46 protein-coding genes and 1 pseudogene (1 of these 47 running past the window's edge) are annotated in these 57,671 nt (G+C 74.1%); 20 read left to right on the forward strand and 27 right to left on the reverse strand.

What is annotated here, in order from left to right:
- Window positions 1-91, forward strand: a pseudogene (locus ACFYUY_RS33790) (ABC transporter ATP-binding protein); the annotation flags it as partial.
- 56 nt (window positions 92-147) lie between these two features.
- Window positions 148-2,757, forward strand: a complete 2,610-nt coding sequence (locus tag ACFYUY_RS33795; RefSeq protein WP_387906329.1) for an ABC transporter permease — start codon at window positions 148-150, stop codon at window positions 2,755-2,757.
- A 202-nt stretch (window positions 2,758-2,959) separates the two neighbouring features.
- Here ACFYUY_RS33795 and efeU read toward each other — a convergent pair whose 3' ends face one another.
- The 4 genes from efeU to ACFYUY_RS33815 all read right to left on the reverse strand — a co-directional run bounded on the left by efeU (window position 2,960) and on the right by ACFYUY_RS33815 (window position 7,532).
- Window positions 2,960-3,793: an iron uptake transporter permease EfeU gene (efeU, locus tag ACFYUY_RS33800; RefSeq protein ID WP_360212195.1), complete on the reverse strand. Its 834-nt coding sequence runs from the start codon at window positions 3,791-3,793 to the stop codon at window positions 2,960-2,962.
- A gap of 48 nt (window positions 3,794-3,841) precedes the next feature.
- The gene (gene efeB / locus ACFYUY_RS33805; protein ID WP_360212193.1) at window positions 3,842-5,158 is read right to left on the reverse strand and encodes an iron uptake transporter deferrochelatase/peroxidase subunit; all 1,317 of its coding nucleotides are present in this window, start codon (window positions 5,156-5,158) and stop codon (window positions 3,842-3,844) included.
- Between the two features lie 110 nt (window positions 5,159-5,268).
- Complete coding sequence (gene efeO / locus ACFYUY_RS33810) at window positions 5,269-6,417, reverse strand: iron uptake system protein EfeO (RefSeq protein WP_360212191.1); 1,149 nt, start codon at window positions 6,415-6,417, stop codon at window positions 5,269-5,271.
- A 290-nt stretch (window positions 6,418-6,707) separates the two neighbouring features.
- Window positions 6,708-7,532 carry an ABC transporter ATP-binding protein gene (locus ACFYUY_RS33815; protein ID WP_387906332.1) on the reverse strand — a complete coding sequence of 275 codons (825 nt, stop codon included), beginning with the start codon at window positions 7,530-7,532 and terminating at the stop codon, window positions 6,708-6,710.
- Window positions 7,533-7,738: 206 nt separating this feature from the next.
- On the opposite strand from ACFYUY_RS33815, the gene ACFYUY_RS33820 reads away from it, so the two are divergent.
- Window positions 7,739-9,994, forward strand: coding sequence for an amino acid adenylation domain-containing protein (locus tag ACFYUY_RS33820; RefSeq protein ID WP_387906334.1), 2,256 nt, complete (start codon window positions 7,739-7,741; stop codon window positions 9,992-9,994).
- Window positions 9,995-10,093: 99 nt separating this feature from the next.
- Here the strand turns inward: ACFYUY_RS33820 and ACFYUY_RS33825 are convergent, their stop codons facing one another.
- Window positions 10,094-11,422 carry a hypothetical protein gene (locus ACFYUY_RS33825; protein WP_387906335.1) on the reverse strand — a complete coding sequence of 443 codons (1,329 nt, stop codon included), beginning with the start codon at window positions 11,420-11,422 and terminating at the stop codon, window positions 10,094-10,096.
- 205 nt (window positions 11,423-11,627) lie between these two features.
- On the opposite strand from ACFYUY_RS33825, the gene ACFYUY_RS33830 reads away from it, so the two are divergent.
- On the forward strand, window positions 11,628-13,220 hold the full coding sequence (locus ACFYUY_RS33830) for a M4 family metallopeptidase (protein ID WP_387906338.1): 1,593 nt from the start codon (window positions 11,628-11,630) through the stop codon (window positions 13,218-13,220).
- An 85-nt stretch (window positions 13,221-13,305) separates the two neighbouring features.
- Here ACFYUY_RS33830 and ACFYUY_RS33835 read toward each other — a convergent pair whose 3' ends face one another.
- From ACFYUY_RS33835 to ACFYUY_RS33845, 3 genes are all read right to left on the reverse strand, one after another.
- Window positions 13,306-14,145 carry a hypothetical protein gene (locus ACFYUY_RS33835; protein WP_387906341.1) on the reverse strand — a complete coding sequence of 280 codons (840 nt, stop codon included), beginning with the start codon at window positions 14,143-14,145 and terminating at the stop codon, window positions 13,306-13,308.
- 326 nt (window positions 14,146-14,471) lie between these two features.
- Window positions 14,472-15,467, reverse strand: a complete 996-nt coding sequence (locus ACFYUY_RS33840; RefSeq protein WP_387906343.1) for a D-2-hydroxyacid dehydrogenase family protein — start codon at window positions 15,465-15,467, stop codon at window positions 14,472-14,474.
- Between the two features lie 95 nt (window positions 15,468-15,562).
- A complete protein-coding gene (locus ACFYUY_RS33845) occupies window positions 15,563-16,555 on the reverse strand; it encodes a DUF5937 family protein (protein WP_387906345.1) in 993 nt (330 codons plus the stop codon).
- A gap of 70 nt (window positions 16,556-16,625) precedes the next feature.
- Between ACFYUY_RS33845 and ACFYUY_RS33850 the strand changes: the two genes are divergently transcribed.
- The 5 genes from ACFYUY_RS33850 to ACFYUY_RS33870 all read left to right on the forward strand — a co-directional run bounded on the left by ACFYUY_RS33850 (window position 16,626) and on the right by ACFYUY_RS33870 (window position 20,809).
- Window positions 16,626-17,612: an aldo/keto reductase gene (locus ACFYUY_RS33850; RefSeq protein WP_387906348.1), complete on the forward strand. Its 987-nt coding sequence runs from the start codon at window positions 16,626-16,628 to the stop codon at window positions 17,610-17,612.
- Window positions 17,613-17,937: 325 nt separating this feature from the next.
- Window positions 17,938-18,528 (forward strand): TetR/AcrR family transcriptional regulator, encoded by a 591-nt coding sequence (locus ACFYUY_RS33855; RefSeq protein WP_360212171.1) that lies wholly within the window; start codon window positions 17,938-17,940, stop codon window positions 18,526-18,528.
- A gap of 93 nt (window positions 18,529-18,621) precedes the next feature.
- Window positions 18,622-19,680 carry an SDR family oxidoreductase gene (locus ACFYUY_RS33860; protein ID WP_387906350.1) on the forward strand — a complete coding sequence of 353 codons (1,059 nt, stop codon included), beginning with the start codon at window positions 18,622-18,624 and terminating at the stop codon, window positions 19,678-19,680.
- 17 nt (window positions 19,681-19,697) lie between these two features.
- The gene (locus ACFYUY_RS33865) at window positions 19,698-19,946 is read left to right on the forward strand and encodes a DUF1877 family protein (RefSeq protein ID WP_387906462.1); all 249 of its coding nucleotides are present in this window, start codon (window positions 19,698-19,700) and stop codon (window positions 19,944-19,946) included.
- A 185-nt stretch (window positions 19,947-20,131) separates the two neighbouring features.
- Window positions 20,132-20,809, forward strand: a complete 678-nt coding sequence (locus ACFYUY_RS33870) for a phosphotransferase (RefSeq protein WP_360212167.1) — start codon at window positions 20,132-20,134, stop codon at window positions 20,807-20,809.
- Window positions 20,810-20,823: 14 nt separating this feature from the next.
- On the opposite strand, the gene ACFYUY_RS33875 is transcribed toward ACFYUY_RS33870, so the two are convergent.
- From ACFYUY_RS33875 to ACFYUY_RS33890, 4 genes are all read right to left on the reverse strand, one after another.
- Complete coding sequence (locus ACFYUY_RS33875; RefSeq protein ID WP_387906353.1) at window positions 20,824-21,453, reverse strand: class I SAM-dependent methyltransferase; 630 nt, start codon at window positions 21,451-21,453, stop codon at window positions 20,824-20,826.
- An 87-nt stretch (window positions 21,454-21,540) separates the two neighbouring features.
- Window positions 21,541-22,080, reverse strand: a complete 540-nt coding sequence (locus ACFYUY_RS33880) for a class I SAM-dependent methyltransferase (protein WP_360212163.1) — start codon at window positions 22,078-22,080, stop codon at window positions 21,541-21,543.
- 170 nt (window positions 22,081-22,250) lie between these two features.
- A complete protein-coding gene (locus ACFYUY_RS33885) occupies window positions 22,251-22,748 on the reverse strand; it encodes a hypothetical protein (RefSeq protein ID WP_360212161.1) in 498 nt (165 codons plus the stop codon).
- A gap of 24 nt (window positions 22,749-22,772) precedes the next feature.
- Window positions 22,773-23,003, reverse strand: a complete 231-nt coding sequence (locus tag ACFYUY_RS33890; protein WP_360212159.1) for a hypothetical protein — start codon at window positions 23,001-23,003, stop codon at window positions 22,773-22,775.
- A gap of 131 nt (window positions 23,004-23,134) precedes the next feature.
- On the opposite strand from ACFYUY_RS33890, the gene ACFYUY_RS33895 reads away from it, so the two are divergent.
- A complete protein-coding gene (locus ACFYUY_RS33895; protein WP_387906356.1) occupies window positions 23,135-23,818 on the forward strand; it encodes a hypothetical protein in 684 nt (227 codons plus the stop codon).
- Window positions 23,819-23,996: 178 nt separating this feature from the next.
- On the opposite strand, the gene ACFYUY_RS33900 is transcribed toward ACFYUY_RS33895, so the two are convergent.
- The 3 genes from ACFYUY_RS33900 to ACFYUY_RS33910 all read right to left on the reverse strand — a co-directional run bounded on the left by ACFYUY_RS33900 (window position 23,997) and on the right by ACFYUY_RS33910 (window position 28,978).
- Window positions 23,997-26,189: an acyltransferase family protein gene (locus tag ACFYUY_RS33900; RefSeq protein WP_387906359.1), complete on the reverse strand. Its 2,193-nt coding sequence runs from the start codon at window positions 26,187-26,189 to the stop codon at window positions 23,997-23,999.
- A 293-nt stretch (window positions 26,190-26,482) separates the two neighbouring features.
- Window positions 26,483-28,210: a glycosyltransferase family 2 protein gene (locus tag ACFYUY_RS33905; RefSeq protein WP_387906362.1), complete on the reverse strand. Its 1,728-nt coding sequence runs from the start codon at window positions 28,208-28,210 to the stop codon at window positions 26,483-26,485.
- 198 nt (window positions 28,211-28,408) lie between these two features.
- A complete protein-coding gene (locus ACFYUY_RS33910; protein ID WP_360212151.1) occupies window positions 28,409-28,978 on the reverse strand; it encodes a GNAT family N-acetyltransferase in 570 nt (189 codons plus the stop codon).
- Window positions 28,979-29,300: 322 nt separating this feature from the next.
- Between ACFYUY_RS33910 and ACFYUY_RS33915 the strand changes: the two genes are divergently transcribed.
- Both ACFYUY_RS33915 and ACFYUY_RS33920 read left to right on the forward strand, forming a co-directional pair.
- A complete protein-coding gene (locus ACFYUY_RS33915; RefSeq protein WP_387906465.1) occupies window positions 29,301-30,557 on the forward strand; it encodes an SLC13 family permease in 1,257 nt (418 codons plus the stop codon).
- Window positions 30,558-30,570: 13 nt separating this feature from the next.
- Window positions 30,571-31,059, forward strand: a complete 489-nt coding sequence (locus ACFYUY_RS33920; protein WP_387906365.1) for a universal stress protein — start codon at window positions 30,571-30,573, stop codon at window positions 31,057-31,059.
- 89 nt (window positions 31,060-31,148) lie between these two features.
- Here ACFYUY_RS33920 and ACFYUY_RS33925 read toward each other — a convergent pair whose 3' ends face one another.
- Window positions 31,149-31,403 carry a hypothetical protein gene (locus ACFYUY_RS33925; protein ID WP_387906366.1) on the reverse strand — a complete coding sequence of 85 codons (255 nt, stop codon included), beginning with the start codon at window positions 31,401-31,403 and terminating at the stop codon, window positions 31,149-31,151.
- 238 nt (window positions 31,404-31,641) lie between these two features.
- Here ACFYUY_RS33925 and ACFYUY_RS33930 point away from each other — a divergent pair, with 238 nt between their 5' ends.
- A complete protein-coding gene (locus tag ACFYUY_RS33930; protein WP_387906368.1) occupies window positions 31,642-33,645 on the forward strand; it encodes a glycoside hydrolase family 6 protein in 2,004 nt (667 codons plus the stop codon).
- A gap of 90 nt (window positions 33,646-33,735) precedes the next feature.
- Window positions 33,736-35,268, forward strand: coding sequence for a cellulase family glycosylhydrolase (locus tag ACFYUY_RS33935; protein ID WP_360212141.1), 1,533 nt, complete (start codon window positions 33,736-33,738; stop codon window positions 35,266-35,268).
- An 18-nt stretch (window positions 35,269-35,286) separates the two neighbouring features.
- Here ACFYUY_RS33935 and ACFYUY_RS33940 read toward each other — a convergent pair whose 3' ends face one another.
- Window positions 35,287-36,321, reverse strand: a complete 1,035-nt coding sequence (locus ACFYUY_RS33940) for a LacI family DNA-binding transcriptional regulator (protein WP_387906370.1) — start codon at window positions 36,319-36,321, stop codon at window positions 35,287-35,289.
- 259 nt (window positions 36,322-36,580) lie between these two features.
- Between ACFYUY_RS33940 and ACFYUY_RS33945 the strand changes: the two genes are divergently transcribed.
- The 5 genes from ACFYUY_RS33945 (at window position 36,581) to ACFYUY_RS33965 (ending at window position 42,474) form a co-directional block, all read left to right on the forward strand.
- Complete coding sequence (locus ACFYUY_RS33945; protein ID WP_360212137.1) at window positions 36,581-37,936, forward strand: extracellular solute-binding protein; 1,356 nt, start codon at window positions 36,581-36,583, stop codon at window positions 37,934-37,936.
- Between the two features lie 64 nt (window positions 37,937-38,000).
- Window positions 38,001-38,984 (forward strand): carbohydrate ABC transporter permease, encoded by a 984-nt coding sequence (locus ACFYUY_RS33950; RefSeq protein ID WP_387906373.1) that lies wholly within the window; start codon window positions 38,001-38,003, stop codon window positions 38,982-38,984.
- Between the two features lie 5 nt (window positions 38,985-38,989).
- Window positions 38,990-39,850, forward strand: a complete 861-nt coding sequence (locus ACFYUY_RS33955; protein WP_387906376.1) for a carbohydrate ABC transporter permease — start codon at window positions 38,990-38,992, stop codon at window positions 39,848-39,850.
- A 40-nt stretch (window positions 39,851-39,890) separates the two neighbouring features.
- Window positions 39,891-41,348 (forward strand): glycoside hydrolase family 1 protein, encoded by a 1,458-nt coding sequence (locus ACFYUY_RS33960; RefSeq protein WP_387906378.1) that lies wholly within the window; start codon window positions 39,891-39,893, stop codon window positions 41,346-41,348.
- A 121-nt stretch (window positions 41,349-41,469) separates the two neighbouring features.
- A complete protein-coding gene (locus tag ACFYUY_RS33965; RefSeq protein WP_387906381.1) occupies window positions 41,470-42,474 on the forward strand; it encodes a LacI family DNA-binding transcriptional regulator in 1,005 nt (334 codons plus the stop codon).
- A 118-nt stretch (window positions 42,475-42,592) separates the two neighbouring features.
- Here the strand turns inward: ACFYUY_RS33965 and ACFYUY_RS33970 are convergent, their stop codons facing one another.
- Window positions 42,593-43,780, reverse strand: a complete 1,188-nt coding sequence (locus ACFYUY_RS33970; RefSeq protein ID WP_387906468.1) for an ROK family protein — start codon at window positions 43,778-43,780, stop codon at window positions 42,593-42,595.
- Window positions 43,781-43,855: 75 nt separating this feature from the next.
- Window positions 43,856-45,286 (reverse strand): xylulokinase, encoded by a 1,431-nt coding sequence (gene xylB / locus ACFYUY_RS33975; RefSeq protein WP_387906383.1) that lies wholly within the window; start codon window positions 45,284-45,286, stop codon window positions 43,856-43,858.
- Window positions 45,287-45,383: 97 nt separating this feature from the next.
- On the opposite strand from xylB, the gene xylA reads away from it, so the two are divergent.
- Window positions 45,384-46,556, forward strand: coding sequence for a xylose isomerase (xylA, locus tag ACFYUY_RS33980; protein WP_387906386.1), 1,173 nt, complete (start codon window positions 45,384-45,386; stop codon window positions 46,554-46,556).
- Between the two features lie 207 nt (window positions 46,557-46,763).
- Here xylA and yjfF read toward each other — a convergent pair whose 3' ends face one another.
- The 8 genes from yjfF to ACFYUY_RS34020 form a co-directional block, all read right to left on the reverse strand.
- Window positions 46,764-47,735: a galactofuranose ABC transporter, permease protein YjfF gene (gene yjfF / locus ACFYUY_RS33985; RefSeq protein ID WP_387906388.1), complete on the reverse strand. Its 972-nt coding sequence runs from the start codon at window positions 47,733-47,735 to the stop codon at window positions 46,764-46,766.
- Window positions 47,732-48,814: an ABC transporter permease gene (locus ACFYUY_RS33990; protein ID WP_387906390.1), complete on the reverse strand. Its 1,083-nt coding sequence runs from the start codon at window positions 48,812-48,814 to the stop codon at window positions 47,732-47,734. The genes yjfF and ACFYUY_RS33990 overlap by 4 nt, the downstream gene beginning before the upstream one ends.
- Entirely contained in the window at window positions 48,811-50,334 is a 1,524-nt protein-coding gene (locus ACFYUY_RS33995; RefSeq protein ID WP_387906392.1) for a sugar ABC transporter ATP-binding protein, read from the reverse strand. Before ACFYUY_RS33995 ends, ACFYUY_RS33990 begins: the two co-directional genes overlap by 4 nt.
- 78 nt (window positions 50,335-50,412) lie before the next feature.
- Window positions 50,413-51,396 (reverse strand): ABC transporter substrate-binding protein, encoded by a 984-nt coding sequence (locus ACFYUY_RS34000; protein WP_387906394.1) that lies wholly within the window; start codon window positions 51,394-51,396, stop codon window positions 50,413-50,415.
- A 446-nt stretch (window positions 51,397-51,842) separates the two neighbouring features.
- Window positions 51,843-53,399 carry an alpha-L-arabinofuranosidase B gene (locus ACFYUY_RS34005; protein WP_387906396.1) on the reverse strand — a complete coding sequence of 519 codons (1,557 nt, stop codon included), beginning with the start codon at window positions 53,397-53,399 and terminating at the stop codon, window positions 51,843-51,845.
- 247 nt (window positions 53,400-53,646) lie between these two features.
- Window positions 53,647-53,805 carry a hypothetical protein gene (locus ACFYUY_RS34010; RefSeq protein ID WP_387906399.1) on the reverse strand — a complete coding sequence of 53 codons (159 nt, stop codon included), beginning with the start codon at window positions 53,803-53,805 and terminating at the stop codon, window positions 53,647-53,649.
- 82 nt (window positions 53,806-53,887) lie between these two features.
- Complete coding sequence (locus ACFYUY_RS34015; protein ID WP_387906402.1) at window positions 53,888-55,342, reverse strand: endo-1,4-beta-xylanase; 1,455 nt, start codon at window positions 55,340-55,342, stop codon at window positions 53,888-53,890.
- Window positions 55,343-55,549: 207 nt separating this feature from the next.
- On the reverse strand, window positions 55,550-57,671 hold the 3' portion of the coding sequence (locus ACFYUY_RS34020) for a glycoside hydrolase family 3 N-terminal domain-containing protein (protein WP_387906405.1). Its footprint extends 251 nt past the window's final position; the window shows 2,122 of its 2,373 coding nt (coding positions 252-2,373); the start codon falls outside the window, past its right edge; it ends in the stop codon at window positions 55,550-55,552.

Consider the following 57,671-nt stretch of genomic DNA (forward strand, 5'->3'; position numbering starts at 1 on the left):
CGGCCGCATCGTCGACGAACTCCACACGCCCACCGCCGACACCGTCCTGGACCGCATGCGCCGCTTCGACGCCAAGGGCCGCACCAGCTGAGCCCGTTCGACCCCGACGCCACCGAACCACGAGCCCCCCAGGACTGACACTCCCCCATGTTCCGCACCGCACTGCGCAACGTGCTGGCCCACAAGGGCCGGCTCCTCATGACGACGCTCGCCGTCCTGCTCGGCACCGCCTTCGTGGCCGGCACGCTCGTCTTCTCCGACACCTTCGGCAACGCGCTCAGGACCCAGAACTCCAAGAGCTACACCGACATCGCCGTCACGGTCAGCGACCACGAGGCCGTCGGCCGCGGCTACGACCGCGGCGACCGGGCCGAGGCCGGCCCCTCCCTCACCGAGGACACCCGCACGGCCGTCGCGGCGCTGCCCGGCGCCGCCGACGCCCGCGGCGTGGTCAGCGGCTTCGCCGGCATCGCCGACCGCAAGGGCGCCCTCATCGGCGACGGCTTCTCCACCACCGGCACCAACTACGTGCCGGGCGCCGACGGCACCGACCCGCGCTACCCGCTGGTCGAGGGCCGCGGCCCGAAGGACGCCAAGGAGATCGCGCTCGACACCAGGACCGCCGACAAGGGCGGGTACAAGGTCGGCGACACCGTCCGCGTCGCCGTCAACGGCCCGGTGATGGAGCTCAAGCTCACCGGCACCCTGCACACCAACGACCCGCGCGTGGTGGCCGGCGGCTCGCTCGCCGCCTTCGACACCGCCACCGCCCAGCGGCTCTACCTCAGCCCCGGCCACTACGCCGAGCTGGACGTCAGGGCCAAGCCGGGCACCGACGACGCCGCGCTGCTCGCCGCCGTGAAGCAGGCCCTCCCGCAGGGCGACAACCTCGAGGCCAGGACCGGCCGCGAACTCGCCGCCGAACAGGACCGGATGATCGAGCAGGGCACCCGGATGCTCAGCACCTTCCTGCTGGGCTTCGCGGGCATCGCCCTGTTCGTCGGCGTCTTCATCATCGCCAACACCTTCGCCATGCTGGTCGCCCAGCGCACCCGGGAGCTGGCCCTGCTGCGCGCCGTCGGCGCCAGCCGCCGCCAGATCACCCGCTCGGTGCTGATCGAGGCGCTGCTGGTCGGCCTCGCCGCGTCGGTGGGCGGCCTGCTGGCCGGCATCGGGATCGCCGTCGGGCTCAAGGCCGTGCTCAACGGCCCGATGGACGCCAACCTGCCGGACGGCCCGCTGATCATCGCGCCGTCCACGGTGGTCACCGCGATCGCCGTCGGCGTCCTGGTGACGGTGCTGGCCGCCTGGCTGCCCGCCCGCCGCGCCTCCCGGATCGCCCCGGTCGCGGCGATGAGCTCGGTCGAGCAGCCCGCCACCCAGAAGAGCCTGCGGGTGCGCAACGCGATCGGCCTGCTGTTCACCCTGGCCGGCGGTGGCGCGCTGGCGGCCGGCGTGGGCGGCAAGGAGGTCAAGCTGGTCGGTCTCGGTGCGGGCGCGCTGCTGATCGGCGTGTTCGTGCTGACCCCGCTGCTCTCCCGGCCGCTGATCGCGCTGTTCGCCCCGCTGCTGCGCAGGCTGTACGGCACGCCGGGGAAGCTGGCCCGGGAGAACGCCGTCCGCAACCCCCGGCGCACCGCCGCCACGGCCTCCGCGCTGACCATCGGCGTCACCCTGATCACCTCGCTGACCGTGGTCGGCGCCTCGGTGAACGAGGCCCTGGACAAGTCCACCGGGAGCGACCTCAAGGCCGACTACACCGTCGCGATGAAGAACTTCTCGATGCTCTCCCCCGAGGTCGCCACCCAGGTCGCCAGGACGCCCGGCGTCAGCGCGATGAGCGTGGAGCGCACCGTCCCGGTGAAGACCGCCGCGAACGGCACGCACGGCACGCACGGATCGGCCGCCGCGGACGGCCCGGACGGCACGACCACCGAGTACCTGCGGGCCGTCGACGCGGCGACCATCGACCGGCTGGCCACCATCAAGGTCAAGGAGGGGTCGGCGGACGCGCTGAAGCAGGGCCGGCTGATGGTGAGCGCCGGCACCTCGGAGCGCACCGGCTACCGGGTCGGCGACGCCGTCGCGGTCACCTACCCGGACGGCACCAAGGGGTCGCTCACCGTCGGTGCCGTCCTGGAGGCCAACACCGCGCCGGCCGGCTTCGTCGCCCCCGACGCCGTGGTCGGCCCGCACGCGGCGCCCGGCAGCGGCCTGGAACGGATCCTGGTGAAGGGCGCGGACGGCGCCACCGGCGGGCTGAAGCAGGCGCTGCGGGACGCCACCGGCGGCAACCCGCTGATCGCGGTCAAGGGCGACGAGGACATCAAGGCGGAGAGCCGCCAGATGGTCACCAACGTGCTGAACGTCATGTACGGGCTGCTCGGGATGTCCGTGGTGATCGCGGTGCTCGGCGTGGTCAACACCATGGCGATGTCGGTCTACGAGCGCCGCCGGGAGATCGGCATGCTGCGGGCGATCGGCCTGGACCGCCGGGGCATCGGCCGGATGGTGCGACTGGAGTCGCTGCTGATCGCGCTGTTCGGCGGCGTGGTCGGGATCGGGCTCGGCGTCCTGGTCGCCTGGGCGGGCAACCGCACGATGGCGGACTCCTTCAAGGACATGACCACCGTGGTGCCGCCGCTGCAGATCCTCGGCTTCCTGGTCGCGGCCGCGGTGATCGGCCTGCTCGCCGCCCTGTGGCCGGCCCGCCGGGCCGCCCGGATGGACATCCTGGGCGCGATCAAGAGCGAGTAGCGGCCCCGCTCACGTCACCCCGGAGCCCCGGGCGGTCCAGGACCTCCCGGGGCTCCGCCGCGTCCCGGCCCCGCCCCGCACACCCCTGCCCGACCCGGACACCCCCGCCCCGTACCGCGGCCCCCGGCGGGGTGCCGGGGGCCGGATGCGCGACCGCCCCGGCCGGCGGGGGCCGGTCGGGGCGGGGCGGGGGTGCGGGAGGTCAGGCGGCGGGCTTGGCCGCGACGGGCTTCGCCCGGCCCCCGAACAGGTTGAAGAAGACGGCGAGGGTCGGCGCCAGGTAGAGCAGCCAGACCACCAGCTGCAGGACCGTCGGGTCCGGCTGGAAGTTGAAGACGCCCTTGAGCAGGGTGCCGTACCAGCTGTCCTTCGGGATGGTGCTGGAGATGTCGAAGGCCTGGCTGTGCAGGCCCGGCAGCCAGCCGGCCTCCTGCAGGTCGTGCACGCCGTAGGCGAGCACGCCGGCCGCGACGACCACCAGCATGGCGCCGGTCCAGGTGAAGAACTTCGCCAGGTTGATCTTCAGTGCGCCGCGGTAGAACAGCCAGCCGAGCACCACCGAGGTGAGCAGGCCGAGGGCCGCGCCGATCAGCGGGTTGTAGCCGTCCCCGGTGGCCTGCACCGCGGACCAGATGAACAGGGCGGTCTCCAGGCCCTCCCGGCCGACGGCCAGGAAGGCGGTGACCACCAGGGCCGTGGTGCCCATGGCGACGGCCGCGTCGAGCTTGCCGTGCAGTTCGGTCTTCAGGTGCCGGGCGGTGCGGCGCATCCAGAACACCATCCAGGTGACCAGCCCGACCGAGATGATCGACAGCGAGCCGCCGAGCGCCTCCTGCGCCTCGAAGGTGAGCTGCGAGGAGCCGAACTGCAGCACCGCGCCGAAGGCCATGCTGAGCACGACGGCCGAGACGACGCCGGTCCACACCGGCGGGAGCTTGTCCCGGCGGTCGGTCTTGACCAGGTAGGCGATCAGGATGCAGACGACCAGGCTGGCTTCGAGGCCTTCGCGCAGGCCGATCAGGTAGTTGCCGAACACGCGGGCTCCTGGGGGGTGTCGAGGTGGTACGGGGGAACGCGGTCGGGATCAGCCGAACAGGGCCTGGCCCCACCACTCCCCGGGCTTGCGGACGCCCGCCGGGCAGGCGAAGTGGGCGGAGCCGACGTGCTGGATGTACTCGTTGAGCTTGTCGCTGCCCGCGAGCCGCTGCTGGAGCGGGACGAAGGCCTTGCGGGTGTCGCGCTGGTAGGCGAGGAAGAACAGGCCGGCGTCCAGGCGGCCGAGGCCGTCGGTGCCGTCGGTGAAGGAGAAGCCGCGGCGCAGGATCATCAGACCGCTGTTGGCGTCCGGGTGGGCCAGGGCGACGTGGGAGTCGGCGGGCATGGCCTTGAGGTCCGGCGCGTCGTGCTCCTTGGCCTTGCCGTACGGGGCGCCCTCGCCCTTGGTGCGGCCGAAGACGTCCTCCTGCTCCTTGAGCGAGGTGCGGTCCCAGGTCTCGATGTGCATCCGGATGCGCCGGGCGACGAGGTAGGAGCCGCCGGTCATCCAGTCGGCGCCGTCGCCGGGGGCCGCCCACACGTGGTCGGCGAGCTTGGCGGTGTCGGTGCCCGCGATGTTGTGGGTGCCGTCCTTGAAGCCCATCAGGTTGCGCGGGGTCTGCGCGTCCGGGGTGGTGGAGGAGGTCTTGCCGAAGCCGAGCTGCGACCAGCGGATGTTGACGGTGCCCATGCCGATGCGGGCCAGGTTGCGGATGGCGTGCACGGCGACCTGCGGGTCGTCGGCGCAGGCCTGGATGCAGATGTCGCCGCCGCTGCGCAGCGGGTCGAGCTTGTCGCCCTTGAACGCGGGCAGGTCGATCAGGGCTTCGGGGCGCCTGGCCTTGAGGCCGAAGCGGTCGACCGGCTGACCGTCCGGGCCGGTCTTCTCGAACAGGGTGGGGCCGAAGCCGATGGTGAGGGTGAGCCGGGAGGCGGGCAGGCCGAGGGCCTCGCCGGTGTCGTCCGGCGGCGCCTCGGGCAGGCCGCTGGCGGCGCCGGTGCCGACCTCGCGGCCGCCGGTCATCGCGGCGGCGGCCTTGGTCCACTCCTTGAGCATCTTGACCAGCGACTCGCGGGTGGCCTTGTCGGAGACGTCGAAGGCGGCGAAGTGCAGGCGGTCCTGGACGGGGGTGGCGATGCCGGCCTGGTTGTCGCCGTAGAAGGGCACCTCGGCGCCGGCCTGGGCGGCGGGTGCCGGGGCGGGGTCGTCCTGGCGGGTGGCCGCGGCGACCGAGCCGACGGCGGCGGCGCCGAGCGCGACACCCGCGCCGGCCCAGCCGATCACGGCCCGGCGGCTGACGCCGCCGGCGGGGGCGGCGTCGGTGCCGGCCGGGGCTTCGGTCTGCTGCTGGTTCTCGGCGTCCATCGGCGGGTGGATCCTTCTCTGTGCTGACTCGCCGATGCCGTGGCGGCCGCTTGGGGGCCGCCACGGCGTCGGTGGAGGGGTGGGGACGGTGCTCGGTGGTGCCGGGGTCGCTACTTGACGACGACGGCGGCGGCCAGCTTCGACAGCGGCTCGCCCAGCGAGTTGACCGCGTCGGAGAAGGTCTTGCGCTCGGCCTCGGTGACCTTGTCGTAGGAGGTGAAGGTGCCGTCGGCCTGCTTGTACTTGGCGAGCAGGGCGGTGATGGCGGTGAACTCGGAGTCGAGGGTCTTGGCGAGCTCCGGGTCCTTCTCGGCGGCGACGGGCTTCAGCAGCTCGTAGGCCTTCTGCGCACCCTCGACGTTGGCCTGGAAGTCGGCCAGGTCGGTGTGGCTGTAGCGGTCCTCCTCGCCGGTGATCTTGTTGGTGGCGACCTCGTCCAGCAGCTCCTTGGCGCCGTTGGCCATGCTGGTCGCGGTGATCTCGGCGGAGGGGATCTTCTTCTGCCAGTCCTTGAGGTCGTTGACCAGCTGGGTGGCGAGGGTCTTCTCGTCGTCGCCGATCCTGGCGTCGGCCCAGAGCGACTTCTCCAGCTTGTGCCAGCCGGTCCACTGCTGGCCGGCCTCGACCTTGTCCTCGCGGGTGTCGGTCTTGGGGTCGACGTCGCCGAAGCTCTCCGCGACGGGCTCGGTGCGCTCCCAGCCGGTGCGCGAGGGCGCGTAGAGCGACTTGGCCTTCTCGACGTCGCCGGCGGTGATCGCGGCGGCGAAGGCCTCGACGGCCGGGATGGTGGCGTCGGCCTGCTCCTGGGCGTACTTGCGGTAGGCCTCGACGGCGGTGGCCAGGCGCGGGTCGGCTGCGGCGGCGCTGCCGCCCTCGCCGGTCACGGTGATCTTCTGGCGGATGCCGTCGCCGACCATGCCGGGCTTGCAGGCGATCTCGTAGGAGCCGGCCTTGATCTCGGCGTTGATGGTGGCCTTGGTGCCGGGGCCGATGTTCTCGCGCTCGGTGATGATCTTGTCACCGTCGCCGTAGACGTAGACCTCGGTGGTCTTGGCGCCCTTGTTGCTGATGTCGAGGACGACGTGGCCGGCCGGGAACGTGGTCTTGGAGACCTCGCAGGCGGTGTCGGTGGCGTTGATCTTGACGGCGTCGGCGCCGCCCGCCTTGTCGTCCTTCTTGTCCGCGCAGCCCGCCAGGGTGGCGGTCGCCACGGCGAGGGTGAGCAGCGCGGCTGCAGTGGTACGGCGACGGGCGGACATACGGGCTCCAACGGAGAGGGCAGGGTGGACCTGGGCAGCACTGAGTGTGGGCGGGGGAACCGGGGGCACCGGTCCCCCCACCCACTTAGCTAAGGCATACCTTAGGGAAATCTGATTTCAGCGTCTACACCGCCCCCCACCTGTCAATCCGTCAGGTGGCGGGAACCCTTGCGGGCCGCCGTCCGTCAGCCCACGACCTCATGCCCGGGCACCCTCGCGGGCCGCCGTCCGTCAGCCCACGACCTCATGCCCGGGCACCCTCGCGGGCCGCCGTCCGTCAGCCCACGGCCTCACGCCCCGGGCACCCGGCGGGCGGCCGCGCGGGCCGTCCAGCGGCCCTCGTGGCGGCTGATCCGGATCGGGTGGCCGAAGGTCTCGCTGATCAGCCCCGTGGTCATCACCTCGTCCACCGGCCCGGCCGCCACGCACTCCCCCGCCCGCAGCAGCAGGGCGTGCGTGGTGCTCTCCGGCAGCTCCTCCAGGTGGTGGGTGACCAGCACGCTGGCCAGCTCGGGGTGCTGGTGGCGCAGCAGGTCCAGGCTGTCCAGCAGCAGCTCGCGGGCGGTGAGGTCCAGTCCGGTGGCGGGCTCGTCGAGCAGCAGCAGCCGCGGGCTGGGCATCAGCGCGCGGGCGATCAGGGCCCGGCCGCGCTCGCCCTGGGAGAGCGTGGTCCACGGGGAGTCGGCCATCGGGGCCATGCCGAGCGTCTCGATCAGCTGCTCGGCCCGGGCCAGCACCTCGGGGGCGGCCTTGCGGTGCCACTCCGGCTCGATGGTGTTGGTGTGCCCGGTCAGCACCACCTCGCGCACGCTCAGCGGGGAGCGCAGCGGGTGGCGGGGGTTGACGTGCCCGAGGTGGGCGCGCAGCTCACGGATGTCCACCCGGCCGAGCCGGCGGCCCAGCACGTCCACCTCCCCGCGGGTCGGGTGGGAGACCGCGCCGAGCAGCGCGAGCAGGGTGGACTTCCCCGCCCCGTTCGGCCCGAGCAGCGCCCAGTGCTCGCCGGCCTCGATGGTGAGGGAGATCCCGCGCAGCAGGTGGCGGCCGTCGCGCACGACGTCCACGTCCCGGGTGCGCAGCAGTGGGCCCTCGAAGGACGGGGCGGACGAACTCATGGGGGCGGACCTCCGATCACGACACCGGGCAGGGTACGGGCGTGGCGCCGCACCAGCCGGTACGGCGCCGACCGTCCGCGTGCAGAGTACAACCGGGGCCCCAGGCAAGATCGCTTCGTCCGAGGGATGGACGCGCCAGGACCCTTTTGCCCGGCCGGAGTTGGGAGGATGATCGGTGCTTCCGGAGCGACGAGGGGAGCGCCGTCATGACGGACGGGGAGACCACGGACGGGGAGCCGACGGGCAGAGCGGCGGCGGTCGGGGAGGCCGCCGTCGGGGAGGCTGCGGGCGGCGCCGCGCTGGGGGAGGCGACGGGCGGCCCGGGGGTCGGGGAGCCCGCGGTCGGGAAGGCCGCGGTCGGGGCACCGCCGGCGGCCGGCACGGTGCACGGACTGGTCGAGGAGCAGGCCCGGCTGGCCCCGCTCGCCGTCGCCGTCCGGTGCGGGGCCGAGGAGCTGACGTACCGGGAGCTGGACGCCCGGGCCACCGCACTCGCCCGCGACCTGGCGTCCCGCGGCCTGGCCCCGGGCGGCCGGGCGGCCGTCGCGCTCGGCCGCGGGACGGGCGTCTACGTCGCCCTGCTCGCCGTGCTGAAGACCGGCGCCGCCTACGTGCCGCTGGAGCCGAGCGCGCCGGACGCGCTGCTGCGGCACGTGCTGACCGACGCCGCACCGGACCTGGTGGTCACCGAGGAGGGCCACCGGGTGCGGCTCGCCGACGCCGGCGGCGCACCGGTCGTCTGCCCGGACCTGACCGTGTCGGCGGACGGCCCGTTCGACGCCCCGGCCACCGGCCCCGCCGACCTCGCCTGCGTCTTCTACACCTCCGGAACCACCGGCCCGCCCACCGGCGCGCTGATCGGGCACGACAACCTGCTGGCCGCCCACCGCAGCTGGTGCGAGGTGTACGGGCTGACCGCCGAGGACCGGATCCTGCAGACGGCGAGCCTGGAGTTCGACGTCTTCACCGCCGACTGGGTGCGCGCCCTGTGCACCGGGGCCGCCCTCGTCGTCGCCCCGCGCAACCTCACCCTGGACCGCACCGCCGACGTCGCCGAGCTGCCCGCGCTGGTCGCCGACGAGCGGATCACCGTCGTGGAGCTGAACGTGCGCACCGCGCGCCGGCTGAGCGCCTTCCTCGAACGGACCGGCCGCGCCCTGCCCGGGGTGCGGCTGCTGACCGTCGGCGCCGAGAAGTGGTACCTGGACGAGCAGCTGGGCCTGCAACGGCTGCTCGGCGAGCGGACCAGGGTGCTCAACGTCTACGGCCTGGCCGAGGCCACCGTCGACAGCACCTACTTCGACGCCCGGGGCAGCGCCGTCGCCGACGGCGGCGAGCGGGTCTCGCTGGTCGGCCGGCCCTTCCCCGGCACCCGGGTCTACGTGGTCGGGCCGAAGGGCCTCCCCGTCGCGCCCGGGCGGCCCGGCGAGATCGCCGTCGCCGGGAGCGGGCTCGGCCGGGGCTACCTCGGCCGGCCCGACGACACCCGGCGGCGCTTCGTCCGGGCCGACTTCGACCCGGACGGGCGGGTGCTGCTGACCGGGGACGTCGGACTGCTGCGCCCGGACGGCGTCCTGGAGTTCCTCGGCCGGGCCGCCACCGTGCTCGGTCCGGTCGACCACCCCGGCAAGGCCTCGGCGGTGGCCATGGTGCTGACGGCCGCCCGGGCCGAGGGCGTGCTGCGCTCGCACCCCGCGGTCCGGGAGGCCGCCGTGGTGGAGCTGGAGCCGCGGCCAGGGCAGCGGCGGCTGGTCGGCTACGCGGTGGCCGAACCGGCCGCGGACGGCGCCGACGGCTGGTCGCTCTCGCAGCACCTGGCGGCGGAACTGCCGGGCGCCGCTGCGCCCTCGGCGGTCGTGGTGGTGCCGGACCTGCCGCGCACCCGGGCGGGCAAGCTGGACCGCTCCGCGCTGCCGTTGCCCGCACCGCCGGAGCACACCGCCGCGCGGACGGCCGCGCTCACCGCCGGGCGCCCGGTGAAGGCGGTCGGCGGGAAGGCGGGCGGCAAGGCCGGGGGCGGCGGCTCCGAGAGCCGCTCCGTCGCCGGCTGCGCGGCGGTCTTCTGCGTGCTGCTGTTCGGCGCCGGCGCGTGGGCGATCACCGACGAGTTCTTCCCCGGCTCCACCGACGTCTCGCTGGTCCCGTCCCCCTACGACGCGTACTTCAGGCTGTTGTACCTCTGCGAGAACCTGGCGTTCGGCGCGGGCGTGGTCTACCTCGCCGCCGGCTTCGAGGCCGTGCTGCGACAGGGACGGCCGTACCGGCTGTCCGTGCTGACCCATCTCGCGATCACCTGGCTGCTGGTCAACTGGTGGCCGCAGGACAACCTGTACCGCCTCACCAGCGCCACGGACTGGCCGCGCGAGACGGCGCTGGTGTTCGCCTTCAACATCCCGCTGATGCTCGCGGCGCTGGTCGTGGTGCGGTTCGTGGTCTGGCGGCCGCCGGTGGGCGAGCAGTAGCGGGCGGCGGCCGCCGGGGGGCCGCCCGGAGCGGGTGAAGCGCCGTCGCCGAAACGGCGATCGGTCGCCCGAGGCGGCCGCGCGCGTCCCGACCGCCCGTCACCGCAGGGCTTCGAACATCCCGGCCAGGGCGTGGTTCGCCGCCGCCAGCAGCGCCTGTGCCGCGTCCAGCGCCTCGGCGTCGGTCCCGGCCAGGGCGAGGCCGACGACGGGCTCCGGGTCGTGGCCGGCCGTCGGGATCAGCGGCAGCAGGGTGACCCCGAGCCGGGCGCAGGCCGGGCGCAGCCGGTCGAGGTGGTCGTGGAGCGCCTCCTGGGCGAGGCGGGCTCCCAGGGGCATCGCGTCCAGGGTGCGGACGAGGTGGCCCGGCCCGCGCACCCGGTCCAGCCGTTCCCGCAGCACGAAGGCGACGGCCGGGCCGGTGAGCCGCAGGTTGATCTCGGTGGGGGCGAGCCGGCGGCGGCGGTCGGTGACGAAGTCCACGTCGAACCAGCCGCGGTAGCCCTCGGCGGCCAGCCGCTCCCCCACCGCGAGGGCGAACCGGCGGGCCGTCCCCGCGGCGGCGTCCGGCACCGCGCCGGGCCCGACGGTGACGCCCTGGTAGCGGGTGCCGGCCACCGCCATGACCCCGGCGCCGACCGGGTGGACGGCCCCGTCGGAGCCGATCACCACGTCGTAGGTGAGGTCGCGCAGCCGGGCGGCCGGGCCCGGGTCGACGTGCTCCTCCAGCAGCAACCCGCCCCGGGCCGGGAGGACTTCGGTGCGGACCAGCCGCCGCAGCAGGGCCCGGCCGCCGCCCGCGGCGAACAGGTCGGCGGGTTCCACCACGACGGTGCCGTAGCCGCCGACGCCGTGCGGGCTCTTCAGGACGGTGGTGAGCCCCCGGGCCGCACGGGCGGTCAGCCGGCGGGCGGTGCGGCCCCGGCCGCCCGGGCACTCCTGGGCGGGGACGTGGACGTCCGGGTGGGCGGGGGCGAGTTCGGTGAACAGCTCGTGGGCGGCCGCCTTGGACTCGTAGCGGCGCACGGCGGCCAGTTCGGGCCCCTCGCCCTGGTCCGCGGTGCGGCCCCAGTGGACCACCGGTCCGCCGAGGCCGGCGATCCGTGCCCTCAGGGCCGGCCGTCCGGCGAGCGCCCGGGCGACCGTGCTCCCCGGCGAGACTCCCCGGTGCACCTCGACCGGGCCCCATTCCAGCTCCCGGGCCAGCCAGTCCGTCCACTCCGGGGCGACCTCCGCGGGCAGCACCAGCAGGGCCGGTTCGGGGCTGTAGCAGGCGGCCAGGCAGGCGTAGTGGTGCGCCTGCCGCAGGCGGCGGGCGCGTTGGGCGCCGTCCATCCCCGGGGCGAAGAACTGCTCGTTGAAGTCCGCGACGTTGCCCACGTGGACCGCCGCCCGCCCGCCGGTCCAGGCCCCCACCCATCCGTCCATGGCGCCGAGCCTAGAGCCGTGCGCGGGTGTGCGTAAGCGAGTGTCACGACGGGAGTGTGGGCGCAATGTTAACTTCTGATCATTTTTGATTTGAACAGGACACAACTTGGCAAAGTTATGACCTTCCCTCTAGCTCCAGCTGACTGCTCGCCGTCAATCTCAGTCGCAGCTCTTTTCCCTGCAGCTAACCCCCACTGGAGTCAGAGTGAGCCCCACCTCCTCCTCCCGCCGCCCCCTCGCGGCCGGAGCCATCGCGGTCGTCGCCGCCCTCGTCGCCGTCGCCGTTCCCACCGGAACCGCCTCCGCGGCCACCGGCACCCGCGACGCCGCGATAGCCCAGGCCCGCGCCAACGTCGCCCGCAACGCCGGGACGTTCGGCTTCGGCGCGGGTCAGGACCTCGTGGTCAAGGACGTCGTCCTGGACGCCGACGGCAGCCAGCACGTCCGCTTCGACCGCACCTACCAGGGCCTCCCGGTGGTCGGCGGCGACCTCGTCGTCCACCAGGACTCCCGCGGCCGGCTCAAGGACTCCTCCCGCGCCGCCGCCCACGACGCCGCCGTGAAGTCCACCGTCCCGAAGGTCCCCGCGCAGGCCGGCGCCGCCGAGGGCATCGCCGCCGCACCCGGCGTCAGGGACGCCGTGAGCAGCCCCGAACTGGTCGTCTGGGCCGCCGACGGCTCCCCCCGGCTCGCCTGGCGCACCACCGTCGAGGGCACCGGCGAGCACGGCGAGCCCGCCGGCCGGGTGGTCGTCACCGACGCCACCACCGGCGAGCAGATCGAGTCGTACGACGCCGAGCACGAGGCCTCCGGCACCGGCCACTCCGAGTACACCGGCGACATCACCATCGACACCACCCAGACCAGCGGCGGCTACACGCTCACCGACCCGGTCCGCGGCCACGTCACCAAGGACGCCCACAACCTCGCCGCCGCCTCGGTCAAGGCGAGCTCCGGCACCGCCTTCACCAGCACCACCAACGTCTGGGGCGACGGGAAGAAGTTCTCCACCGACCGCTCCACCGCCGCCGTCGACGCCCACGCCAACACCGCCTGGACGTACGACTACTACAAGAACACCTTCGGCCGGAACGGCATCAAGAACGACGGCAAGGGCGCCACCGTCTTCGTGCACGTCGGCACCAACTGGGACAACGCCCAGTGGTCCGACAGCTGCTTCTGCATGATGACCGGCGACGGCGACGGCAGCCACGACCCCGAGCAGGTCGACCTCGACACCATGGGCCACGAGATGACCCACGGCGTCACCAGCGCCACCGCCAACCTGCGCTACAGCGGGGAGTCCGGCGGCCTCAACGAGTCCACCAGCGACATCTTCGGCACGATGGTCGAGTGGTACGCCAACAACAAGGTCGACACCCCCGACTACCTGTTCAGCGACCAGTCCACCCCGCCGTGGCTGCGCCGCTTCGACAAGCCCTCGCTGGACGGCGCCTCGGCGGACTGCTGGAGCAGCTCGGTCGGCAAGCTGAACGTGCACAACTCCTCCGGCGTCGGCAACCACTGGTTCTTCCTGGCCAGCGAGGGCAGCGGCAGCCGGACCATCAACGGCTTCACCTACAACAGCCCCACCTGCAACGGCTCCACGGTCACCGGCATCGGCAACCAGAAGGTCGCCAAGATCTGGTACCGGGCGCTGACCGTCTACATGACGTCCACCACCAACTACAAGGGCGCCCGCACCGCCTCGCTGAGCGCGGCCAAGGACCTCTACGGCCTCAACAGCACCGAGTACAAGGCGATCGCGGCGGCGTGGAGCGGCGTCAACGTCAACTGACGCACGGCCGGCTGACCGGGCGGCGGCACGCCCGGTCAGTCACCGGTCGGGCGGCGGTCGGGGCCGCCCGACCGGGGCCGCCCGGTCAGGCGGTGAACCCGACGTGGACGTGGTCGTGGTGGGTGTCGTCGGTGAAGAACTGGTTGCCGGCGCCCCGGACCGCCACCGGCCCGCCCACGTTGTACGACCCGGCGGCCGCCGCGTCCCGCATGAAGGACTCGACCAGCGCGCGGGACGTCCCCGGGTCCACCACCGGGTGGCCGTCGATCCGCCACACGTCGAAGGCCCGGCCCTGCGGATGGTCGCTGGGCCGGGTCGTGCCGAACACCAGCAGCGGATGGCCGGACCGCACCACGCTCACCGAGAGCGTGTACGGGCCGGCCAGCCGCAGCATCGCCTCCAGCACGCTGTCGTGCACGGCGCCGCTGCGCAGGTCGGCCGCCGCCCCGGGCGGCAGCTCGATCCTCGGCTCGGCGAACACCCGGGCCACCGCGGGCGGCGGCGTCGGCACGGCCGGGCCCGGCTCCCCCGGGTGCAGCTCGGTGACCGTCCAGCGCGGCTCGGACCGGCTCAGCCGGACGTCCACCGTGCAGCCGCCCCCGGCCACCGACCCGTCGGGCCCGCGGGTCCACTGACGGCACACCACCAGCACGCTCGCCGAGTCGGCGAGGATCCCGCCGTACTGGGCGTCGATCACCTCCAGGCTCGCCTCCGGCGCCGGCGGCGCCAGCGGGCCGGCCTGGTCCGCCAGGGCGGGCGGCAGGCCCAGCGCCGCCACCCGGGCCCGCGCCGCGGCCACGCCCTGGCCGCCCGGCGGCCAGGCCCCGAGCGCGGCGACCAGCTCCACGGCGCGCCGCTTGACGTCGGGCTGCACCTCGGACGGGCCGGGCTGCCAGAGCGGGGGGTTGGGCAGCGGGCTCGCCACACCGGTCGGCGTCGCACCGGACGTGCCGCCCGCCGTCGGGGTGGGGGCGACGCTGCTGCCGGACGCCGCGGTCGTGCCCGGTGACGTGCTCCCCGGAGCCGAAGCGCTCCCCCGGCCCGCCGACCCCGACCCCGCCGGACCCGCGCCCGCCGCCGGCTTCCCGGCCCCGCCGCCGCACCCCGCCGCCCCCAGCAGCAGCGCCGCCGCACCGGCCCTCAGCACCCCGCGCCGGTCGGTGCCCCGTCCTCGTCCACCGTCTCCGCTCGTCACGCGGCCAGTATGCGGCGGCGCCCGGCCCGGCGGACGGACGTCGGCGCGGGTGTCCCTCAGCCCAGCCGCCGGATCGGCTCCCCGTCGAGGAACGCCGCGATGTCCTCCACCGCCTCGCCGTAGCAGCGGCGGTAGAGGTGCTGGGGCCCGTAGCCCGGGTGCGGGGTGGCCAGCAGCCCCGGCGCGGTGTGCAGCGGGTGGTCCGCGGGCAGCGGCTCGTCGAGGACGTCCACCGCGGCGCCCGCGAGCCGACCCCCGGTGAGCGCGGCCGACAGGGCGTCCCGGTCGACGATCGCCGCCCGGGAGGTGTTCACCAGACAGGCACCGGGCTTCATCAGCGCGAGCTCGGCCGCACCGAGCAGCCCCCGGGTGCGCTCGCCGAGCGCGAGGTGCACCGAGACGAAGTCGCTGCCGCCCAGCAGCTCCGCGAGGCTCGCGGCCCGGCGCACGCCCACCTCGGCGGCACGCTCGTCCGTCAGGTTCCGGCTCCAGGCCACCACGTCCATGCCGAAGGCCAGCCCCATCCGGGCGACCGGGGCCGCGACCCTCCCGAGGCCGAGCAGCCCGAGCACCCGGCCGTTCAGGTCCGCTCCGGCGGTACTCCGCCGCGACCCGCCGCGCGGCGCGGTGCTCTCCGGCACGACGCCCTGCGCCACGCCCAGCAGGAGCGCCCAGGTCAGCTCGACGGGCGGGGTGACGGAGCTCGACGTCCCGCAGACCGTCACGCCGCGGCGCTCGGCGGCCGAGTAGTCGATCACCGAGTGGTGCATGCCGGCGGCCACCAGCAGCCGCAGTCGCGGAAGCCGGGCGAACAGCCGGGCCGGGAACGCGACCCGTTCGCGCAGGGCCACCACGATGTCGAAGTCCGCCAGGGCTTCGGCGAGTTCGTCCTGCGACCCGAAGCGGTCGGGGAAGGCCGTCAGCTCCACCCGATCGGCGACCGGCGACCAGTCGGCGATGCCGGTGACGGCTTCCTGGACGTCGTCGAGGACGGCGCAGCGCAGCACCTCGCGCGGACGGGGGCACTGCCGGTCGTCAGGGTCGGGTGTCATGCCCGTACTCTTCCAGGGCACCGACGCCCTCCGGCACGCCGGGGCATCCCGGTGGATCCCGCGGGGCCGGACCACCGGCGGGCCTCCCGCGGGTCCTACCCCTGGGCCAGCGGCGCGAGGACGGCCTCCGCCGTGGCGGTCCGGGCGTAGAGCACCGAGCGCCCGGCCCGGTGGGCGCTGACCAGGCCGGCGTCCCGCAGGGTCGTCAGGTAGCGGGACACGGCCGACGGCGACAGCCCCGTGCGGCGGGCGAGCTCGGTGGTGGAGGCCGGGGCGTCGAGCTCGGTGAGCAGCAGCGTCCGCGACCGCCCGAGGACGACGGCGAGGGCGCCGTCGCCCGTCGCCGGCCGGGCGGCCCAGAGCAGGCCGGTCCCCCGCGCCGGGTAGGCGAGCTGCGGCGGGTGCTCCGCCGCGACCTGGGTGAACAGCGCCGACCGGGCGAAGGCGGACGGGATCAGCAGCAGCCCGGCACCCGACGCCCCCGGGGCCAGCGGGCGCGACCTCCGGCGCAGCCGCAGCCAGTCCTCCGACCAGTGCACCTCGGTGCTCAGGTTGTTGAGGACCCGTGCCGCCCCGAACTCGGCGACCTGGCGGGCCCGGTGCAGGACGTCCGCGTCGAGGACGGCCCGGATGCGGGCCCAGTACGGGGCGAGCGCGAGCTCCCAGTACGCCTCGATCGCCTCGGTCAGCCGGGGCAGGCCCGCCGCCGGGTCGGCGTGCAGCGCGCGCAGCCGGGGGCCGAGGCCGCCCTGACGGGACGCCAGCCGGTCGAGGTCGCGGCGCACCTGCGCGTCGGGGGTGGCCCGGATCGCGGCGAGTTCGCTCCCGATGGTCGGGGCGGCGCCGGTGGGGGCGGGGTTGACGAAGTCGGGCACGTACCCGGCCGGCGGGACGATCTCGGTGAGCCACCCGCGCTCCGGCCCGGCCGCCGCCAGCCGGGGCCGCACCTGCTCCGCCCACGGCCGGTGCACGGGGTGGGCGATCCCCGAGTGCAGCAGCCGCAGGCTCGGGCCGACCTCCCACATCGGCGAGACCGCGAAGCGCATCCGCGCCAGGTCGCCCGCCGTGAACTGCAGCTCGGCCGTCATGCCACCCCCGTGGATTCACACATGTTCGAATCGTTGGCGGTCAGAGTAGTGCAGTGGAGATCATGACGGCATGACCTCCCACACCGCCCCTCCCGTGCACACCCCTGCCCTCGTCCCGGCCGGCCCCGCCACCGGCACCGCCGCCGCCGGCGCCGCTCCCACCACCGTCCACGCCGCCGCCTCCGGCACCTGGACCCTCGGCGACCGCCCCGTGCACCGGATCGGCTTCGGCACCATGCGACTGCCGCAGACCGGCAAGGCGCTCGTTCCGCACGCCGTGCCGCGCGACCGCGAGCAGGCCGTCCGGGTGCTGCGCCGCGCCGTCGAACTGGGCGTCAACCACATCGACACCGCCGCCTTCTACTTCTCCCCGCTGCGCTCCGCCAACGAGCTCGTCAACCGGGCGCTCGCGCCGTACGGCGACGACCTGGTGATCGCCACCAAGGTCGGCCCCGCACGCGGCCCCGACGGCACGTGGCTGGAGCACGCCCGCACCCCCGAGGGGCTGCGCGCGCAGGTCGAGGAGAACCTGCGCCAGCTCGGCCGCGACCACCTGGACCTGGTGAACCTGCGGATCCTCGGGTCCGACTCGGTCGCCGAACGCTTCGGCGCCCTCGCCGACTTGCAGCGGGCCGGGCTGATCCGCCACCTCGGCCTCTCCAACATCCAGCCGCACCAGCTCGCCGAGGCCCGGACCATCGCCCCCGTCGTGTGCGTGCAGAACCCGTACGGCATCGGCGCCGCGCCCGAGCAGGACGCGCTGCTGCGGACCTGCGGCGAGCAGGGCATCGCCTTCGTCCCCTTCTACGCGATCGCCGGATCCGGCCGCGAGTCCGGCCCGGGCGGGTCCGAGCCCGGACAGGTCCTGGCGGTGGCCGGGGCCCACGGCGTCAGCACCGCCCAGGTCCGCCTGGCCTGGACGCTGCACCGGGGCCCGCACGTCCTGGCCATCCCCGGCACCGGCGACCTCGCCCACCTCGAGGACAACATCGCCGCCGGCGCCCTGCAGCTCTCCCCGGCGGACCTCGCCCTGCTGGACGAGGCCCACGCGGGCTGATCCACGACGGGCGGCCGTGCCGGGGACGGGGGTCCCGACGCGGCCGCGCCTCGGCCCGGGCCGGGCCCGGCGCGCACGGTCGTGCACCACGGCCCGCTGCCCCGGGCCGCCCGGCCTCCGTGGCGCTCTTCAACGACCTGCGCCACCTTCCCGAGGAACTGCGGTGGACGGGCCTCCCGACCGGGGCGCGGTACTGACGCGGTACTGACGCGGCGCGGAGCCGTTCGGCCCCGGACGGCCCGGCAGCCCGCGACTCCTGACCGTGCGGCACCCGTCGACCGTCAACCGTCGACAGGAATATGCAGACCGGTCTATTGTTTTCCGCATGGGAGTCAAGGGAGAAGAGACGCGGGCCCGGCTGATCGCCGGCACCCGGACGCTGATCGAGGCACAGGGCTACTTCGGGACCGGCCTCAACCAGATCGTCGCCGCGACCGGCGCACCGCGCGGGTCGCTCTACTTCCACTTCCCCGAGGGGAAGGACCAGTTGGTCACCGCCGCCCTCGTCCAGGCCGGCCGGGAGGTCGAGGACCTGCTCGCCGCCCTGACCGCCGAGGGCGCCGACAGCGGAGCGCTGACCCGCCGCCTCACCGAGGTCTTCGCCGAGCGGCTGGCCGGCTCCGACTACACCAAGGGCTGCCCGATCGCGACCGTCGCCCTGGAGGTCGCGGGCACCAACGAGGCACTGCGCGCCGTCTGCGCCGAGGTGTACGAGGGCTGGCAGCGGGTGCTGGCCGACCGGCTGGAGGCCGAGGGCTTCGAGCCCGCCGCGGCCGCCACGGCCGCCGGGCAGGCGCTCGCCCTGCTGGAGGGCGCCGTCCTGCTGGCGTCCGTCCGGCGCAGCCGCGAACCGCTGGACCACGCCCAGCACGCGGTCCTCCACCTGCTCGGCGCGCAGAAGGCGCCCGCGGCGTAGGTCGATCCGGGGTGGAGCCCCCCTCGGGGTGGCTCCGCCCCTCCTTCTCGCCCAAAAAATATGCAGACCGGTCTACAGATTACGGAGCACATCATGCCGTCCGCCCCGCCACCGCCCCGCACCCTCGTCCTCGGCGCCGGCGGCTTCCTCGGCCGCTGGCTCGTCCTCGAACTCCTCACCCGCGGCGAGCCCGTCGCGGCCGCCGTCCGCGAGCCCGACCGCGGCGGCGAGCTGCGCCGGTGGCTGCGCACCCACGACGCCGACGACGCCGCACTCACCACCGTCACCGCCGACGTCACCCGCCCCGGCCTCGGTCTCTCCCCCGAGGACGACGCCCGGCTCGCCGAGGTCCGCGACGTCCACAACCTCGCCGCCCGCTACCGGTTCGGGCTGACCCGCGCCCAGGCCGAACCCGCCAACCTGCACGGCGCCCTGCACGCCCTCCACTGGTCCGCCACCCGGCCGCGGCTGCGCCGCCTGGTCCACCTCTCCGGCTACCGCGTCGGCCGCGACCCGCAGCCCCGCTACCCGCTCGACGCCCGCACCACCACGGCCCGCTACGCCCGCCTCGGCGCCTACGAGGCGTCCAAGCTGCTCGGCGACGCCGCCGTCCGCGTCACCGCCCCGCGCCTCGGCGTACCGCTCACCACCGTCAACCCCAGCAGCGTCATCGGCCACTCGCTGACCGGCGAGGCCGGGCAGTACCTCGGACTCGCCCAGCTCGTCCGGCAGCTCCACCGCGGCCGGCTCCCGCTGCTGCCCGGCACCCGCCGCACCTTCCTGCCCGTCGTCACGGTCGACCACCTGGCCCGCTTCCTGGCCGCGACCCCGGCCCACGACGACGCGCCCGTCCGGGCGCACACCGTCCTCGACCCGGCGACGCCCGTCCTCCCCGACCTGATCGCCCTCCTCGCCGACCACCTCGACGTCCGCCCGCCACGCGGCCTGATCCCCGTCCCCCTGGTCCGCCGCCTCCCCCGCACCCTCACCGGGGCGGATCCGGAGACCCTCACCTTCCTCTCCGAGGACCGCTACGACACCGCCTCCGCCGACCGCCTCGCCACCGCCGCCGGCCTCGCCCACCCACCCCTCCTCCCCGCCCTGCGCCACTGGTCCACCCGCCTCGTCGCCGAAGGCTTCGGCACCGCCTGACCCCGCACGGGAACACCCTGGCACCGGAACGGGTCGAGCAGGCCGCCCGGGAGCTGGCCGACCTGCCCTTCGACGAGCTCGTCACCGGCGGCACGGCGGAGGGCCTCGACACGGCGGCCGCGCTCGCCGCGGCCGGCGTCTACCCGGTCGGCCTCTGGGCGGACCCGTCCGGCCTGGAGTACGTGTCCGCCCACTACGCGGGCCTGGTCGGGTTCCTGCGCGTCACCGCCCGCTACCGGCAGGGCCTGGTGATCCGGCACGGATAGGCCACGGGCGGCGCAGAGCCCGCCGGTCCGCCCGACGGACGGTGCCGACCCGGTAGCCCGGGCGGCGACCGGAGCTCCGGCCCCGGCCTGACGAGACCCTCCCCTACCCGGGTGGCGGACCGCCGACGGACCGACCCGACCTCAATTCGCTGGCTCCGCGGCCGCGCTCCCGGGAGGATCGCCGCATGCAACCCCTCCCGCACGGCTACACCAACCGCACCACGGGCGACGGCCGCGTGGTCGTGAAGCACTACTGCGGCCCGGAGGCCGAAGCCCGGCTGGCGCGCGAGGAGCGGCTGCTGACCGGGCTCCGGGAGCGGCTGCCCGTCCCGCCGGTGCTGGCCGCCGACCGGGCGGCGCTCACGCTCGGGCACCTGCCCGGCGTGCCCGCGCAGGACCTCCTGGACGCCGGGCACGGGCCGCGCGTACTGGCCGCGTGCGGGCTGGTCCTGGGCCGCCTGCAACAGCTCGACCCGGCGGTGTCCGGTGAGCCGGTCACCGCCCCCGGTGCGGTACTGGTGCACGGCGACTTCGGGCCCAACAACCTCCTGCTCGACCCGGACACCTTCGCCGTCACGGCCGTACTGGACTGGGAGTTCGCCCACGCCGGGGACCCGGTCGAGGACCTCGCGTGGTGCGAGTGGATCGTGCGGATGCACCACCCCGACCGGGGCGGGGACCTCGACCACCTCTTCCGCGCCTACGGTCGCCCCGTCCCGCCCTGGCCGGTGCGCCGCCGGGCCATGCTCGCCAAGTGCGCCTGGCTGGAGGAGTTCTGCCGCCGCCGGGATCCGGACGGCCCGGGCGTGCGGCAGTGGCGGGACCGGAGCCGGGCCACCGCCGCCTGGGCGGACGCCGGGTAGGGCCCCGGCGGGGCCTACGGGTGGCGGGCCAGCAGGTGGGCGTCGAGGAAGCCCCGTTCGGAGGCCGGGTCGTGGAGCAGCCGGGCGAAGGGGACCAGCCCGGCGTCGGCCAGCAGGTCGGCGAGGCGGTCCACCGGCCAGCTGTAGGCGGGCGTCACCTTGTGGTCGAACCGGACCGGCGCCGGCCCCTCGGTACCGAAGAAGGAGAGCAGGAGCAGGCCGCCCGGCGCCAGGACGCGCACCAGCTCGGCGAGCAGCGCCGGCAGTTCCCCCGGCGGCGTGTGGATCACCGAGTAGTGGGCCAGCACGCCGCCGAGCGCGCCGTCCCCGACCGGCAGCGACTCCATCCGCGCCTCCTGGAAGCGCAGCGCCGGATGGGCCCGCCGGGCGTGGTCGACCATGCCCGGGGAGAGGTCGAATCCGGAGGCGTCCAGGCCCAGTTCGTGCAGCATGGCCGTCAGGTGCCCGGGCCCGCAGCCGACGTCCGCCGCCCGCGGGTTGCCCGTCGCGCGGACCAGTTCGGCGAAGGTGCCGATCATGGCCCGGCCGAACGGCTGGTCCTCCAGCCCGTTGGCGAACTTCGACGCGTACAGCTCGACGACCCCGTCGTAGGCCGCCCTGGTCTCGCTCTGATGATCCGCCACGGGACGGAGTCTAGAGCCGGTACGACGATCGGACGCAAGAGGCGTCGTCCCCGACGCGTTCACGGTGCCCGGCGGCCCCGGCGCCGTTCAGTCCGCGGGGTGTTCCAGGACCAGGCCCGTCCATCGGACGTCGGCGCGGCCGTGCAGGTCCGCGCGCTCGGTGCGGTGGACCAGCCGCAGGCCGTGGGCCGCGGCCTGGGCGACGGTCTCCTCCGGCGGGACGTCGAACATCCGGCGCCCGGCCGGGACGGGGCCGTGGCGCAGGGTCAGCGCGAGGCGGCCGCCGGGGGCGAGGAGACGGGCGAGGACGGCCATCCCGGCCGGGCGCTCGGCCGCGTCGAGGTGCATCCAGACGGCGGTCAGCAGCACGAGGTCGAAGCGTTCGCCCCCGGCGCCGAGCCGGGGCAGCGCGGGCAGTGCGTCGGGCACCCAGCGGATGCCCGGTCCGGGGTGCAACCGCTCGCCGTGGGCGCGGAGTTCGGCGGTCGGCTCGGCGGCCACGACGGGGTGGCCGAGGGCGGCGAGCGCGGCCGCGTCCCGGCCGGTTCCCGCGCCCACGTCGAGGACGGCGGCGGGCGGGGCGGGGTAGTGCTGCAGCAGGTCGCGGTGGACCTCCGCGAAGGTCACACTCTCGTACTGGACGGCGAGTTGCGCCGCTTCGGCGGCGTAGCCGGCACTTCCGGTACTTCCAGCACTTCCGGCGTACCCAGCACCTCCGCCGTTGACGGCGCCTCCGCCGTTGACGGCACTCCCCGCGCTGCCACCGCGCCCGTCGGCCGCGCCCTCCCCCGCCCCGCTCACCGTGACTCCCGGACCACGACCGCGTCACCGGCCGCGGCCGCGTCGGCGAAGAAGTCCCGCAGTTCCCGCAGGTCGGCCACCACCCGGGCCGCCCAGGTCTCGGACCACGGCGTCGGGTAGCCGAGGTGGGCGACGGTGCGGGCCAGCACGGTGTTCTGCTGGCGGACGAGCTCGCCGAGCGCGGAGTCCCGGAGGAAGGTGAAGGCGGCCGCGACCTGCTCGGGCCGCAGCACCAGCGGGCCCGCGGCGGCGGGTTCGGGGCGCTCGCCGCCGTAGACGGGCAGGCGCGCGGCCGGGTCGGGGTGCAGGCCGTTCTCGGTGAGTGCGAGTTCCATCAGCCGGGCGGTGCTCCGCACTCCGAGGAGCAGGCCGTCGGCGGCCAGCTGGTCGTACCGGACGTCGTGCCGGTCGGGCACGAGCTCGCCGAGTTCGGTCGGCGAGCACGTGTCGACGGCCGGTCCGGGCAGTCGACGCCAGAAGTGATCCACACTCACCCGGACAGCGTAACGAACTGTGGCTCACGCCTCACCGGGGTGCCAGGCGGGCCACTCCCACGGGCGGTCGGCCCAGTGGACGCGGATCGCGTCGTGCGGGTCGAGGTCGGGGAAGAGCTGGTGGACCCGGGGCTCGAACTCCTCCGGGGCGAGCGGCTCCCAGCCGTGGCCCTCGAAGTGCACCAGGCGGTAGCGGCTGTCGGTCCGGAAGTCGGCAACCTCGACGAGGGGCTTGGACGTGCTGTTGGTCTCCATGCCCCCAGCATGTGCCGCGGCGGCAATCGGCGCCCGTCCAGAACCCTCTTCCGGGTCATGTCCCCGCGTCGGCGCGCTCGTTGAGCTGAGGGGAGGGACGGCGGGGGGTTCGGCGCTGGAAGGACGACGACATGACGGGGCAACCCACCGCAGGACAGTGGCAGTGGCCGCAGGACGCGTGGCAGCCGCCCCCGGTGCCCGTGGCTCCCGCGCCGGGGCCGGTTCCGGGGCCCGTGCCCGCGGTCGGCACCGGTTCGGTCCGCCGCCGGAGGCGGCTGGTCCGGGTGGCCGGGGCCGTCGGGACGCTGGCGGTGCTGGCCGCCGTCCTGGCGATGTGCGGGCCGGGGTCGGGTGACGACCTGGACGTGGTGGCGCTGCCGCACACCTCGCCCTCCGCCTCCCTGCCGGCCGGTGCGGAACCCGGGCCGGCCGTCACTCCGGCGCCGTCCCCGCTGCCGGCCCCCGTGCCGGAACGCGGCGGCGCGGCGACCCCGACCGGGTCGGAGCAGAGCGGTGCGGCGTCGGCCGCCTCGGCGACGGCACCCGCGACGACGACCGCGGCGGCCGGGGGCGAGTCGGCCGACTCGCAGCGCGCGGCGACCCCGCACCCGAGGCCGGGGCGCACCCCGCGCCCGGGCGCGGCGACCCACGGCACCTCCGCGGCGGCAGGGCAGGGCCCCGCCCCGGCGGCCCCGGCCCCGGGCGCGGCGCCGCCCTCCCTGGGCCCGGGCACCCTCTGCGACCAGGCCGAACGCGTCGGCCGCTGGCCGGCCGGCTCCGAGCAGGCCCGGCTCTGCCGCAACATCTACGGCTGACGGCCCGCCACCCCTGCCGCCCCGGCACCGGCCCGGCGGGCGGCGGGCGGCGGGCGGCGGGCGGCGGGCACCAGCCCGGCGGGCGGCGGGCGGCGGGGCCAGGACCGCGGGACCGGGACGGCGTCCCCACCACCGGGACCACGACGCCGTCCCACCGCCAGGACCGGCCGCCCCGGCCTCACCCGGCGGCCAGCAGCCCCTTGTCCAGCCGCGGTGCCAGGACCCGGGCCAGGGTGTCGGTGATGTGCCCGGTGTCGCGGTAGAGCACCACGCCCTCCAGGACCGCCGGGCAGTCCGGGCCGCTGCCGGGGCAGAGCAGCGGGCCGAGGTCCAGGGTGCGGACGCCGTAGCGGGCGGCGAGGCCACCGTCGAGCAGCGGGTCGGGTTCGAAGGCGGTGTCGCGCGGGAAGAAGCAGGCGTCCGACCGGCCGTCCGAGGCCGCGAGGCAGGTCGGGATGTCCTTGCCGGGCATCGGGGTGTCGCCAAGGTAGGCGAGCGGGGCTCCGAGCGCGGCGAGCCGGTCGAGGGTGCGGGTCCAGCCCTGGGCGCGTTCCTCCTGGCTGCCGTAGCGGTTGAGGCCGGCCATCAGGACCAGCCGCGGCCGGGGCCCGGCGGTGAGCCGGGTGAGGGTGTTCTCCCGCCAGCGGTCGCACTCGTCGAAGGTGCGGCCGAGCACGTTGTTGCGCACGGTCAGGGTGGCCAGCGGGCACCCGGGCTTGACCAGGACTTCGAGGGCCCAGTGCCGCTGTTCGGCCATGGCGAGGGCCGCGGAGATCCACTGGCCGGCGTGCGAGTCGCCGAGCAGCACGATCCGGTCGGGGCTGTCCTCGGCGCCGAACAGGCAGCGCGGGCTGCTGTCGGCGTTGAGCGGGATCTCGCAGCCCTTGCCGGGCGGGAAGTCCTCCCGGGCGCGGGCCAGCGACGGGGTCAGGCCGAGCAGCCGGGTACCGGGGGCGAGCAGGGCGGGGCCGTCGGGGGCTCCGGCCGGGGCGGCGACGGGTGCGTCGGCGGTGCCGCCGAGCGCGCGGACGGTGCCGCCGCCGAGGGTGAGGGCGGCGATCAGCGGGATGACCAGGGCGCTGGCGCCGACGGCCAGGCCGCGGCGCGGGGCCGGGCTGCTGCCGTACCGCAGGGGCTGTTCGACGAACCGCAGGGTGAGCCAGGCGGGCAGGGCGCTGGCGGCGGTGAGGGCGGCCAGGGTGGTCCAGGGCAGCGTGCCGTAGCGGGCCTGGGCGATGGTCAGGACCGGCCAGTGCCAGAGGTACCAGGCGTAGGAGAGCCGCCCGGCGGCGCGCAGCGGTCGGGTGGCGAGGAGGCGTCCGGCGTCGGCGGCGCCGAGCGCCCGGTGGGCGGGGCCGGCGAGCAGGACGGCGGCGGTGCCGAGGACGGGCGGCAGCGCGGCGGTGCCGGGGAAGGGCGTGTTGCGGTCGTAGAGCAGGACCGGAACGAGCACGGCGGCCGCGCCGGCCCAGCCGAGCAGGCGCAGGGTCCAGGCCGTGCCGGGCCGGTCCGCGCGGGTGGCCAGGGCGCGGCCGAGCAGGGCCGCGCCCGCGCCGGCGGCGAACTCCCAGAGCCGGCTGCCGGTGGAGAAGTAGGCGAGCGGTGCGGAGGTGGCCGTCCACCGGACGCACAGCAGCAGGGAGAGCACGCCGATCGCCCCGGTGGCCAGGCCGATGGCGAGCGTGCGGCGGCGGCCGTGCAGGTGCCGGGCGAGGCCGAGCAGCAGCACGCCCCAGAGCAGGTAGAACTGGTTCTCGACGCCGAGGGACCAGAAGTGCTGGAGCGGGCTGGGGTCGCGCTCGGCGGCCAGGTAGTCGGTCTGCTGGCCGACGAACCGCCAGTTGACGAACTGCCCGGCGGCGGCGATCAGGTCGCGGGCGAGGTCGGTGCCGCGCAGCGGGTCGAGCAGGGCGCCGCCGGCGGCCGCGGTGGCGACCAGCACGGTGGCGGCGGCGGGCAGGATCCGGCGGGCGCGGCGGGCGGCGAAGTCCCACAGGCCGAGCGGGCGGCCGACCAGCAGGCCGGTGATGAGGAAGCCGGAGACGACGAAGAAGACGTCGACGCCGACGTAGCCGCCGGAGAGGCCGGGGACGCCGGCGTGGAAGGCGAGGACGGCGAGGACGGCGAGGCCGCGCAGCCCCTCGATGTCGGGGCGGAAGGCGTTGCGGGGGCGGGCCTGCGGCGGTGCGACGGCCTCCGCGGTGGGCCGCCGGTCGGGCGCGGCCTGCCGGTCCACCCGGACGACGCCGGGCAGCAGCTCGACGGCGGACGGGACGGCGGGGGCCGGGGCGTCCGGGGCCCGGGAGCCCGGGGCCGGTGCGGAGGACGAAGGATCGGAGGACGAGGACGGTGACGGGACGGCCGTTGACACGGCGGTGCTCCTTGCAGGGCTGGCAGCGGTGGTCTGGGCCGCCGGGCCGATGGGGCGGCCGGGCGGCGAGGTCCGCGCCGGTGGGGCGACGCGCAAGGGAACGCTCGGGTGCGGCACGCGGTGGTGCGCGGCACGGGAGGAGGGACGGTGCGCGACGCTGCGCAACGCTGCAGGTTCGGTACCGCAGGACCAGGACCAGGACCAGGGCCAGGACCGGCGGTACGGCGGCGGCCGGGGCCGCCCGGTCCGTCAGAAGACCATCAGAAGACCGTCAGAGGGCCATCAGAAGGCCGTCAGAAGACCAGTGGATCGGCCCAGCCGGAGGCGAGCAGCCCGCAGAGCAGCAGCACGGCGGTGACGGCGACCGCCTCCGCGCGGCCGAAGCCGAGGTCCGAGCGCCGCCGCGACGGTGCGGCGACCTCCCCGACGGTGGCCCCGTTGCCGCCGCGCAGGAGCGGCCGGAGCGACCGGATGAGCGGGATCATGGTGTACGCGGTGAGCGCGAGCAGTGCGGCGAGCGCCCAGTAGGGCTGCCAGCCGTTGAGCGCGGCGGCGCGGACGAGTCCGGCGACGCCGGCGAGGACGACGAATCCGAGCCAGCCGACCCCGATCCGGGCGACGGTCCGGGCGAGGGAGCTGCCGCCCGACACGGCGCCGGTGGGCACCCAGTCGGCACTGCGGCGGCGCAGCGCGTGCGCGATCGCGACCACGTGGCAGAGCCCGCCGAGGAGTTGGACCCGGGTGACCTCGAAGCGCCACCGGGTGCGGGACATCGCGGGCAGCAGGACGAGCGCGACCCAGATCGGCGGCAGGAAGGGCAGGACCTGCCAGGGTTCGATCTCGTCGGGGGCGAAGAACAGCATGATCAGGGCGGGCAGCGGGACGGCGAAGACGTTCACCGCGCTGGTGACGTAGCCGAGGATGCCGTTCCAGAAGCAGAGCCGGGCGGAGCGGGAGAGCGGTCCGCGGCGGAAGCCGGGGTCGCCGACCAGCGCCAGGGAGCCGAGGCACCAGCGGTACTGCTGGCTGATGAAGGCGGGCAGGCCGGTGGGCGACATGCCCTTGGCGACCAGGGCGGGCACGTACCGGGTGGTCCACCCGGCGCGGGCGAGCGAGAGGCCGGTGTAGAGGTCCTCACTGTGGTCGATCTCGGCGAAGCCGCCGACGCGCATGAGTGCGGCGCGCCGGTAGAGCGCGTTGGTGCCGCAGCAGACGGTGCCGTCCTGCGCGTCCCGGGAGGGCTGGATCCAGCGGTAGAAGATCTCCTGGGTGGCTCCCGCGGCGCGTTCGAGCCAGGACATGTCGGCGTCCGTGTCGAAGCACTGCGGGCTCTGCACGATGCCGACCTCGGGGTTGTCGAGGTAGGGCACCAGGTGGTGCAGGAAGTCGGGGCGGGGGCAGAAGTCGGCGTCCAGGACGGCGACGATCTCGCCGTTGCCCTCGGCCAGGCCGTGGTTGAGGTTGCCGGCCTTCTTGAACCGGCCGCGGTCGGGGCGGGCGCGGTACCGGAAGCCGTAGGACTCGGCGAGTTCGCGCACCTCGGGGCGGGCGGCGTCGTCGAGGACCAGGACGGTCAGTTCGCCGGGCCACCGGACGGCGGCGGTGTGGCGGTAGGCGTTGTCCAGGACGGCCAGCGGTTCGCCCGCGGTCGGCAGCAGCAGGTCGACGCTCGGGTGGCGGGCGGGCTGCCAGGCGCGCATCAGCAGGTCGTGCGAGTCGCGGGTGTAGCGGCGGGCGCGCTGGCCGTCGGTGAGCGAGAGCAGCCAGGTGGCCGCGTTGAGCACGGTGAGCACGAGGAAGGGCCAGAGCAGCGGCCGGCTCAGGGCGAACAGGCCGAGGGTGGCGGTGGCTCCCGCGTAGGAGAGCGTGGCGCAGAGCAGCACCCAGCGGCGCTGCGGGCCGAAGTACCAGTAGAGCTCCTCGTCGCCGGGTGGGCTGGGCAGTCGGAGACCGGGGTCGGCCGGTATCAGGCGCGGACCGGGGTCGGGTGCGGGCATGGCGGTGCCATGGAGTACGGGCATGCGGAGATGGCCCCCCTGGGCATGGGACGGAACGTGGCCGTTCGCCCTCAGCCTCTCACATTGGCCTAGACCAATCATGAACGAGGTATGACATCTCCGCATCGCCCCTGGTCACTGAGTTGACGTGGCATCACGCCCCGATCGCGGGTCGAGCGGACGCCGACCGGGGCCCGAGCCGGCGCGCCCGCACCCGGCCGCTCAGGCCTGCTTGAGCACCTTCGTCAGCTTCTCGAACCGCAGGTCGGAGCGGAGCGGGATACCGAACCGCTCGTCGCCGTACGGGAACGGGGTGAAGACGCCGGTCCGGCGGAAGCCGCGCCGCTCGTACCAGGCGATCAGGTCGGCGCGCTGCTCGATCACGCTCATCTCCAGCTCGTCGACGCCCCACTCCTCCCCGGCCAGCCGCTCCGCCTCCGCGAGCACGGCCCGGCCGATGCCGCCGCCCTGCAGACCGGGGCGCACCGAGAACATGCCGAAGTAGGCGCGGTCGCCACGGTGCTCCAACTGGCAGCAGGCCACCAGCTCGCCGTCGCGCTCGGCCAGCAGCAGCACCCCGTCCGCGTGGCCGATCACCTCGGCGACGCCGTCCGCGTCGGTGCGCTGACCCTCCAGCAGGTCCGCCTCGGTGGTCCAGCCGGCCCGGCTGGCGTCGCCGCGGTAGGCGGACTCGACCAGCTCGACCAGGGCCGGCACGTCGGCGAGGGTGGCGGTGCGGAAGACGGGCCCCGCGGCAGGCCGGGCGGGGCTGGTGGGGATGGTCTCGGACATGTCGGGTCCTCTCCTGCGTGCGGGCGCCGCCCGCCCCTCGTTCCGGGTGGGCGCGGCGCGGGCCGTCCCTGGCGACCGGCCTGCGGGCATCGTGCCACAGGGCCCGGACCGGGCCCCGGGCGCGGGACCTGCGGGAACGGAAGGGCCGGCGGCGCACCGACCGCTCCCGGCGGATCCGTCGTCGGTCTCGGCACGTCGCACGTCCGCCCGGCTCCCGTTCCCGGGCGGCGCCCGAGCGGTCGGGCTGCGCCGACGCGCCGTGGTCCGGGTGGCTCTGCTTCGATGGGGGGCGTCATCACCGCCGCCTGCGAGGAGCAAGACCCTGAGTACGTCGTTCGCCGAGGCCCTGTCCCTCGGACTGCTGGTGCTGGTGCTGGTCTGCGCGGTGGTGCGGCCGTGGGGGTGGCCGGAGGCCGTGGTCGCCGTCCCCGCCGCCGGGCTGGTGATCGCCACCGGCGCGATCTCGCCGGCGCACGCGGCGGCCGAGGCCGAGCGTCTGGGGCCGGTGATCGGCTTCCTCGCCGCCGTCCTCGTCCTGGCGCAGCTCTGTGACGACGAGGGCCTGTTCCGCGCCTGCGGAGCGTGGATGGCCCGGACGTCCGCCGGGAGTCCGCGGCGGCTGCTGGCGCAGGTGTTCGCGGTCGCGTCCGTGATCACGGCGGTGCTCAGCCTGGACGCCACCGTCGTGCTGCTCACGCCGGTGGTGTTCGTCACCGCCGCCCGGATCGGCGCCCGCCCCAAACCGCACCTGTACGCCTGCACCCACCTGTCGAACACGGCCTCACTGCTGCTTCCCGTCTCGAACCTGACCAACCTGCTGGCCTTCGCCGCCAGTGGACTGACCTTCACCCGGTTCGCCGCGCTGATGGCGCTGCCGTGGCTGGCGGCCATCGCCGTCGAGTACGTCGTGCTGCGCCGGTTCTTCGCCGCCGACCTGGCCGCGGGCGCCCCGGCCGCGGGCGAGGTGACCGCACCGGAGCTGCCGGTGTTCGCCCTGGTCACCGTGGCCGGCACCCTCGCCGGGTTCGTCCTGGCCTCCGTGCTCGGGATCGATCCGGCCTGGGCGGCGCTGGCCGGCGCCCTGGTGCTGGCCGCCCGGGCGCTCGCCCAGCACCGCACCACCCCCGCGGCGGTCGTGCGCTCGGCCGCCGTGCCGTTCCTGGCCTTCGTCCTGGCGCTCGGCATCGTGGTCCGGGCCGTCGTCGACAACGGGCTGGCCTCCGCGCTCGGACACCTCGTCCCGCACGGCACCTCGCTGCCCGCCCTGCTCGGCACGGCCGCGCTGGCGGCGGTGCTGGCCAACGTCATCAACAACCTGCCGGCCACCCTGGTGCTGCTGCCGTTGGCCGTCCCGTCCGGCGCCGGTTCCGTCCTGGCGGTCCTGCTCGGGGTGAACATCGGCCCCAACCTCACCTACGCGGGCTCCCTGGCCACCCTGCTGTGGCGGCGCATCGTCCGTGAGCACGACACCGACATCGGCCTGGGCGAGTTCACCCGGCTCGGACTGCTCGTCGTGCCCGCCGCACTGCTCCTGGCCGTGGTGGCACTGTGGGGATCCCTGCAGATCGTCGGAGCATGAGGAGGATGAGCCCATGACCGTCGTCGTCTGGATCGCCGAGGGCACCTGGCCCGCCTGTGTCGACGCCGCCCGAACGCACGCCCCGCGGGGCGCGGAGATCGTCATGTTGCACGTCAGCGGTGAGGAGGTGGCGGGCGTCGCGCACGGCGCGTTCGCCGGGCTGCTCGGCCGCGGTCACCGCGAGCGGGACCCCGGCAGCCGGGTGGACAGCCTGGCAGCGGCCTCCGGCCGACACCTCCTGGACGCCGCCGCCGACCGCCTCGGCCTCCCCTGCACCCGTCTGGAGCGCACCGGACGGGTCGAACGCGAGGTCGTCGCGGCGGCCGGGGGCGCCGAGCTGCTCGTCCTCGCGCGCGACGGCGACCGCACCCGACTCGGGCCGCACAGCCTCGGCCCCGCGACCCGCTTCGTCGTCGACCACGCGCCCTGTCCCGTCCTGCTGGTCTGGCCGGAACCGGCACCGGACACCGCGACGATCCCTCCCCCGCCCGACCGGCCGTAGCGGCGCGCCCGGGCGGTGCCCCCGCGTGGTGCCTGCGACCGGTCGCCGCCGGCCGGTGCCCCGCGGTCGGTGCCGCCGGTCGGCGTCGGTCAGGAACGCCCGACGTCCGGCAGCGGCCGGGGCCCGACGGGGATCCGTTCCCCCTCGGCCGGGCGGTCGCGCAGTCGGCGCTCGGTGGTGTTGACGTGCACCGGTGCGGCGGCCCGGACGAGGTCCGCGTCCCGGGCGACGAGGGCCCGGTGGATCGCCTCGCGCTCGGCGACGGTCCGCCCGGCCGCGTCCGCGTCGGCCAGCCCTCGCCACACCCGGGCCCTCGGGGTGCGTCCGGAGATCCGCTCCGGCAACGTGGCCAGGGTCTCGTTGCGGGTGCCGCGGTTGCTGCTCCGTCCCGCCCGGGGGCGGCGGGCCGCCCGACGGCGCGGCGTGTAAGTTACAGCGTCTTATGGGAGCGCTCCCGCGACTATTGACGCCGTTTCTCGCGTCCTGGCTTTATGTGAAGGGATCGCCGTGCCCCGAATGGGCACGTTCCCACCACTCTTCGCGATCCCGTCAGGAACCCCACCCTTCCGAAAGGACCCGGACGTGCCTCAAACCGTCCTGCGTCGACTCCGCACGGCAGCGGCCGCCACGCTGTTCGGCGCCACCGGCCTGCTGCCGAGCATCGGCGCCGTCGCCCCCGCACACGCCGCCCCCGCGGCCACCGTCCACGTCGCCAACCCGTTCGCCGGCGCGACCGGCTACCTCAACCCCGACTTCGGGGCCGAGGTCAAGGCCCAGGCCTCCGCCGACGGCGGCACGCTGGGCGGCCTCGAGTCCCAGGTCGCCGCCAACTCCACCGCCGTCTGGATGGACCGCATCGGCGCGATCGCCGGCGACAGCGCCCACCTCGGCCTCCGGGCCCATCTGGACCACGCGCTCACCCAGCAGCAGGGGTCCGCGCCGGTCGTCTTCCAGGTCGTCGTCTACGACCTGCCAGGCCGGGATTGCGCCGCGATCGCCTCCAACGGCGAACTCCCGGCCACAGCGGCCGGGTTGAACACCTACGAGACCCAGTACATCGACCCGATCGCGGCCGTGCTGGCCGATCCGAAGTACGCCGGCATCCGGATCGCCGCCGTCATCGAGCCGGACTCGCTGCCCAACGCCGTGACCAACCAGTCCAAGCCGACCTGCGCCACCGCCACCCCGTACTACGAGTCGGGCATCGAGTACACGCTCAACAAGCTGCACGCGATCCCCAACGTGTACAACTACCTTGACATCGGGCACGCGGGCTGGCTCGGCTGGTCCACCAACATGGTTCCGGCGGGCAAGGAGTACGCCAAGGTCGCGCAGGCCACGACGGCCGGGTTCGCCAGCATCGACGGCTTCGTCAGCGACACCGCCAACACCACCCCGCTCACCGAGCCGTTCCTCACCAACCCCGACCTGGCGATCGGCGGGCAGCCGCTCAAGTCGGCGAACTTCTACCAGTACAACCCGGTGTTCGACGAGTACCACTACGCCACGGCGATGTACTCCACCCTGGTCTCCAACGGGTTCCCGAGCAGCATCGGCATGCTGGTCGACACCTCGCGCAACGGCTGGGGCGGCCCGGCCCGGCCCGCCGCGCTCAACTCCGCCCCCACCACGGTGGACGCGTACGTCGCGGCCAACAAGGTCGACCAGAAGCCCTTCCGCGGCGACTGGTGCAACATCAACGGCGCGGGCATCGGGGAACGCCCGCGGTCCCAGCCGTACGGCACGGGCAGCCCGATCATCGCGTTCCTCTGGGTCAAGCCGCCGGGTGAGTCGGACGGCGACTACCCCGACGCCTCCCACCCCCACGGCGACCCGCACTGCGACCCGGCCGGCACCCAGAGCGACGGCAACGGCAACACCTACCCGACCGACTCCATCCCCGGCAGCAACATCCCGGCCGGACAGTGGTTCCCGGCCCAGTTCCGGCAGCTCGTGCAGAACGCCTACCCGGCGTTCGGCGGGGGCTCCGGCGGCGACACCGGCCCGACCGTCCCCGGCGGACTGGCCGTCACCGGCGTCACCAGCACCAGCGTGTCGCTCAGCTGGACGGCCTCCAGCGACCCCGCCGGCGTGACGGGCTACTCGGTGTACCGGAACGGGGCCAAGGTCGCGACCGTGGCAGCCACCGGCTACACCGACACCGGGCTCTCCCCCGCCACCGCCTACCAGTACACCGTCACGGCGCTGGGCGCGGCCGGTAAGGTCTCCGCCCCCTCCGCCGCGGTGACGGGCACCACGACGTCGAGCGGTGGCGGCGGCAGCAGTGGCTGCTCCGCCGGCTACGCGGTCGGCAACGACTGGGGCAGCGGCTTCACGGCCGGCGTGACCGTCACCAACACCGGCAGCACGGCGACCAAGTCCTGGACGGTCACCTGGAGCTGGGGCGGCAACCAGCAGATCACCAACAGCTGGAACGCCGTCACCTCCCAGAGCGGCGGCGCGGTGACGGCCACCGGCCAGGCCTACAACGGAGCGTTGGCACCCAACGGCACCACCAGTTTCGGCTTCCAGGCGACGTACTCGGGCGGCAACACCGCTCCGACGCTGAGCTGCACCGCGAGCTGACCCGCACCGCGGGTCGACACCGCACCGCGAGCTGACCTCATCGGCCGGGGCCGCACCAGCGGCCCCGGCCCCCACCCACGAGGAGTCGGCATGTCCCGTACCGCCCGCACCGCCCCACCCCGCACCGCCGCACTCGCGGCCGCCACCGCCGCGTGCGCCGCCCTGGCCGTGCTCCCCCTCACCGCCTCGGCGGCCGCCTCCGCCCCGGCCCCCGCCGCCGGCCCCTCCTGCGACGTGAGCTACGCCGTCAACGACTGGGGCAGCGGATTCACCGCCAACGTCACCATCACCGACACCGGCACCACCCCCGTCAACGGCTGGACCCTCCGCTACTCCTACTCCGGCAACCAGACCCTCCGGAACGGCTGGAACGGCACCTGGACCCAGACCGGACAGACCGTCACCGTCACCAACCCCGACTACGCCCCCACCATCAACCCCGGCTCCGGCTACACCACCAGCGCCAACTTCACCTACAGCGCCACCAATACCGCCCCCGCCGCCTTCACCGTCAACGGCACCCCCTGCGGGCCGCGGTCGAGCCCGTCGCCCAGCCCCTCCCCCACCCCGACCACCACGCCGACCGTCACGCCGACCTCCGCGCCGCCGGACGGGCGGGCCCCGGCCGTGCACGTCTCGGGCCGGACACTGGCGAAGGCCGACGGCACGCCGATCACCCTGCACGGCGTCAACCGGTCGGGGGCCGAGTTCATGTGCGTCCAGGGCCGCGGCTTCTTCGACGGCCCGGCCGACCAGGCGTCCGTCACCGCGATGAAGGCCTGGCACGTCAACGCCGTCCGGATACCGCTCAACGAGGACTGCTGGCTCGGCCACTCCGACGTCGACCCCGCCTACGCCGGTCCGGCCTACATCGGCGCGGTGCGGAGCTACGTCGACCTGCTGGAGCGGAACGGCCTGGTGGCGGTCCTGGACCTGCACTGGAGCGACGGGGTCTACACCGGGCCGTCCTCCGGCTGCCCGGACGCCAACGCCACCTGCCAGAAGCCCATGCCGGACGCCGCCGGTGCGATCCCCTTCTGGACGTCGGCGGCGCAGACCTTCAAGGGGGACGACGCGGTCGTCCTGGACCTGTTCAACGAGCCGTACCCGTCGCGCGCCACCGGCAGCGCGGAGAGCGGCTGGGCCTGCTGGCGCGACGGCGGCACCTGCCCCGGTATCGGCTACCAGGTCGCCGGGATGCAGGCGATGGTCGACGCGGTGCGCTCGACCGGCGCCGACAACGTCCTCCTGCTGGGCGGCCAGGAGTACGCCAACGACCTCACCCAGTGGGCCGCGCACCAACCCGCCGACCCGCTGCACAACCTGGCCGCGTCCTGGCACTCGTACAACTTCAACGCGTGCCGGAGCAGCTCCTGCTGGGAGGGCCAGATCGCCCCGCTGGCCGACCGGGTGCCGGTCGTCGCGGGCGAGCTGGGCGAGAACGACTGCGCACACGGCTACCTGGACACCCTGCTGCCCTGGCTGGACCAGCACGGCGTCTCCTACCTCGCCTGGACCTGGAACACCTGGGACTGCGGCAGCGGCCCGTCGCTGATCAGCTCCTACGACGGCACGCCGACGGCCTTCGGCGCCGGCTACCGCGCCCACCTGGCCGGCACGTAGGGCCCCGGCCGGACCGGCTCACGAGGACTCCCGCACCACCAGTTCCGTCGGCAGGACCGTCTGCCGGCGGAACCGGCCCGGCTGGGCGATCTCCTTGAGCAGCGACCTGACCATCAACCGCCCCATCTCCTCGGTGGGTTGCCGGACACTGGTCAGCGGCGGCTCGGTGTGCCGCGCGACCACGGAGTCGTCGAAACCGACCACGGCGACGTCCTGCGGCACCCGCCGGCCCGCCTCGCGCAGCGCCCGCAGCGCACCCGCCGCCGTCAGGTCCGACGCGCAGAACACGGCGTCCAGGTCGGGCTGGCGGGCGAGCAGCTCCCGCATGCCCTCGCGGCCGCCGCGCTCGGTGAAGTCCCCGTGCGCGACGAGCCCCTCGTCCGCCGGTACCGCGGCCTCGGCGAGCGCCTGGCGGTAGCCGGCCAGGCGTGCCACGGCGCCCTCCATGTCGAGCGGCCCGGTGACGGTCCCGATGGCCGTCCTGCCGCGGGACAGCAGGTGCCGGACGGCCGCACGGGCACCGCCCGCATTGTCGGCCAGCACGTAGCTCAGCGGCTCCTGCTCCGACCGGCGGCCGGCGAGGACGGCGGGCAGCTCCAGCTGCTCCAGCAGCTCGGGGAGCGGATCGTCCTGGTGCACCGAGACCAGCAGGACGCCGTCCACCCGGCGGGCGGTGAGGTAGCGGGTCAGCCGTTCCCGCTCGCGTTCGTCGCGCACCAGCACCAGCAGCAACTGCAGGTCAGTTCCGGCGAGTTCGGCGGACACCCCGGTGATGATGTCGGAGAAGTAGGGCTCGGAGCTGAGTTTCGCGACACTCTCGGGGACGACCAGCGCGACGGCGTCGGTCCGGGACGTGACCAGGGAGCGGGCCGCCTGGTTGGGGACGTAGCCGAGTTCCGCGATGGCCTGTTCGACCGCCGCGCGGGCCTTGGCACTCACCTTGGGCGAGCCGTTGACGACCCGGGACACCGTGCCCCGGCCCACCCCCGCCCGTGCTGCCACCGCCTCCAGGGTGGGGCGGGCAGCGGGCGGTTGCTGCGCGGCTGGAGTCATGATCCTTCTCCCGGGCGACGACGGACGGCGACGACCGCGGCGAGGGAGCTCGGACGACACGGTCCAGTAACGGAGCCGTTGCACTCCCTTGACATGCCTCGCGCGGCAACGCAATCTTCCCACATCGATGTGGGAGCGCTCCCACTTCAGCCTCGATCCACCGTCGCGCGACGCGCACTCCCACCACGTTCCGAGCACCGTTCCGTCGCCCCACCGCGCGACACGGCCATGCCCCCAGCCTGGACAAGGAGATTCGGCCATGCGGAACCCCGGCACCACTCACGGTGGCAGAGCCACCGCCCCCCTCCCCGTGCGCAAGCTGCCCAAGCCCCTGCTGAGCGCCGCGACCGCCGCGCTGTGCGCCCTCCTGGTCGCCGGGTGCGGCAGCTCGGGCTCCGGCTCCGACACATCGGCCTCCGGCGGCAGGATCACGCTGACGATCGGCGACTACGGCACGTTCGGATACAAGGAGGCCGGCCTCTTCGACGCCTACATGCGGGAGCACCCCGGCATCACCGTCGTGGAGCACACCGTCGAACAGGAGACGGACTACTACCCCGCCCTGCAGACCCACCTCGCCTCCAGCAGCGGTCTGGACGACATCCAGGCCGTCGAGGTCGGCCGGATCGCCCAGGTGGTGAAGAAGCAGGCCGACAAGTTCGTCGACCTCGGCACGGCGGACGGCGTCGACAAGGCCGCCTTCCTGCCGTGGAAGTCGCAGCAGGCCAGCACGCCGGACGGCCGCACCATCGGCCTGGGCAGCGACATCGGCCCGATGGCGATCTGCTACCGCAAGGACCTTTTCCAGCAGGCCGGGCTGCCCACCGACCGGGAGGAGGTGGCCAAGCTCTGGCAGGGCGACTGGGCCAGGTTCCTGGAGACGGGCAAGCAGTACCAGGCCAAGGCGCCCGCCGGCACCTTCTTCACCGACTCCGCAGGCGGCCTGTTCAACGCCGTGGTGTCCTCCAGTACCACCCAGTACGACGACGCCGACGGCCGGCTGGACTACAAGAACAGCCCCAGCGTCAAGAACGCCTGGAACCTGGCGACCGGCGCCGTCCAGGCCGGGATCAGCGCCGGCCTCAAGCAGTTCGACACACCGTGGTACCAGGCGTTCGCCAACTCCAGGTTCGCCACCCTCGCCTGCCCGTCCTGGATGACGGCCATCGTCGCCGACAAGTCCGGAAGCGCCAACCAGGGCAAGTGGGACATCGCCTCCCCGCCGGCCGCCGGCAACTGGGGCGGCTCCTTCCTCTCCGTGCCGAAGGCCGGCAAGCACCAGAAGGAGGCCGCGGCACTCGCCGCCTGGCTCACCTCGCCCGCGCAGCAGGCCAAGGTCTTCACCACGGTCGGCAACCTGCCGTCCAACACCAAGGCGCTGAGCCAGCCGGAGGTGCAGAACGCCCGGCTCGCCTTCTTCGGCGACACGCCCACCGGCCGGATCTACGCCGCCACCGCGCAGTCCATCCGGCCGACCGTGATCGGCGAGTGGGACGGCCTGGTCAAGGACACCCTCACCAACGGCGCCCTGCTCAGCATCGAGCAGCACCAGAGCGACCCCGCCAAGGCGTGGAGCAACGCGGTCAAGGAGATCGACGACAAGGTGGGCGACTGACGCCCGGCCCCGCCGTCCCGGCCGGCCCGGCCGGGACGGCCCGCCCTCCAGAGAGGTCTTCCCCATGCTCGACGAGGCCGTCCCCGCCACTTCCCCCCGCAGACCACGCCCCGGTCCCCCGCCGCCCCGCCCCTGGCGTGCCCGCCTCTACCGGTGGGACCTCAAGGCCTCGCCGTACCTGTACGTCGCGCCGTTCTTCCTCTGCTTCCTCGCGTTCGGCCTGTTCCCGCTGATCTACACGGGCTGGGTGTCCCTGCACGGCGTCGACCTGCAGACGTCCGACCAGATGCAGTGGCGGGGCCTCGACAACTACACCCGGCTGCTCCACGACGACCTGTTCTGGAACGCCCTGCGCAACACCGTGACCGTCGGCGCACTGTCCACCGTCCCGCAGTTACTGATGGCCCTCGGTCTGGCCCACCTGCTGAACTACCGCCTGCGCGGCCGCGGCTTCTTCCGGATCGCGATGCTCGCGCCGTACGCCACCTCCATCGCGGCCGCGACCCTGGTGTTCACGCTGCTGTTCGGGCGGGACTACGGGATGATCAACTGGCTGCTGGGTCACCTCGGCCTGGACCACGTCGACTGGGAGGGCGGCACCTGGACCTCCCAGATCGCCATCTCCACGATCGTCACCTGGCGCTGGACGGGCTACAACGCGCTGATCTACCTCGCCGCCATGCAGGCCGTCCCGCACGACCTGTACGAGGCGGCGGCGCTCGACGGCGCCGACCGGTGGAAGCAGTTCCGCCACGTCACGGTGCCGTCCATCCGGCCCACCATCCTGTTCACCGTCGTGGTCTCCGGCATCGGGGCCACCCAGCTCTTCGGCGAGCCGCTACTGTTCGGCGGCGGAGCGACGGGCCACAGCGGCGGCTCGGCCCACCAGTACCAGACGCTCGGACTGTACCTGTACGACCAGGGCTGGTACGCCTTCCACCTGGGCCGGGCCGCCGCCGTGGCCTGGACCATGCTGCTGCTCCTGCTGGCCGTCGGCGTGCTCAACCTCGCCCTGGTCCGCGTCCGCCGCGCCCGGAACGGGGGTTGACAGCGATGGCCGTCACAACCGGACGACGACGCGGGGGCGCGCGCGGCCTGACCGGAGCCGGACCGTTCACGTACGCCGTGCTGATCCTGGTCGCCGTCCTCTCGCTGTTCCCGCTGTACTGGACACTGGTCGGCGCCTCAACCTCGGGCAGCCGGATCGCGCAGACCCCGCCCCCGCTGTTGCCCGGCGGAAACCTGTGGCACAACCTCGACATCGCCTGGAACCAGGTCCACATGGGCCGGGCGCTGCTCAACTCGGTGGTGGTGGCGAGCTGCGTGACCGCCAGCACTGTGCTGTTCGCGACGCTGGCCGGCTTCGCCTTCGCCAAGCTCCCCTTCCGCGGCCGCGACGCCCTGCTGAGCCTGGTGGTGGCGACCATGACGGTGCCCGCACAGCTGAGCGTCATCCCGCTCTACCAGATCATGGCCCGGCTGCACTGGACCGACCGGTTGCAGTCGGTGATCCTGCCCAACCTGGTGGCCGCGTTCGGGGTGTTCTTCATGCGGCAGTTCCTCTCGGAGGCGTTGCCGATCGAACTGGTCGAGGCGGCCCGGATGGACGGCGCGAGCAGCCTGCGGATCCTGTGGAGCGTGGTGCTGCCCATCGCCCGGCCCGGGATGGCCGTGCTCGGCATGCTGGTCTTCGTGCAGTCCTGGAACGACTTCTTCTGGCCACTGATCGCGCTGAGTCAGAGCAATCCGACCGTCCAGGTCGCGCTGGCGGGTCTCGGCGGGGGTTCGTACGACTCCGACCAGGCCGTCATCCTCACCGGCTCGCTGCTCGGGACCGCGCCGCTGCTCCTGGTGTTCGCTCTGCTGGGCAGGCAGGTCGTCGGGGGCATCACCGCCGGCGCCGTCAAGAACTGACGCGACGTCAACCTCGCTACGAGAAACGGAGAAGCCAGCGATGACTTCCGCACCGACCGAATCGGCCCCGGTCGACACCACCGCCTTCCCCTCCGGCTTCCTCTGGGGAGCCGCCACGGCCGCCTACCAGATCGAGGGGGCCGTCGACGTGGACGGCCGGACCCCGTCGATCTGGGACACCTTCAGCCGCACCCCGGGGCGAACGGCCAGCGGCGACACCGGCGACCGCGCCACCGAGCACTACCTCCGCTACCGCCAGGACGTCCGGCTGATGAGCGAACTGGGCCTGGGGGCCTACCGGTTCTCGGTCTCCTGGACGCGGGTGCAGCCGACCGGCCGCGGCCCGGTCGTCGAACGGGGCATGGACTTCTACCGGCGCCTGGTGGACGAGCTGCTGGAGCACGGTATCCAGCCCGCCGTGACGCTCTACCACTGGGACCTCCCACAGGACTTGGAGGACCTCGGAGGCTGGCCGGTCCGCACCACCGCGGAGCGCTTCGCGGACTACGCCGCACTGGTGGCCGACGCCCTCGGCGACCGGGTCGGCATCTGGACCACCCTCAACGAACCCTGGTGCTCGGCCTTCCTCGGCTACGGCTCCGGGGTGCACGCACCGGGCCGTGCCGACTGGACGGCCGCCCTGCGCGCGGCACACCACCTCAACCTCGGCCACGGCCTCGCGGTCGACGCACTGCGCGCGGCGCTGCCCGCCGGGGCGCGGATCGCCGTGTCGCTCAACCTGCACGAGGTGCGGCCGCTCACCGAGTCCGCCGCGGACCGCGAGGCCGCCCGCCGGATCGACGCGGTGGGCAACCGCGTCTTCACCGGACCGATGCTGAACGGCGCCTACCCCGACGACCTGCTCGCCGACACGGCGCACCTGGTCGACTGGCGGGCTCTGGTCCAGGACGGTGACCTGGCCGCGATCGCCCGTCCGATCGACCTGCTGGGCGTCAACTACTACACCCCCACGGTGACGTCCGCCCTGCCGCCCGGCCAGGCCCCGGACCCGGCGACCGCGGGCGACGCGGGCCACGGCGACGGTGAGCAGTCCCCCTTCGCCGGCTGTGCCGACGTGCTCTTCCACCGCGCGCCCGGCCGGCGCACCGACATGGGGTGGCCGATCGACCCGACCGGTCTGACCGACCTGCTCCTGCGGATCCACCGCGAACACCCCGGGCTGCCGGTGATGGTCACCGAGAACGGTGCCGCCTTCGACGACCGGCTGACGCCGGAGGGCACGGTGCACGACCCGCAGCGCATCGACTACCTGCGCGGACACCTCGACGCCGTCCGGCGGGCGATCGCCGCCGGGGCGGACGTCCGCGGCTACTTCCTCTGGTCGCTGATGGACAACTTCGAGTGGGCGCACGGGTACGGCAAGAGGTTCGGTCTGTACTACGTGGACTACGCCACCCAGAGCCGGATCCCCAAGGACAGCGCCCGGTGGTACGCGGAGGTGATCCGCGCGGGCGCGGTGCCTGACCAGCGCGGGTGAGGGCGTCGGATCCCTTGACGGCGGTCGTTCAACCGACCAAGCTGGCAGCGGTGGGTGGACCGGCACGCGTGACGGGTCCGGGGTGCAGTTCCCGTGTCGAGGATCGATCCAGGACGGCCCCATGCCCCAGCCACCGCCCAGCAACGGCCCCGCTCCGACCCTGGCCGAAGTCGCCCGGCACGCCGGTGTCTCCACCGCGACCGCCTCCCGGGTGCTGAACCGCTCCGCCCCGGTCTCCCTCGACGTGGCCGCCCGGGTGGAGCGGGCGGCCCGCGAGTTGGCGTACGTCCGCCGCCGGGCGGCCGGTGCCCGGGTGACCGGCGTGGTCGCCGTCGTGGTCTTCGCCGATCCGGTGCAGTACCACGCCGACACCTTCCCCGTCCGGCTGCTGGCGGGGTTACGGCGCTCCGTGCCGGGCGCGGAACGGGAGCTGGCCGTCTTCACGGTGCCGAGACGTTCCCGGCGGCGCCCCCTGGTGCACTACCTGTGCGGCGGACACGTCGACGGCGTGCTGCTGGTCGGCCCCTGGGGGGACACCGCGCTCACCGGGCTGCTGCACGCGGCCAGGGTGCCCGTCGTGTCGCTGGGGCGGCCGCCGGATCCGGGGGCCGTGGCGTTCGTGGACGCGGACAACCTCACCGGCGCCAGGGACGCGGTGCGACGCCTGTGCGCGTCCGGGCGCCGGTCGGTGGCCACCATCGCCGGGCCACCGGACACCGCCGCCGGCGCGGACCGGCTGGCCGGCTACCGCCAGGCGGTGACCTCGACGTCCTCGGCACGGCCCGCCGTCGCATACGGCGACTTCGGCAGTGCCTCCGGTGAACACGCGATGCAGCGGCTGCTGGACCAGCACCCCGAGCTGGACGCGGTGTTCGCCGCCTCCGACCAGATGGCCGTGGGAGCTCTCCGGACCCTGCGGCGACACGGCCTGCGGGTGCCGGAGGACGTCGCGCTGATCGGCTTCGACGACGCCCCCGTCGCGGCGCGCTGCCGGCCGGGCCTGACCACCGTGCGCCAGCCGGTGGAGGAACTCGGCTCCCGCGCGATGGAGTTGCTGCTCCGGAATCCGGGGCACGGCGAGTCGGTGGTGCTCCCCACCCGGTTGGTCGTCCGGGCGTCGGGCTGACCGCCGCGCCGTGCTCCCCGCGCCGCCCTCGGGCTCGGTCAGCGGAGCGGCGGGCGGGCACGCCATGGTCGTGGTCGAGCACGACTGACCGTGCGGTGCGGCGTGGTGCCGGCGCGGGTCACCCGGCGGGGAGCAGGGTCGGGTCCGCCATGATGCGGCGAACCGTCGTCAGCGCCGCGCCCAGCAGGGGCCCGCGCCGCCCCAGGACGGACGGGCGCAGCGCCTCCGGCGCCCACGGCCGCACGGTGACCCGGGCGGCCAGCTCGGCGCGCACGGAGGGCAGCAGCCAGTCGGCGAGTTCGGCGTAGGCGCCGCCGAGGACGAGACCGTCCGGGTCGATGAGGTCGACTGCGGAGGTGAGGGCCAGGCCGAGGGCCCGGCCCGCGCGGTCCAGGGCCCGCAGGGTGGGCGCGTGCCCGGCTGCCGCCCGTACGGCCAGCAGGGCGACGGCGTCGCCGGGACCCGTCCCGGTGGGACCGCCCGCGGGGCTCCCGTGCGGCGGGAGGCCGGCCTCGCGCAGCACGGCCGCCTCGCCCGCGTACTGCTCCAGGCAGCCGCGGGCGCCGCAGGCGCAGTCCGGGCCGTCCGGTCGGACGGGGAGGTGGCCGAGTTCGCCGGCGAAGCCGCGGGCGCCGCGGAACAGCCGCCCGTCGATGACCAGGGCGGCACCGATCCCGGTCTCGGCCGACACGTGCACGAAGGTCTCCTCGGACCGCCCGGCGTTCCAGTACTCGGCGAGCGCACCGAGGTTGGCCTCGTTCTCCGGCTCGGGCACTGTGTCCGGGTCCGGCCAGTGGTCGGCGAGCCGGACGCCGCTCCAGCCCAGGTTGGGCGCGCGCTCGACCAGTCCGCCGGGCCGGTTCGGCACCACTCCGGGCACGGCCAGCAGCCGGCCCGCGACGCTCAGCCCGAGAGCTTCGGCCTCCGCCTCCACCTCGGCGCCCAACGCGGCGGCCTCCGCCAGTACCCGCCCGGCGGGGCGGCCGGCGTTGGGCCGTTCCACCCGGCGCCAGATCCGCGGCTCGCCGCGCAGGTCCGTCACGCACGCGCCGAGGTGGGTGACGCCGATCTCCAGCCCGAGACCGGCCGGCCCTTCGTCGCACACGGTCAGGGCCCGTCCGGGGCGGCCGACCCGGCCACGGACGGTGGCCGCCGCCTCGGTCACCGCGCCCCGGCCGATCAGCTCGTCGACCAGCGAGGAGACGGCCGCCCTGGTCAGCCCGACGCGCCCGGCGACGTCCGCGCGGGAGAGCGGGCCGTGCGCGGCGACCGCGCCGAGCACGACGGCCAGGTTCCGCCGCCGCATGTCCTGTTGCGACGCGGGCCCGTGCTCCGCACTCCTGCTCTCCACCGTGCCGACCGCTGTCACCTGCGCGCCCTCCTACCGGTCCTCGGCCGGGGCGCCCTGCAAGGCCCCGGCCCGACGCAGGGTATCGCCGATCAGTTCGAGCGCCTCCGCGTCCTTCTCCACCGGGTCCAGCACCGGCCCGGAGGCCGTCCGCCAGCGGCGGGCCACCGCGTCGGCGCGCTCGCCGGTGAGCAGGGCGGCGGCCTGGGCGGCGGCGCCGAGCGCGACCGGCTCCTGCGCGTCGGGCACCTGGACAGGCCGGCCGGAGAGCCGCAGGACCGTCCGCTGCCAGGCCTGCCCGCGGGCACCGCCGCCGATCAGCAGCAGCGGCTCGTCGCCCGCCGGATCCTCGCCGCCCGCGCGCAGCACGCCGTCCAGGGCGGCGAGCAGGGCATGGGCCGCACCGTCGTAGGCGGCCTGGAGCAGCTGCCCCGGGGTGGTGTCGTGGCGCAGCCCGTGGACCAGGCCGGAGGCGCCCGGGAGGTCCGGCGTGCGCTCGCCGTCCAGGTAGGGCAGGACGACCACGGTGCCGCCGGCCTCGACCTCGTCGCGGCCCCGGCAGAGCAGGGCGGCGAATCGGTCGACGGCCAGGGTGCAGTTGAGCGTGCAGGCCAGCGGCAGCCAGCCGCCGAGGGCGTCGGCGAAGCCGGCTACTGTGCCGCCCGGGTCGGCGGGCCTGGTGCGGCCGACGGCGTAGACCGTGCCGGAGGTGCCGAGGCTGAGCACGGGCTGTCCGGGGAGGAGACCGAGCCCGAGGGCGGCCGCCATGTTGTCACCGGTGCCGGTGGCCACCGGGGCGCCCGCGCGCAGCGGCGTCCCGGGCCGGACGACGCCGGCCCGTGTGCCCGGCGGGAGGACCTGCGGCAGCAGGGCCGGGTCGAGTCCGATGCGGCCGAGGACGTCGAGGTCGTAGCCGTCCGGGCCCCACCAGCCGGTTCCCGAGGCGTCGCCCCGGTCGGTGACCGCCTCGCCGGTCAGCCGCTCGGTGAGGAAGTCGTGCGGGAGGCGGACGGCGGCGACGCGGTCGGCGGCGGCGGGTTCCTCGGCGCGCAGCCAGGCCCACTTGGCGGCGGTGAACGCGGCGGTGGGCACGCTGCCGGTGCGGCGGGCGAGTTCCGCCGCACCGACCGCGGTCCGCAGCGCCGCGGCCTGGGGTGCGGACCGGACGTCGTTCCAGAGCAGCGACGGGCGGACGGGCGCCCCTGACGCGTCGAGGGTGACCAGGCCGTGCTGCTGGCCGGCGACCGAGACGGCGGCCACGCGGTCGGCCCAGCCCGTCGCGCCCGCGGCCTCGCCGAGCGCCCGCCACCACTGCCCGGGGTCGCTCTCGCGGCCGGTGCCGGTGCTGACCCGGTGCGGGGCACGGCCCTGGCCCAGCACGGCGCCGGTGTCGACGTCGACGGCGAGGGCCTTGGTGGACTGCGTCGAGCTGTCGAAGCCGATCACGACACGTTGCTCAGCCATGCGTTCCTCCGCAGGGGGGTTCCTTCCGACCTTCCGGCATACTAATTTGTTGAGAGCCCTGACAAACACCCCTCCGTACGCGACCCGGAGCCGTTCCATGTCCAGCGACCCGCTCGTCCCCACCCCCGCGCACAAGTTCACCTTCGGCCTGTGGACCGTCGGCTGGCAGGGGCGCGACCCCTTCGGCGACGCGACCCGCCCCGCCCTCGACCCCGCCGAGACCGTCCAGCGCCTGGCCGGACTCGGCGCCTACGGCGTCACCTTCCACGACGACGACCTGATCCCCTTCGGTGCGGACGACGCGACCCGCGAGGAGACCGTCAAGCGCTTCCGCGCCGCGCTGGACTCCGCCGGGCTGAAGGTCCCGATGGCGACCACCAACCTCTTCACCCACCCCCTCTTCAAGGACGGCGCGTTCACCGCCAACGACCGCGACGTACGGCGCTACGCACTGCGCAAGACCGTCCGCAACATCGACCTGGCCGTCGAACTCGGCGCCTCCGTCTACGTCGCCTGGGGCGGGCGCGAGGGCGCCGAGTCCGGCGCGGCCAAGGACGTGCGCACCGCACTCGACCGACTGAAGGAGGCTTTCGACCTGCTGGGCGAGTACGTCGAGGAGCAGGGCTACGACCTGCGCTTCGCGATCGAGCCCAAGCCCAACGAGCCGCGCGGCGACATCCTGCTCCCCACGGTGGGCCACGCCCTGGCGTTCATCAACGCGCTGGAGCGGCCCGAGCGGGTCGGCCTCAACCCGGAGGTCGGCCACGAGCAGATGGCCGGGCTGAACTTCCCGCACGGCATCGCCCAGGCGCTGTGGCACGACAAGCTGTTCCACATCGACCTGAACGGCCAGTCCGGCGTCAAGTACGACCAGGACCTGCGCTTCGGCGCGGGAGACCTGCGGCAGGCCTTCTGGCTGGTCGACCTGTTGGAGTCGGCCGGCTACGACGGCCCGCGGCACTTCGACTTCAAACCGCCGCGCACCGAGGACGTCGACGGCGTCTGGGCCTCGGCGGCCGGCTGCATGCGCAACTACCTGCTGCTGGCCGAGCGCTCCCGCGCCTTCCGGGCCGACCCGGAGGTCGGCGCCGCGCTCGCCGCGTCCCGCCTGCCCGAACTCGCCCTCCCCACCGCCGAGGACGGCCTGGCCGGGCTGCTGGCGGACCGCTCCGCCTTCGAGGAGTTCGACGTCGACGCCGGCGCCCGGCGCGGCATGGCCTTCGAACAGCTGGACCAGCTGGCCCTCGAACACCTCCTCGGCGCCCACTGACGACCGACCACGGGAGCCGGGTCGTGCGCGTGCACGACCCGGCTCTCGGTGCTCTCCCGGCAGCCCGCGGCTCCGGCCCGACCATCCCGGTGGACCGCCGTCGACGAGGGGCCCGTGCCCGGGGCTCGTCCGACGATTCCCGCCGCGCGCCGCCCCGGAGCGCCGTCGGTGCGCACGCGGTGACGCGGCCGCGCCCGGGGCTGTGCGCTACCGCCGGCGGGCGGTGATCAGACGCTGCAGGACGATGAAGACGAACAGCAGCCCGCCGATCACGATCCTGGTCCACCACGAGCTGAGGGTGCCCTGGAAGCTGATGATGGTCTGGATCAGTCCCAGCACCAGCACGCCCAGCAGGGTGCCCAGCAGGTAGCCGGAGCCGCCGGTGAGCAGCGTGCCCCCGATCACCACGGCGGCGATCGCGTCCAGCTCCAGGCCGACCGCGTGCAGGCCGTAGCCGGAGAGCATGTAGAAGGTGAGCAGCACACCGCCGAGCGCCGAGCAGAAGCCGCTGATCGCGTACACGGTGGTCTTGGTCCGTCCCACCGGCAGGCCCATCAGCAGGGCGGACTGCTCGCTGCCGCCGAGCGCGTACACGTTCCGGCCGAGCCGGGTGTAGTGCAGCACGACGAATCCGGCCGCCACCACCAGGAGCGCGATGACCACGCTCGGCGAGACGAACAGGTCCCCGAGCGGGATGCGGGTCTGCGCCATCGCGGTGTACGACGGATCCGTGATGGAGATCGACTCGATGCTGATCATGTAGCACAGGCCTCGGGCCAGGAACATGCCCGCCAGTGTCACGATGAACGGCTGGATCTCGAAGGCGTGGATCACCCATCCCATCACCCAGCCGCCGGCCGTGCCCATCACCAGCACGAGCGGGATGACCAGCAGCGGCGGCCAGCCCTGCCGCTCCACCAGCCAGGCGGAGACCATGGTGGACAGGGCCACCACCGCGCCGACCGACAGGTCGATTCCGCCGGTCAGCACGACGAAGGTCATCCCGACCGCGACCACGAGCAGGAAGGCGTTGTCGATCAGCAGGTTGAGCAGCACCTGCCCGGAGAAGAACCCGTCGTACTGCACCGACCCGGCGGTGAACATCGACACCAGCAGGACGGAGGTGACCAGCAGCGGGATCTGTCCGCGCACTCTGGTCAGCAGGGCGTTGGCGTTCACGCGCCGACCTCCCGGTTGGTGGTGGTGGCAGGGCGCGGCCGGCCGGTGCTCCGGCGCCCGGCTCCGCTCCGGGCGACCTTGGCACGGAAGTTCGGCGACTGGATCAGGCAGACCGTGATCACGACGAACGCCTTGAAGACCAGCGTGGTCTCCGGCGGGATACCGATGGTGTAGACCGTGGTCGAGAGGGTCTGGATGATCAGCGCGCCGAGGACCGTGCCGCCGATCGAGAAGCGGCCCCCGTTGAGCGACGTCCCGCCGATCACCACCGCGAGGATGGCGTCGAGCTCGATCCACAGACCGGCGTTGTTGCCGTCCGCCGCCGAGACGTTGGAGGAGACCATCAAGCCGGCGACGGCCGCGCAGAGGGCGCTGAACACGTACACCAGGCCGACCAGGCGCATCGCCCGGATCCCGACCAGCCGGCTGGCCACCGGGTTGCCGCCGACCGACTCCAGCAGCAGGCCGAGCGCGGTGGAGCGGGTGAGCAGCGCGGCGAGCAGCGCGACCAGCCCGCTGAGCAGGATCGCGAACGGCATCCCCAGCCAGTAGCCGCCGCCGATGAGCTTGTACGGCTCACTGGTGATCGTGATGATCTGACCGTCGGTGATCAGCTGGGCGACGCCGCGGCCGGCGACCATCAGGATCAGGGTGGCGATGATCGGCTGTACCCCGATCCGGGCCACCAGCACACCGTTCGCGGCACCCAGCAGCACCGCCGTGACGAGCGCGATGCCGATCGCGCCGAGCACCGTGCCGAGGCTCGCCGGGTCGGCCGCCTCGCTGATGTGCAGGCAGGCCAGCGCGCCGGCGATGGCGACGGTGGAGCCGACCGAGAGGTCGATCCCGCCGGTGGCGATCACCAGGGTCATGCCGAGCGACACCAGGATCAGTGGAGCGCCGAAGTGCAGGATGTCGACCGTGCTGCCGTACAGGTGGCCGTCCTTGAGGTGGACGGCGAAGAAGTCCGGGGTGAACGCGAGGTTGCCGAGCAGGAGCAGGGCCAGCACCACGGCCGGCCAGAACAGCCGGTACCGGGTCACCGCCCTGCCCCTCCCGGTGGTCGGGGCCGTGGTCATCGTTCCGCTCCACTCGCGATGGTGGCCAGGACGCGCTCCGGGGTGAGGGCGTCGTCGTTGCGCAGTCGGGCGACCATCCGGCGGTCGCGCAGCACCCCGACGCGGTGGCTGAGCCGCAGTACCTCCTCCAGCTCGGCGGAGATGAACAGCACCGCCATGCCCTCCTCGGCGAGGTTCGCGACCAGCTTCTGGATCTCGGCCTTGGCGCCGATGTCGATGCCGCGGGTGGGCTCGTCCAGGATCAGCAGCTTGGGGTCGGTGATCAGCCAGCGGGCCAGCAGCACCTTCTGCTGGTTCCCGCCGCTGAGGTTGCGGACCAGCGCCTCGGGATCACCCGGGCGGATGTCCAGGGCCCGGATCCAGCGCAGCGCCAGCGCGTCCTGCACGGTGCGCGACAGCGGACGGGTCCAGCCGCGGGCCGCCTGCATCGCCAGCACGATGTTCTCCCGGACGGTGAGCTCGCCGACCAGGCCCTCGGTCTTGCGGTTCTCCGAGCAGTACGCGATGCCGTGCGCGATCGCGTCGCGCGGGCTGCGCAGGTCGGTCTCGGTACCGTCGATCCGCACCGTGCCGCCGTCCTTGCGGTCGGCGCCGAACAGCAGCCTGGCGGCCTCGGTCCGGCCGGATCCCAACAGGCCCGCCAGGCCGATCACCTCACCGGGACTGATGGCGAGGTCGTACGGGGCCACGGCGCCCTGCCGGGCCAGGCCCTCCGCCTCCAGGAAGGGCCGGCCGGTGGCCGGTACGGAGCGCTCGCGCCGGTGGCCGCCGGCGAGGCGGTCGAGCCCGGCGAGCTCCGCCCCGATCATCCGCGAGACCAGGCCGACCTGGTCGAGCTCGCTGGTCAGGTACTCGCCCTCGAGCCGCCCGTTGCGCAGCACCGTCATCCGGTCGCAGATCTCGTAGATCTGGTCGAGGAAGTGCGAGACGAACAGGATGGCGACGCCCTGGTCGCGCAACCGCCGCATCACGGTGAAGAGTTGGCTGACCTCCTCACGGTCCAGGCTGGAGGTGGGCTCGTCCAGGATCAGCACCTTGGCCGAGACGCCAACGGCGCGGACGATGGCCACCAGTTGCTGGACGGCGATGGAGTAGCTGTCCAGCGGCGCGCTGACGTCGACGTCCAGCTCCATCGTCCGGACCAGTTCGGCGGCCCTGCGGCGCATCTCGGCCCAGTCGATCAGGCCGAGGCGGCGCGGCTCGCGACCGATGAAGATGTTCTCCGCCACCGACAGGTTCGGGCAGAGGTTCACCTCCTGGTAGACGGTGCTGATGCCCGCCTCCTGAGCCTGCAGCGGACCGGCGATCCGAACCCGCTCTCCGGCCAGCACCACCTCGCCGCCGTCCGCCGGGTGCACCCCGGTCAGCACCTTGATCAGCGTGGACTTCCCGGCGCCGTTCTCCCCCATCAGGGCGTGCACCTCGCCGGGGAAGAGCCGGAAGTCGACCCCGTCCAGCGCCACCACCCCGGGGAACTCCTTGCGGAGCCCCCGCACTTCCAGGACCGGTTGCTGACGCACCCCGGTTCTCCTCTCCTCGTGCGACCCGGTCCGCCCGGGGAGTGATCCGCCGATCACTCCCCGGGCGGACGGGCCCGTTCAGTACTGGCGGGTCGGCAGCGCGGCAGCGGCCTGGTCCTGGGTGAAGACACCCTCCTGCGTCTTGATCCGCTTCGGCACCTGCTCGCCGGCCTTGACCTTCTTCACCAGGTCCATCAGCTGGTCGCCGAGGATGGGGTTGCACTCCACATCGACGTTGATCTTGCCCTGGGTCATCGCCGTGAAGGCGTCCTTGACCCCGTCCACCGAGATGACCCTGATGTCGGTGCCCGGCTTCTTGCCGGCCTCCTCGATCGCCTGGATGGCCCCCAGCGCCATGTCGTCGTTGTGCGCGTACAGCACGTCGATCTTCGGCTGGGCCTTCAGGAAGGCCTGCATGACCTCCTTGCCCTTCGCGCGGGTGAAGTCGCCGGTCTGCGAGGCCACCACCTTGAACTTCGCGTCCGCCTTGATCACGTCACCGAAGCCCGACTTGCGGTCGTTGGCCGGCGCCGAGCCGGTGGTGCCCTGCAGTTCGACGATGTTCACCTCGTCGGACTTGCCCTGGTACTCCTTCACCAGCCAGTCGCCGGCCTTCTTGCCCTCCTCGACGAAGTCCGAGCCGAGGAAGGAGACGTAGAGCGAGTCGTCCTTGGAGTCCACCGCGCGGTCGGTGAGGATCACCGGGATCCTGGCGTCCTTCGCCTCCTTCAGCACGGTGTCCCACCCCGACTCCACCACCGGCGAGAAGGCGATCACGTCGACCTTCTGCTGGATGAACGAGCGGATCGCCTTGATCTGGTTCTCCTGCTTCTGCTGCGCGTCGGAGAACTTCAGCTCGATGCCCGCCCTCTTCGCGGACTCCTGGACCGACTTGGTGTTCGCGGTGCGCCAGCCACTCTCCGCGCCGACCTGCGAGAAGCCCACGACGAGCTTGTGGCCGGCCCCCTTGTCGGCCGAGCCCCCGCCACCGCCGGACCCGCACGCGGTGAGGACGGTGACCATCGCACCGGCGACCAGGGCCGCCGCAGCTCTCTTGGACATGGTGGGACTTCCTCTCGGGATCGTCGATCGCGCGAAAACAGCACCGGCCCACATGAACGGGAGGTATCGGCACCGTTTCGCTCGAGACCGATTGTTAACGCTCACAATCGGAACCGGCAAGGCCCCCGGGCCCCGTTACCCAATCTTGACCGCCTCGCCCGCGGCAGCCCGACTGCTCGTCAATTCCGCCGCATACTCAGGAGTTGATCATCCGTCGGAGGAGGTTCCCGCCCCCGGGACCGCTCCGACCGCACCCCCTCGCCCCCTCGACAGGGCCATCCGACCGACCGGCCCCGGCCTCCGGACACGCGGCCTCGACGCCCGTTCCCCGCCACCGGCGGCGGGCGGAGATCGGGCACGCCACCGGCCCCGGGGGCGGCAGGGCAACGGCGGACGGGGGCGGACCCGCCCCTCGGGCCCCGCCCCCGTCCGCCGGGCGAGTCGGCTCAGCTCCAGGGCTGGGCGATCGTCCAGCTGGTGTCGTCGGCCCAACTGGTGGTGCTGTCCCAGCTGTTGGCGCCTCCGTTGGACGCCACGTAGGCGGTGTAGTCGTAGTGGCGGAGGTACTTCGTCGGGAAGTTGACGGACTGGAGGGAGGTGCCCGTCCCGCTGTTGCCCTTGGTCGGGCAGAAGGTGGCGTCCTGGGCGAAGGCACCCGCGCCGTCGTCGACGTTCAGGTACAGCTGGTAGTTGAAGTGGCGCAGGAACCGGCCGGGGCTGTCGGCGGACTCGAAGGACACGCAGGAGCTGTCGGCCAGGCCGGCGCGGACGATCCAGGTGGCGTCGGCCTTGTCGGTGGCCGAGCTGGAGGAGTTGAGGCTGGAGATGACGACCTTGGTGTCGGCGTCGTCGTGGCGCAGGTAGTGGGAGGTGCAGCAGGGCGCGGTGGTTGCCTGCAGGGAGATCCGGGAGCCGGGGGTGAGGGTTCCGGTGCCGGTCGAGCCGCTGGTGTAACCGGCGGCGGTGATGTTGGCCTGGACGGCGTTCTCGGTGGCGTCCGACGGGTAGCCCGAGGTCATCACGCCTTCGTAGAAGGTGCCCTGGGCCCACTTGCTGTTGTCGCCGCCGATGCCGAGGATGATCGCGCCCTGCTTCTTCATCGGGTTGTAGCCGCCGGCGGTGGGGCGCACGCCGTTGTAGAAGGTCGACAGGCCGCCCGACTGCGCGTCGCCACCGCGGATGGCCCACCGGTTCGGGCCGCCCTTGAGCATCGCGGTCAGGAACCGGCTGTCGACGCTGGGGTCACCCGCGTTGAAGCCGCGGTTGACGCCGGAGAACAGGCCGTTCTCCAGGTCGGCCATGACCCAGGGGCCGTTTCCGCTGCCCCAGCCCCAGCCCTTGCTGCTGCCGAAGTAGAGGGCCTCCATGGTGCCGTTGCCGTCGTCGTTGTTGCTCGTCTCGGCGTTGCCGTAGTCGAAGCAGCAGCCGCCGTTGACGTGCGTGCCGTCGAAGATCGCGTACATGCCCTCCGGCTGGTCACCGGTGGCGACGCCGGTGGTGTGGTTGTTCCGGTAACCCGTCCCGGGAGCCACGTAGACGCCGTATGCCTTGTGCCCGCCGACGGTGACCGGCGCCTCGAAGGCGTTGGCCAGGTCGTCCGGCCCACCGGCCGCCCCGCCGCCCGGCGCCTGGGTGAGGTGGTTGCCCTTACCGGACTGGTCGTAGATCACGGTGATGACGCAGCGGGTACCGGCGCAGAAGGCGTCCTGTGCGGCGGCGTCGGCGTAGCCGCCGGCGCCCAGCGGGCCGATGTCCCTGGTCGCGTTGTCCGTGCCGCGCCTGACCTGGTACAGCGGCCCGCCGTAGGAGCCGTACAGAGCGCGGGTGGTGCTGTGCGCGGCGACGCAGGGCGTCCTGCCGGCGGCGTAGATGTCGCAGGGCCCCTGGGTGGCGGCCTGCGAGGTGGTGGCGGTGCCGGTCAGGAAGCCGGCGGTGAGGGCGGCCGTCAGGGCGGCCCCCGGAACGGCCTTCCGGGCACGGCGGATCAACTGACGATACGTCATAACAGCTCCCTGCGCACGGGTGGGGGGAAGGGGAGTCTTGTTAACGCTAACAATCTGCGGCTGCACATGCGGGCATGCCGGGACGCGCACGGAGGTGAGCGTCCCCCGTCAAGCGACTCACCACTATCGCCACCCGCGGAGAAGGCGTCAAGACATCCCGCACGGACAACAGGCCTGCCTCATCGCACCCCTGGGCGGGATCCCGCACCCGGAGCCATGGACGTGACACCTGCCGGAAGGTCGGATGTCACACTTCTCGCACCCCCGGCAGCCCTGACGCGCCGAACTCGGACACCGCCTCGGCGACGAACCGGTGGCGGTTCATCCCGGCCGGCACCCGGCGCATCCGGAACGCGGGCAGCGGGCTCCTGCGCGGCGTGACGTCGATGTCGACCGCCGACGGCACCCGTCCTGGCAGCCCCTCGCCCCGCCGCACGGAGCGCCGGGGCGAAGGGGTGGTGGGTGTGGGGGCGAGCGGATCCGGCGGGTCAGGCCGCGCTGCAGGCGACCCCGTTGAGGCTGAACTGGCCGGCGGGGCCGGCGTTGCCGGTGTGGCTTGCCTGGAATCCGAAGGAGACCGAGCCGCCGGGGGCGATGGTGCCGTTGTAGCCGAGGCTCCGGGCGGTGACCCGGCCGGCGGCGGGGACGACCGCCGCGTTCCAGGCGCCGGTGATGGTCTGCCCGGCGGGCAGGGTGAAGGACAGCGCCCAGCCGTTGACGGCCCTGGAGCCGCTGTTGGTGACCGTCACGTTCTCGGTCAGGCCGGTGTTCCAGGCGTTGGGCTCGGCGGTCACCGCGCAGGCGACACCGTCGGTCGGATTCGGGGTGGGAGTCGGCGTGGGGGTCGGGCTCGGCGACGGGTTCGAGGCGGAGCCTCCGAGGGCGTCGACGGAGGCGTGGTAGGCGGGCTTCGGTTGGTAGGCGTTGTCGTACATGGTGCCGGCGCCCTCGCCGGGGAAGGTGCCGGGGATCCACGAGTCGGCGTCGCCGACGTCCCACTGGGTGAGGCCGACACAGCCCCTGACCGCCAGGCAGGTGGTGACCACGCTCGCGTAGTCGCGCGCCTGCTGGGCCAGTTTGCCGCTGTCCGGGGGCAGTTGCATCCGGTCGTCGAGCTCGGTGATGGCCACCTCCAGGCCGAGCGCGGTGAAACGCTCCAGGTTCGCCTTCAGGCTCGACGGAACCTGGCCGACGACGAAGTGCGCCTGGAAGCCGACACCGTCCAGCGGGACGCCCTGGCTCCTCAGCGACTTCGCCAGGTCGTACATCGCGTCGCTCTTCGCGTTCAGTCCCTCGATGTTGTAGTCGTTCAGGTAGAGCTTGGCGCCCGGATCGGCGGCCTTGGCGGTGCGCAGCGCGTCGGCGACGTAGCCGCTGCCCATCGCTCGGTGGAAGGGGTCGTCGCGGAAGGTGCCGTTCTCGTTGAAGGGCTCGTTCACCACGTCCCAGGAGTAGAGCTTGCCCTTGTAGTGGCCGGCCGTGGCGATGATGTGGTTGCGCATCGCGGCCTGCACCTGACTGCCCGGCAGGTTGTTCATCCAGGCGGGAAGCTGACTGTGCCAGACCAGGGTGTGGCCGCGCAGCTTCATCGCGTGGGCCTGCCCGAAGGCGACGATCCGGTCGCCGGGGCCGAAGTCGAAGCCGCCCGGCGAGGGCTCGACGGTCTCCCACTTCATCTCGTTGGTCGGGGTGAGCATGCCGAACTGGGCGCCCGCGACGGTGGTCAGGGCGGCGTTGTTCAGGTCGCCCTGACCGATCGCGGTGCCGAAGTAGACGCCCTTCGCCTCGGCGAGGGTGCGCAGACTGCCCGCCACCGCGCCGGCCTGCCCGGCGGGGAGGAGGGTGGCCGCGGCCACCACGGCGGCGGTGGCGGAGGCGGCCAGGGCGCCGAGGGCGCGGCGGGAGCGCCTCGGGTGGGGGGTGCGGAACGTGCGGACAGGCACCGGCGTGGTCCCTTCTCTTCTCGGGTGGGGAAAGAGCTGGACGTGCGGTGGAGCTGGGAGGGACAGGCCGGGCCACCACGACCCCGGTTCGAAACTTTCGACCGTACGACCGATCCGATCGGTGACCCTAGGGGCGCCCCGGCGGACCGTCAAGACCCGGGACCGACGGTGTCGGTGCCACCGGGGGGCAGCCGCGGCTCGAACCGGTCAGACCAGGCGGAATTCCGCGTGCAGGCGCCGGGTGTGGTCGACGACCCGCGCCGGCCCTTCCAGGCGGACCGTCGCGGTCAGCCGGACGTCGGTGCTGGACGCGGCGATCCGCAGCTCCAGCTCTCCCGGCTCCACGACGCGGCGGCCGGCACGCCCCGTGAAGGAGGCGAGGTCGGCCGGGACGGTGATCCGGACGCGGGTCCGCTTCCCCGGGTCGAGGCTGATCCGTTTGTACCCGATCAGCCGCTGCACCGGCTGGACCACGCTGGCTACGGGGTCGTGCAGGTAGAGCTGGACGGTCTCGCTGCCGCTGCGGTCCCCGGTGTTGCGCAGGGTGAAGGACAGTTCCACCGTCCCGTCCGTCGCAGCGACGGCCCCTTCCACCTCCAGGTCGGTCCAGCCGAAGGTGGTGTAGCCGATGCCGTGTCCGAATCCGAACGCGGGCGTCGGATCGGTGCTGGAGACCTCGCTCGGTCCGGCCAGGCGGGCCGCCAGGTAGGTCGAGGGCTGGACCCCGGGCCGGGCCGGAATGCCGATGGGCAGCCGGCCCGACGGGTTGGTCCGGCCGCTGAGCACGGCGCCGACCGCCTCGGCACCGGCCTCGCCCGGGAAGAAGGCCTGCACGACGGCCGCCGCCTCGGTCACGGCCCGGCCCAGGGCGTAGGGCCGCCCGGCCAGCAGTACCGCTACGACCGGCGTGCCGGTGTCCAGCAGGGCGTTCAGCAGCTGCTGCTGGACACCGGGCAGGTCGAGGGATTCGACGTCGCAGCCCTCACCGCTGGTGCCGCGGCCGAACAGTCCGGCCCGGTCCCCGAGGGCGACTATCACCACATCGGCCCACCCGGCCGCCTCCACGGCCTCGGCGAAGCCGGAGGTGTCGGCGCCGTCGATGTCGGCCCCGGGGACGGTCCGGATCTCGCCGCCGGGGAACTCCGTCGCCAACACCTGTCGCAGCGTGGGCAGTTCGATGCCGGCCGGGACCTCGGGGTGCTGGCTGCCCACGTGCACGGGGAACGAGTAGCACCCGAGGACGGAGGTCGGGGTGTCGGCGTTGGGGCCGATCAGCGCGATCAGTCGAGGCGCGCGCAGCGGCAGGGTGCCGTCGTTGGTCAGCAGGACGATCGCCCGTTCGGCGATCTCCCTGGCCAGGGCGCGGTTCTCCGCCCGGTCCAGGTCGATAGCGCCGCGCAGCGCCTGCGGGTCGTCCAGCCGGAGCCCGGCGAGCGCCGCGGGGACGGCGTCCCAGTCCTCGTCCAGCAGGCCGAGCCTGGCCTTCTGCGCCAGGACGCGGCGCAGCGCCCGGTCGACCAGCGCCTCGGGGACGGTGCCGTCCTCGACGGCGTGCAGCAGAGGCTCGCCGAAGGTCTGGACGGTGGGCAGTTCCACGTCGACGCCGCCGGCCAGGGCGAGCGACGCGGCCTCGGCCCAGTCGCCGGCGACGCCGTGCAGCACTTTGAGGAAGGCGATGCCGAAGTAGTCGGCGACCACCGTCCCTTCGAAGCCCCAGGTGTCCCGGAGCAGGCCGGTCAGCAGGGCTTCGTCGGCGGCGGACGGGATGCCGTCGGTGTCGGTGTAGGCGTGCATGACGGAGCCGGGCCGGCCGTCGCGCACGGCCATCTCGAACGGCGGCAGGATCACGTCGGCGCGTTCGCGGGGGCCCATGCCGACGGGGGCGAGGTTGCGTCCGGCGCGCGAGGCGGAGTAGCCCGCGAAGTGCTTGAGGGTGGCGACGATGCCCGCGGACTCCAGGCCCTGGACGTAGGCCGTGGCCACGGTGCCGACCAGGTACGGGTCCTCGCCGATGGTCTCCTCGACCCGGCCCCAGCGGGCGTCGCGGACCACGTCGAGGACCGGCGCCAGGCCCTGGTGGACACCGACGGCGCGCATGTCGCGGCCGATCGCGGCGGCCATCCGCCGGATCACCTCCGGGTCGAAGGTGGCGCCCCAGGAGAGCGGTACGGGGTAGGCGGTGGCGCCCCAGGCCGCGAAGCCGGCCAGGCACTCCTCGTGCGCGACGGCCGGTATCCCGAACCGGTTGGCGGCGGCGATGCGCTGCTGGCTGCGGGCGAGCGAGAGCGCGCCGAGCGCCGGGTCGACGGGGGCGGTGCCGAAGGGGCGG

The organism is Kitasatospora sp. NPDC004745 (genome assembly GCF_042873275.1).
Lineage (GTDB): Bacteria > Actinomycetota > Actinomycetes > Streptomycetales > Streptomycetaceae > Kitasatospora.

Excerpts from the sequence above, each read along its gene's own strand:
- ACFYUY_RS33795 (WP_387906329.1), top strand. The coding sequence starts at position 148 with ATGTTCCGCACCGCACTGCGCAACGTGCTGGCCCACAAGGGCCGGCTC.
- efeB (WP_360212193.1), bottom strand. The coding sequence starts at position 5,158 with ATGGACGCCGAGAACCAGCAGCAGACCGAAGCCCCGGCCGGCACCGAC.
- efeO (WP_360212191.1), bottom strand. The coding sequence starts at position 6,417 with ATGTCCGCCCGTCGCCGTACCACTGCAGCCGCGCTGCTCACCCTCGCC.
- ACFYUY_RS33815 (WP_387906332.1), bottom strand. The coding sequence starts at position 7,532 with ATGAGTTCGTCCGCCCCGTCCTTCGAGGGCCCACTGCTGCGCACCCGG.
- ACFYUY_RS33820 (WP_387906334.1), top strand. The coding sequence starts at position 7,739 with ATGACGGACGGGGAGACCACGGACGGGGAGCCGACGGGCAGAGCGGCG.
- ACFYUY_RS33825 (WP_387906335.1), bottom strand. The coding sequence starts at position 11,422 with ATGGACGGATGGGTGGGGGCCTGGACCGGCGGGCGGGCGGCGGTCCAC.
- ACFYUY_RS33840 (WP_387906343.1), bottom strand. The coding sequence starts at position 15,467 with ATGACACCCGACCCTGACGACCGGCAGTGCCCCCGTCCGCGCGAGGTG.
- ACFYUY_RS33845 (WP_387906345.1), bottom strand. The coding sequence starts at position 16,555 with ATGACGGCCGAGCTGCAGTTCACGGCGGGCGACCTGGCGCGGATGCGC.
- ACFYUY_RS33850 (WP_387906348.1), top strand. The coding sequence starts at position 16,626 with ATGACCTCCCACACCGCCCCTCCCGTGCACACCCCTGCCCTCGTCCCG.
- ACFYUY_RS33855 (WP_360212171.1), top strand. The coding sequence starts at position 17,938 with ATGGGAGTCAAGGGAGAAGAGACGCGGGCCCGGCTGATCGCCGGCACC.
- ACFYUY_RS33860 (WP_387906350.1), top strand. The coding sequence starts at position 18,622 with ATGCCGTCCGCCCCGCCACCGCCCCGCACCCTCGTCCTCGGCGCCGGC.
- ACFYUY_RS33870 (WP_360212167.1), top strand. The coding sequence starts at position 20,132 with ATGCAACCCCTCCCGCACGGCTACACCAACCGCACCACGGGCGACGGC.
- ACFYUY_RS33890 (WP_360212159.1), bottom strand. The coding sequence starts at position 23,003 with ATGGAGACCAACAGCACGTCCAAGCCCCTCGTCGAGGTTGCCGACTTC.
- ACFYUY_RS33895 (WP_387906356.1), top strand. The coding sequence starts at position 23,135 with ATGACGGGGCAACCCACCGCAGGACAGTGGCAGTGGCCGCAGGACGCG.
- ACFYUY_RS33905 (WP_387906362.1), bottom strand. The coding sequence starts at position 28,210 with ATGCCCGTACTCCATGGCACCGCCATGCCCGCACCCGACCCCGGTCCG.
- ACFYUY_RS33910 (WP_360212151.1), bottom strand. The coding sequence starts at position 28,978 with ATGTCCGAGACCATCCCCACCAGCCCCGCCCGGCCTGCCGCGGGGCCC.
- ACFYUY_RS33920 (WP_387906365.1), top strand. The coding sequence starts at position 30,571 with ATGACCGTCGTCGTCTGGATCGCCGAGGGCACCTGGCCCGCCTGTGTC.
- ACFYUY_RS33935 (WP_360212141.1), top strand. The coding sequence starts at position 33,736 with ATGTCCCGTACCGCCCGCACCGCCCCACCCCGCACCGCCGCACTCGCG.
- ACFYUY_RS33940 (WP_387906370.1), bottom strand. The coding sequence starts at position 36,321 with ATGACTCCAGCCGCGCAGCAACCGCCCGCTGCCCGCCCCACCCTGGAG.
- ACFYUY_RS33945 (WP_360212137.1), top strand. The coding sequence starts at position 36,581 with ATGCGGAACCCCGGCACCACTCACGGTGGCAGAGCCACCGCCCCCCTC.
- ACFYUY_RS33950 (WP_387906373.1), top strand. The coding sequence starts at position 38,001 with ATGCTCGACGAGGCCGTCCCCGCCACTTCCCCCCGCAGACCACGCCCC.
- ACFYUY_RS33955 (WP_387906376.1), top strand. The coding sequence starts at position 38,990 with ATGGCCGTCACAACCGGACGACGACGCGGGGGCGCGCGCGGCCTGACC.
- ACFYUY_RS33960 (WP_387906378.1), top strand. The coding sequence starts at position 39,891 with ATGACTTCCGCACCGACCGAATCGGCCCCGGTCGACACCACCGCCTTC.
- ACFYUY_RS33965 (WP_387906381.1), top strand. The coding sequence starts at position 41,470 with ATGCCCCAGCCACCGCCCAGCAACGGCCCCGCTCCGACCCTGGCCGAA.
- ACFYUY_RS33970 (WP_387906468.1), bottom strand. The coding sequence starts at position 43,780 with ATGCGGCGGCGGAACCTGGCCGTCGTGCTCGGCGCGGTCGCCGCGCAC.
- xylB (WP_387906383.1), bottom strand. The coding sequence starts at position 45,286 with ATGGCTGAGCAACGTGTCGTGATCGGCTTCGACAGCTCGACGCAGTCC.
- xylA (WP_387906386.1), top strand. The coding sequence starts at position 45,384 with ATGTCCAGCGACCCGCTCGTCCCCACCCCCGCGCACAAGTTCACCTTC.
- ACFYUY_RS33990 (WP_387906390.1), bottom strand. The coding sequence starts at position 48,814 with ATGACCACGGCCCCGACCACCGGGAGGGGCAGGGCGGTGACCCGGTAC.
- ACFYUY_RS34000 (WP_387906394.1), bottom strand. The coding sequence starts at position 51,396 with ATGTCCAAGAGAGCTGCGGCGGCCCTGGTCGCCGGTGCGATGGTCACC.
- ACFYUY_RS34005 (WP_387906396.1), bottom strand. The coding sequence starts at position 53,399 with ATGACGTATCGTCAGTTGATCCGCCGTGCCCGGAAGGCCGTTCCGGGG.